Origin of the sequence: Kitasatospora sp. NPDC097643 (assembly GCF_040302625.1) — a bacterium.
GTDB lineage: Bacteria > Actinomycetota > Actinomycetes > Streptomycetales > Streptomycetaceae > Kitasatospora.
Genome location: NZ_JBEOSA010000005.1, coordinates 1 through 56,302, shown reverse-complemented (window position 1 = coordinate 56,302; position 56,302 = coordinate 1). Strand labels below are relative to the sequence as shown.

The 56,302-nt window shown below is 75.1% G+C and carries 49 protein-coding genes, 1 tRNA gene, 1 pseudogene and 1 riboswitch (1 of these 52 cut by a window edge); of the genes and pseudogenes, 24 read left to right on the top strand and 27 right to left on the bottom strand.

Features of this window, described 5'->3' with window-relative positions:
- The 11 genes from ABTY15_RS05285 to ABTY15_RS05235 all read left to right on the top strand — a co-directional run.
- A protein-coding gene (locus ABTY15_RS05285; RefSeq protein WP_350576329.1) for a beta-ketoacyl synthase N-terminal-like domain-containing protein crosses the window boundary here: on the top strand, positions 1-545 show its 3' end. Its footprint begins 586 nt before the window's first position; the window shows 545 of its 1,131 coding nt (coding positions 587-1,131); its start codon lies beyond the left edge, outside the window; the stop codon is at positions 543-545.
- Positions 535-1,383, top strand: coding sequence for an alpha/beta fold hydrolase (locus ABTY15_RS05280; protein WP_350576327.1), 849 nt, complete (start codon positions 535-537; stop codon positions 1,381-1,383). Before ABTY15_RS05285 ends, ABTY15_RS05280 begins: the two co-directional genes overlap by 11 nt.
- Positions 1,370-2,092 (top strand): DsbA family protein, encoded by a 723-nt coding sequence (locus tag ABTY15_RS05275; RefSeq protein ID WP_350576324.1) that lies wholly within the window; start codon positions 1,370-1,372, stop codon positions 2,090-2,092. Before ABTY15_RS05280 ends, ABTY15_RS05275 begins: the two co-directional genes overlap by 14 nt.
- Before the next feature lie 307 nt (positions 2,093-2,399).
- On the top strand, positions 2,400-4,178 hold the full coding sequence (locus ABTY15_RS05270) for an LCP family protein (RefSeq protein WP_350576317.1): 1,779 nt from the start codon (positions 2,400-2,402) through the stop codon (positions 4,176-4,178).
- A 151-nt stretch (positions 4,179-4,329) separates the two neighbouring features.
- The gene (locus ABTY15_RS05265) at positions 4,330-4,779 is read left to right on the top strand and encodes an SRPBCC family protein (RefSeq protein WP_350576314.1); all 450 of its coding nucleotides are present in this window, start codon (positions 4,330-4,332) and stop codon (positions 4,777-4,779) included.
- Positions 4,780-4,990: 211 nt separating this feature from the next.
- The gene (locus tag ABTY15_RS05260; protein WP_350576312.1) at positions 4,991-5,791 is read left to right on the top strand and encodes a VOC family protein; all 801 of its coding nucleotides are present in this window, start codon (positions 4,991-4,993) and stop codon (positions 5,789-5,791) included.
- 88 nt (positions 5,792-5,879) lie between these two features.
- A complete protein-coding gene (locus ABTY15_RS05255) occupies positions 5,880-6,629 on the top strand; it encodes an HAD family hydrolase (protein ID WP_350576309.1) in 750 nt (249 codons plus the stop codon).
- On the top strand, positions 6,626-9,034 hold the full coding sequence (locus ABTY15_RS05250) for a glycoside hydrolase family 65 protein (protein WP_350576306.1): 2,409 nt from the start codon (positions 6,626-6,628) through the stop codon (positions 9,032-9,034). The genes ABTY15_RS05255 and ABTY15_RS05250 overlap by 4 nt, the downstream gene beginning before the upstream one ends.
- Positions 9,035-9,053: 19 nt before the next feature.
- The gene (locus tag ABTY15_RS05245) at positions 9,054-10,787 is read left to right on the top strand and encodes a pyruvate dehydrogenase (protein WP_350576303.1); all 1,734 of its coding nucleotides are present in this window, start codon (positions 9,054-9,056) and stop codon (positions 10,785-10,787) included.
- A gap of 69 nt (positions 10,788-10,856) precedes the next feature.
- The gene (locus ABTY15_RS05240; RefSeq protein WP_350576300.1) at positions 10,857-11,492 is read left to right on the top strand and encodes a helix-turn-helix domain-containing protein; all 636 of its coding nucleotides are present in this window, start codon (positions 10,857-10,859) and stop codon (positions 11,490-11,492) included.
- A gap of 32 nt (positions 11,493-11,524) precedes the next feature.
- A complete protein-coding gene (locus ABTY15_RS05235) occupies positions 11,525-11,671 on the top strand; it encodes a DUF6126 family protein (RefSeq protein ID WP_350576297.1) in 147 nt (48 codons plus the stop codon).
- Positions 11,672-11,698: 27 nt separating this feature from the next.
- Here ABTY15_RS05235 and pdxR read toward each other — a convergent pair whose 3' ends face one another.
- Both pdxR and ABTY15_RS05225 read right to left on the bottom strand, forming a co-directional pair.
- The gene (gene pdxR / locus ABTY15_RS05230; RefSeq protein ID WP_350576294.1) at positions 11,699-13,126 is read right to left on the bottom strand and encodes a MocR-like pyridoxine biosynthesis transcription factor PdxR; all 1,428 of its coding nucleotides are present in this window, start codon (positions 13,124-13,126) and stop codon (positions 11,699-11,701) included.
- 190 nt (positions 13,127-13,316) lie between these two features.
- Positions 13,317-13,814, bottom strand: coding sequence for a carboxymuconolactone decarboxylase family protein (locus tag ABTY15_RS05225; RefSeq protein WP_350576291.1), 498 nt, complete (start codon positions 13,812-13,814; stop codon positions 13,317-13,319).
- 74 nt (positions 13,815-13,888) lie between these two features.
- Between ABTY15_RS05225 and ABTY15_RS05220 the strand changes: the two genes are divergently transcribed.
- The 3 genes from ABTY15_RS05220 (at position 13,889) to ABTY15_RS05210 (ending at position 16,509) form a co-directional block, all read left to right on the top strand.
- The gene (locus ABTY15_RS05220) at positions 13,889-14,776 is read left to right on the top strand and encodes a sigma-70 family RNA polymerase sigma factor (protein ID WP_350576288.1); all 888 of its coding nucleotides are present in this window, start codon (positions 13,889-13,891) and stop codon (positions 14,774-14,776) included.
- A 196-nt stretch (positions 14,777-14,972) separates the two neighbouring features.
- Positions 14,973-15,761: an alpha/beta fold hydrolase gene (locus tag ABTY15_RS05215; RefSeq protein WP_350576284.1), complete on the top strand. Its 789-nt coding sequence runs from the start codon at positions 14,973-14,975 to the stop codon at positions 15,759-15,761.
- A 55-nt stretch (positions 15,762-15,816) separates the two neighbouring features.
- The gene (locus ABTY15_RS05210; RefSeq protein ID WP_350576280.1) at positions 15,817-16,509 is read left to right on the top strand and encodes an alpha/beta fold hydrolase; all 693 of its coding nucleotides are present in this window, start codon (positions 15,817-15,819) and stop codon (positions 16,507-16,509) included.
- A gap of 7 nt (positions 16,510-16,516) precedes the next feature.
- Here ABTY15_RS05210 and ABTY15_RS05205 read toward each other — a convergent pair whose 3' ends face one another.
- The 3 genes from ABTY15_RS05205 to ABTY15_RS05195 all read right to left on the bottom strand — a co-directional run bounded on the left by ABTY15_RS05205 (position 16,517) and on the right by ABTY15_RS05195 (position 18,673).
- A complete protein-coding gene (locus tag ABTY15_RS05205; protein ID WP_350576277.1) occupies positions 16,517-17,437 on the bottom strand; it encodes an undecaprenyl-diphosphate phosphatase in 921 nt (306 codons plus the stop codon).
- A 158-nt stretch (positions 17,438-17,595) separates the two neighbouring features.
- Positions 17,596-17,784 carry a hypothetical protein gene (locus tag ABTY15_RS05200; protein WP_350576274.1) on the bottom strand — a complete coding sequence of 63 codons (189 nt, stop codon included), beginning with the start codon at positions 17,782-17,784 and terminating at the stop codon, positions 17,596-17,598.
- 106 nt (positions 17,785-17,890) lie between these two features.
- A complete protein-coding gene (locus ABTY15_RS05195; protein WP_350576272.1) occupies positions 17,891-18,673 on the bottom strand; it encodes an NRDE family protein in 783 nt (260 codons plus the stop codon).
- 239 nt (positions 18,674-18,912) lie between these two features.
- Between ABTY15_RS05195 and ABTY15_RS05190 the strand changes: the two genes are divergently transcribed.
- Both ABTY15_RS05190 and ABTY15_RS05185 read left to right on the top strand, forming a co-directional pair.
- Positions 18,913-19,398, top strand: a complete 486-nt coding sequence (locus ABTY15_RS05190) for a carboxymuconolactone decarboxylase family protein (protein ID WP_350576269.1) — start codon at positions 18,913-18,915, stop codon at positions 19,396-19,398.
- Positions 19,399-19,409: 11 nt separating this feature from the next.
- A complete protein-coding gene (locus ABTY15_RS05185) occupies positions 19,410-20,219 on the top strand; it encodes an isocitrate lyase/PEP mutase family protein (RefSeq protein WP_350576266.1) in 810 nt (269 codons plus the stop codon).
- Between the two features lie 48 nt (positions 20,220-20,267).
- Here the strand turns inward: ABTY15_RS05185 and ABTY15_RS05180 are convergent, their stop codons facing one another.
- The 11 genes from ABTY15_RS05180 to ABTY15_RS05130 all read right to left on the bottom strand — a co-directional run bounded on the left by ABTY15_RS05180 (position 20,268) and on the right by ABTY15_RS05130 (position 30,258).
- Positions 20,268-20,525, bottom strand: coding sequence for a hypothetical protein (locus ABTY15_RS05180; protein ID WP_350576263.1), 258 nt, complete (start codon positions 20,523-20,525; stop codon positions 20,268-20,270).
- Positions 20,526-20,582: 57 nt separating this feature from the next.
- Positions 20,583-21,689 (bottom strand): cytochrome P450 family protein, encoded by a 1,107-nt coding sequence (locus tag ABTY15_RS05175; RefSeq protein ID WP_350576260.1) that lies wholly within the window; start codon positions 21,687-21,689, stop codon positions 20,583-20,585.
- Complete coding sequence (locus tag ABTY15_RS05170; RefSeq protein ID WP_350576257.1) at positions 21,653-23,149, bottom strand: cytochrome P450; 1,497 nt, start codon at positions 23,147-23,149, stop codon at positions 21,653-21,655. Before ABTY15_RS05170 ends, ABTY15_RS05175 begins: the two co-directional genes overlap by 37 nt.
- Positions 23,146-23,775 (bottom strand): GTP-binding protein, encoded by a 630-nt coding sequence (locus tag ABTY15_RS05165; protein WP_350576254.1) that lies wholly within the window; start codon positions 23,773-23,775, stop codon positions 23,146-23,148. The genes ABTY15_RS05170 and ABTY15_RS05165 overlap by 4 nt, the downstream gene beginning before the upstream one ends.
- On the bottom strand, positions 23,753-24,100 hold the full coding sequence (locus ABTY15_RS05160; protein WP_350576251.1) for a DUF742 domain-containing protein: 348 nt from the start codon (positions 24,098-24,100) through the stop codon (positions 23,753-23,755). Before ABTY15_RS05160 ends, ABTY15_RS05165 begins: the two co-directional genes overlap by 23 nt.
- The gene (locus ABTY15_RS05155; RefSeq protein ID WP_350576248.1) at positions 24,097-24,510 is read right to left on the bottom strand and encodes a roadblock/LC7 domain-containing protein; all 414 of its coding nucleotides are present in this window, start codon (positions 24,508-24,510) and stop codon (positions 24,097-24,099) included. Before ABTY15_RS05155 ends, ABTY15_RS05160 begins: the two co-directional genes overlap by 4 nt.
- Complete coding sequence (locus ABTY15_RS05150; RefSeq protein WP_350576735.1) at positions 24,494-25,828, bottom strand: ATP-binding protein; 1,335 nt, start codon at positions 25,826-25,828, stop codon at positions 24,494-24,496. The genes ABTY15_RS05155 and ABTY15_RS05150 overlap by 17 nt, the downstream gene beginning before the upstream one ends.
- Before the next feature lie 160 nt (positions 25,829-25,988).
- Positions 25,989-28,214 (bottom strand): SpoIIE family protein phosphatase, encoded by a 2,226-nt coding sequence (locus ABTY15_RS05145; protein WP_350576245.1) that lies wholly within the window; start codon positions 28,212-28,214, stop codon positions 25,989-25,991.
- A 138-nt stretch (positions 28,215-28,352) separates the two neighbouring features.
- The gene (locus ABTY15_RS05140; RefSeq protein WP_350576242.1) at positions 28,353-28,922 is read right to left on the bottom strand and encodes a TetR/AcrR family transcriptional regulator; all 570 of its coding nucleotides are present in this window, start codon (positions 28,920-28,922) and stop codon (positions 28,353-28,355) included.
- Between the two features lie 55 nt (positions 28,923-28,977).
- On the bottom strand, positions 28,978-29,805 hold the full coding sequence (locus ABTY15_RS05135) for an alpha/beta fold hydrolase (RefSeq protein WP_350576240.1): 828 nt from the start codon (positions 29,803-29,805) through the stop codon (positions 28,978-28,980).
- Positions 29,806-29,967: 162 nt separating this feature from the next.
- Complete coding sequence (locus ABTY15_RS05130; RefSeq protein ID WP_350576237.1) at positions 29,968-30,258, bottom strand: YiaA/YiaB family inner membrane protein; 291 nt, start codon at positions 30,256-30,258, stop codon at positions 29,968-29,970.
- A gap of 218 nt (positions 30,259-30,476) precedes the next feature.
- Positions 30,477-30,635: riboswitch (cyclic di-AMP (ydaO/yuaA leader) on the top strand.
- A 12-nt stretch (positions 30,636-30,647) separates the two neighbouring features.
- Between ABTY15_RS05130 and ABTY15_RS05125 the strand changes: the two genes are divergently transcribed.
- Positions 30,648-31,487, top strand: a complete 840-nt coding sequence (locus tag ABTY15_RS05125) for a M23 family metallopeptidase (RefSeq protein ID WP_350576234.1) — start codon at positions 30,648-30,650, stop codon at positions 31,485-31,487.
- Between the two features lie 122 nt (positions 31,488-31,609).
- Here the strand turns inward: ABTY15_RS05125 and ABTY15_RS05120 are convergent, their stop codons facing one another.
- The gene (locus tag ABTY15_RS05120) at positions 31,610-32,494 is read right to left on the bottom strand and encodes a hypothetical protein (RefSeq protein WP_350576232.1); all 885 of its coding nucleotides are present in this window, start codon (positions 32,492-32,494) and stop codon (positions 31,610-31,612) included.
- A gap of 244 nt (positions 32,495-32,738) precedes the next feature.
- Here ABTY15_RS05120 and ABTY15_RS05115 point away from each other — a divergent pair, with 244 nt between their 5' ends.
- Both ABTY15_RS05115 and ABTY15_RS05110 read left to right on the top strand, forming a co-directional pair.
- Positions 32,739-33,482, top strand: coding sequence for a sensor domain-containing protein (locus ABTY15_RS05115; RefSeq protein ID WP_350576229.1), 744 nt, complete (start codon positions 32,739-32,741; stop codon positions 33,480-33,482).
- Between the two features lie 116 nt (positions 33,483-33,598).
- A complete protein-coding gene (locus ABTY15_RS05110; RefSeq protein WP_350576226.1) occupies positions 33,599-34,351 on the top strand; it encodes a hypothetical protein in 753 nt (250 codons plus the stop codon).
- Here the strand turns inward: ABTY15_RS05110 and ABTY15_RS05105 are convergent.
- The 8 genes from ABTY15_RS05105 to ABTY15_RS05070 form a co-directional block, all read right to left on the bottom strand.
- Positions 34,348-35,460, bottom strand: a complete 1,113-nt coding sequence (locus ABTY15_RS05105) for a hypothetical protein (protein WP_350576223.1) — start codon at positions 35,458-35,460, stop codon at positions 34,348-34,350. The two genes, ABTY15_RS05110 and ABTY15_RS05105, sit on opposite strands and share 4 nt — an antisense overlap.
- 424 nt (positions 35,461-35,884) lie before the next feature.
- On the bottom strand, positions 35,885-36,721 hold the full coding sequence (locus ABTY15_RS05100) for a hypothetical protein (protein WP_350576220.1): 837 nt from the start codon (positions 36,719-36,721) through the stop codon (positions 35,885-35,887).
- 201 nt (positions 36,722-36,922) lie between these two features.
- A tRNA-Met gene (locus ABTY15_RS05095) sits at positions 36,923-36,996 on the bottom strand.
- Positions 36,997-37,068: 72 nt separating this feature from the next.
- The gene (locus ABTY15_RS05090; protein ID WP_350576217.1) at positions 37,069-38,349 is read right to left on the bottom strand and encodes a PrsW family intramembrane metalloprotease; all 1,281 of its coding nucleotides are present in this window, start codon (positions 38,347-38,349) and stop codon (positions 37,069-37,071) included.
- A gap of 115 nt (positions 38,350-38,464) precedes the next feature.
- Positions 38,465-39,295: a tRNA (guanosine(46)-N7)-methyltransferase TrmB gene (gene trmB / locus ABTY15_RS05085; protein ID WP_350576211.1), complete on the bottom strand. Its 831-nt coding sequence runs from the start codon at positions 39,293-39,295 to the stop codon at positions 38,465-38,467.
- 136 nt (positions 39,296-39,431) lie between these two features.
- The gene (lhgD, locus tag ABTY15_RS05080; protein ID WP_350576206.1) at positions 39,432-40,667 is read right to left on the bottom strand and encodes an L-2-hydroxyglutarate dehydrogenase; all 1,236 of its coding nucleotides are present in this window, start codon (positions 40,665-40,667) and stop codon (positions 39,432-39,434) included.
- Between the two features lie 141 nt (positions 40,668-40,808).
- A complete protein-coding gene (locus tag ABTY15_RS05075; protein WP_350576204.1) occupies positions 40,809-42,386 on the bottom strand; it encodes a TROVE domain-containing protein in 1,578 nt (525 codons plus the stop codon).
- A 565-nt stretch (positions 42,387-42,951) separates the two neighbouring features.
- Positions 42,952-44,379 (bottom strand): NsdA family TPR-like regulatory protein, encoded by a 1,428-nt coding sequence (locus tag ABTY15_RS05070; protein ID WP_350576201.1) that lies wholly within the window; start codon positions 44,377-44,379, stop codon positions 42,952-42,954.
- A gap of 695 nt (positions 44,380-45,074) precedes the next feature.
- Between ABTY15_RS05070 and ABTY15_RS05065 the strand changes: the two genes are divergently transcribed.
- The 3 genes from ABTY15_RS05065 to ABTY15_RS05055 all read left to right on the top strand — a co-directional run bounded on the left by ABTY15_RS05065 (position 45,075) and on the right by ABTY15_RS05055 (position 48,881).
- Positions 45,075-47,228: an asparagine synthase-related protein gene (locus ABTY15_RS05065; protein WP_350576199.1), complete on the top strand. Its 2,154-nt coding sequence runs from the start codon at positions 45,075-45,077 to the stop codon at positions 47,226-47,228.
- Between the two features lie 324 nt (positions 47,229-47,552).
- Complete coding sequence (locus ABTY15_RS05060) at positions 47,553-48,074, top strand: universal stress protein (protein WP_350576196.1); 522 nt, start codon at positions 47,553-47,555, stop codon at positions 48,072-48,074.
- Between the two features lie 102 nt (positions 48,075-48,176).
- Complete coding sequence (locus ABTY15_RS05055; RefSeq protein WP_350576193.1) at positions 48,177-48,881, top strand: DsbA family oxidoreductase; 705 nt, start codon at positions 48,177-48,179, stop codon at positions 48,879-48,881.
- 93 nt (positions 48,882-48,974) lie between these two features.
- Here the strand turns inward: ABTY15_RS05055 and ABTY15_RS05050 are convergent, their stop codons facing one another.
- Positions 48,975-51,302: a sigma-70 family RNA polymerase sigma factor gene (locus tag ABTY15_RS05050; RefSeq protein ID WP_350576190.1), complete on the bottom strand. Its 2,328-nt coding sequence runs from the start codon at positions 51,300-51,302 to the stop codon at positions 48,975-48,977.
- A gap of 388 nt (positions 51,303-51,690) precedes the next feature.
- Complete coding sequence (locus ABTY15_RS05045; protein ID WP_502893425.1) at positions 51,691-52,569, bottom strand: TetR/AcrR family transcriptional regulator; 879 nt, start codon at positions 52,567-52,569, stop codon at positions 51,691-51,693.
- A gap of 518 nt (positions 52,570-53,087) precedes the next feature.
- Between ABTY15_RS05045 and ABTY15_RS05040 the strand changes: the two genes are divergently transcribed.
- Positions 53,088-54,479, top strand: coding sequence for an NAD(P)/FAD-dependent oxidoreductase (locus tag ABTY15_RS05040; protein ID WP_350576732.1), 1,392 nt, complete (start codon positions 53,088-53,090; stop codon positions 54,477-54,479).
- Between the two features lie 169 nt (positions 54,480-54,648).
- Positions 54,649-55,932, top strand: a pseudogene (locus tag ABTY15_RS05035) (SpoIIE family protein phosphatase); the annotation flags it as partial.
- Positions 55,933-56,302: the final 370 nt, after the last annotated feature.

Here is a 56,302-nt window from a genome sequence, read left to right as displayed (position 1 = left end):
CCCACCGGGCCTGGATCGAGCAGCACCGGTACGGCGGCGAGCCGTCCCGGCTGCCGCTCGGCGAGGCCGCGGTCGTCCTGGTCGCCGAGGACGCGGCGAGGGTCCGGGCCGAGGGCCGCCCGATGGACGCCGAGATCCTGGCGGCCGAGTTCGGCCAGTACGCGGCGCCGGGCCAGTCCCCGGACCCGGCGGAGGGCCTGGCCGGCCGGCTCCGCGACGCCCTGCGGGCGGCCGGCGTCACCCCGGCGGAGGTGACCTCGGTGGTCACCGGCGAGCGGGGCATCCCGCACCTGGACGAGGTGGAGCGGAGCGCGGTGGAGGCCGTGTTCGGCCGGCACGGCGAGCGGCTGCGGGTCAAGGAGCTGACCGGGGAGTGCGACGGCGCCGCCGGGATGGTGCAGATCGCCGCCGTGCTGGCCCGGCACCGCGAGGACCCGGCCCGGGACGGGCAGGTGTCCGTGGTGACGTCCTGCTCGGAGGACGGCGCGGTCGGTGCCGTGGTGTTCCGCGGCTGGAGCCGGAACGGGGCGGGCCGTGACGACTGAGCCGACCGGGACCGCGTTCGAGGTCGACGGCCAGACGATCGGCGTCCGCCCGCTCGGCGGGCAGGGGCCGCTGGTCGTCGCGGTGCACGGCGCCGAGGGCGGCTGGCGTGAGTGGGAGCCGCTCGCCGGGCGGCTGGCGGACCGGTTCCGGCTGGTCGCGCTGGACCTGCCCTGGCGGGCCGGCAACGACTACGCCTGGGGCCGTACGGCGGGCGCGGGGGAGTGGCTGGGCCGGGCGATGGCCCTGCTCGGCGAACCGGCGGCCGGGATGATCGGGCACTCGCTCGGCGCCAACGCGCTGCTGGAGTACCTGTGCGCCCCCGGCCGGCCGGCCCTGGGCGGGGCGATGGTGTTCGCCCCCTTCTACCGCCCGGCCGCGGACCCGGTGGACGAGGCGCTGGAGCGCGAGTTCGCCGGCTCCTTCCGCTTCGCGGTGGCGGACGGGATCCGGATCGCCCTGGGCGCCCGCTACGAGGCCCTCGGCGAGTCGCTGTTCGAGTCGATCGTCGACACGGCGCTCGACCGGATCGGTGAGTTCGGCATCGGCACGCTGTTCCGCCAGTTCGCCAACACCGGCACGCTGGACCTGTCGCGGGTGGACGTCCCGACCAGGGTGCTGGTCGGCGACACCGACCCGGCCCTGATCCGGCGGCGCAGCGACGCGCTGGGCCGGGCGATGCCGGCCGCGACGGTGTCCCGCCGGCCGGCGTACGGGCACTGCTTCCACGTCAGCCACGCGGACGAACTGGCCGCCGAGGTCGGCGGGTTCCTCGCCGGGGCGATCCACGGCACCGGCGACCCGACCCGAGGAAGGAGCGTCGAGCATGCGCATGCGTAGGCGTCCCCGTGTGTACTTCAGCTTCCGCAGCCCGTACAGCTGGATGGCCCTGGACCAGTTGGAGCGCCGCTTCCCGCAGGCGCCCGAGCTGATCGACTACTACCCGTTCTGGGAGCCCGACGAGGGCATCCTGAAGGCGCTGCACGGGCGCGACGCCGAGGTGCTGTACACGCCGATGAGCAAGGCGAAGCACCTGTACCTGCTCTCCGACGTCAAGCGCTCCGCCCAGCGGTTCGGCTACCCGCTGGCCTGGCCGATCGACCACGACCAGGCCTGGGAGCTGCCGCACCTGGCCTGGCTGAAGGCGCGCCGGCTGGGCCGGGAGCGGGAGCTGTACCGGGCGCTGGTCGAGGCCCGCTGGCACCGCGGGGAGCCGATCTGCGACCCGGAGGTGCTGGCCCGGGCGGCCGACGCGGCCGGGCTGGACGGCGCCGAGCTGGTCGCCGCCGAGCACGACCCGGAGATCCGGGCCGAGGCGGTGGACGCGCTGGCCGCGGCCTACGACGACGACGTGTTCGGGATCCCGTACTTCCGGATCGGCCGCGAGCGGCTCTGGGGGCTGGACCGGATCGAGGACGTCCTCGCCACGCTGCGGACGGCCTTCGACGAGCCGGCGGACGGTGCCGGGGAGCCGGCCGAGGGCATCCCGGCCGCACTGCTCGACCGGGTCGGCGCCTACGATCGGGACACCGCGGGCGGCTGCGGCTGACCCGTCGGGACCGGGGCCGGGCCGGACGCCGTCCGGCCCGGCTCCGTCGTCGGTGCGCGAGGGTGGCGTGGGTCACTTCGGATTGCGGCGTTTTCTGCTGTTCTGTCCTGGGCTCGCGCGCTGGTTGCCGGGGCTGGTGGTGGACCGGAGGTCGGTGACCGCGCCACGCCTAAATATGATCGGAAGCCACGCTCGTCGGTTTGTATCGACGGTCGTATGTGCAACCCGGGAGCGGTCTCGGCCGTCTCTTTGTGTGCGGTGCGCCAGATCGTCCGGGGCGTCGCTTCCGTCGGTGAAAGGTACGCGCATGTCAGGTCAGTGGGGCGAGGGCCCGGCTCGGGGCGAGGACGTCCCCGGCGCGCTCACGACCGAGGGCGGTGGCACCGTGCCGCCGCCGCGCACCGGCGGGCGCGCGGAGGCCCGGCGGGCGGCCCAGGCCAAGGGCGGCCGGGGCGGCGGCAAGCCGGACCCGGGCAAGGCCGACGGCACCGCGACCGGCGGCCGGGCGGCCGCGCGCAAGGGCGGCAAGCCCAAGAAGAAGAACGTGAAGAAGATCGTCGCCTGGTCGGCGGCCGGCGTGCTGGTGCTGATCGCGGGCACCGGCGGCGCGATCTACTTCAAGCTGAACGCCAACATCAAGTCCTTCGACGCGGACGCGATAGCCACCGACCGTCCGCCGGAGGCGCAGGCCGACGCGGACGGCAACAAGCCGGTCAACGTGCTGCTGATCGGCTCGGACAGCCGCGGCAAGAACAACTCCGACCTCGGCGGCGGCGAGGACGGCGGCGCCCGCTCGGACACCACGATCCTGCTGCACGTCTACGCCGACCACAAGCACGCCGTGGGCATCTCGATCCCGCGCAACGCGAAGGTCCAGATACCGCCCTGCAAGCTGCCCAACGGCAAGTGGACCAAGGGCGGCACCGACCTGTTCAACGCGGCCTTCTCGACCGGCGGGACGGACGACGGCAACCCGGCCTGCACCCAGAACACGGTGGAGAAGCTCACCGGCATCCGGGTCGACCACACCATGGTGGTCGACTTCAACGGCTTCGCCGCGATGACCAAGGCCGTGAACGGCGTCGACGTCTGCCTGCCGAAGCCGATCTACGAGGGGGACATCAACCCCAACCTGAAGAAGAAGGGCGACCTGGTCCTCCCCCAGGGCAAGCAGACCGTCGAGGGCCAGAAGGCGCTCGACTACGTGCGACTGCGCCACGGCATCGGCGACGGCTCCGACATCGGCCGGATGAAGCGCCAGCAGGCGTTCCTCAGCTCGCTCGCCAGCAAGATGAAGAAGGAGGGGCTGAGCCCCACCACCCTGCTGCCGCTCGCCGACGCCGCGACCAAGTCGCTGACCGTCGACCCGGGGCTGTCCTCCGCGGACAAGCTGCTCTCGTTCGGCCTGTCGCTGAAGAACATCGACATGCACGACCTCAAGTTCGTGACCGCGCCCTGGCGTTACCGCACCCAGGACGCCGACATCGACCTGGTCCAGCCGGACGCCAACAAGCTCTGGGACACCCTCAAGGCCGACCAGACCATCGACGGCAAGAACGCCACCGGCCAGCAGCCGGACGCCCCGGCCAGCCCGACCGCGGCCGCCCCGCCGCCGGCCGCCACCACGCCGGCCTCGCACGCCGCGCCGGCCGCCGAGATCTCCAACGAGTCCATCAAGGTGGCCGTCTACAACGGCACCACCGTCCCGGGCATGGCCGGCAAGGCGAGCGACCTGCTGAAGGGCGCCAAGTTCACCGTCACCAAGGCGGGCACCGCGGCGAGCACCAAGTACGCGACCACCATGATCGAGTACGGCTCCGGGCAGAAGGCGGCCGCCGAGAAGGTCGCCGCGATGTTCCCGGGCGCGACCGTCGAGGCCGGCAGCACGCCGGGCGTGACCGTGATCGTCGGCAAGGACTTCGCGGCGGCCAACGGCGGCAGCGCGGCGCCCTCCGCCGGCGGCTCGGGCACCGCCGGGGCCGGCACCCCGACGCCCCCGCCGCCGCTGCCCACCACCGTCACCAACGACGCCCGCTCGGCGGACGACGACATCTGCGCGAACACCACCTACGGCAGCGGCGGCTGACCGTACCGTCCACGACGGCACCGACCCCCGGGCCGGCCGCCCCGCTCCGGGGCGCGCGGGCCCGGGGGTCGTGCCATGGTGGCCGGAGGGGGAGCCGGCGAGGGGGCCGGAGCAGGGAACGGGGGGCGCAGGCTACCGAAAGGCGGACCCCATGCCCGAGATCGCCATGCAGCTCGACATCGCCGCACCCCGGGCCGTCGTCCTCGCCGCGCTCAACACCCACGACGGGCTGACCAGCTGGTGGACGACCGCGGTGGACCGGGACGGCGACACCCTGCTGTTCGACTTCCCCGGCGTCCCGGAGCCGTTCCGGCTGCGCCGGGAGCGGGCCGACCTGGACAAGGTGGTGTGGGCGAACGCGGGTGCCTTCCCGCCGCACTGGGCCGGCACCTGGATCAGCTGGGACCTCGCCGACCAGCCCGACGCGCCCGAGCGCACCCGACTGCTGTTCCGGCACGGCGGCTGGCAGCCGGGCAGCGAGGAGGGCGTCCCGATGGTGGCCGGGACGTGGGCCGAACTGCTCGTCCGGCTGAAGGACTACGCGCAGAGCGGCAAGGTGCAGCCCTACTTCGTCACGGCCACCCGGCACGACGCCGAGTGAGTGCCCCGGCACGCCCGGCCCGGCCCGGCACGCCCGGCGCCCCGGTCGCCCGCCCAGGCGCCGTCCGGTGGCGGGATCGCGGCGGCGGGCCGATGGTGGGCGGTGTACCGCCGTCCGCGCGCACCGGGCGCACGAGCGGCACCGGACGGCCGACCGCCGTCCGCGACGGCGACCCCAGACCCGGCGACCACTGCCTTCGGGAGGCCCAGCAATGCCCGTAGTCTCCGCTCCGTACAAGCCCGGCACGCCGTGCTGGGTGGACCTGATGGCGAGCGACCAGCAGGCCGCGCTCGACTTCTACCGCGACCTGTTCGGCTGGCAGGGCGAGATCGGCCCGGCCGAGTTCGGCGGCTACGCCGTGTGCATGCTCAACGACAAGCCGGTCGCCGGGATCATGGCGCAGTCGGCGCCCGACGGCCAGCCGCTGCCGCCGGTCGGCTGGACCACCTACCTGGCCTCGGACGACGCCGACGCGAGCAGCCGGGCCATCGCCGAGCAGGGCGGCACGATCCTGTACCCGGTGATGGAGGTCGGCACGGTCGGCCGGATGCTGATCGCCGCCGACCCGACCGGCGCGGTCTTCGGCGTCTGGCAGAAGCTGGACTTCATCGGCGCGGGCGTGGTCAACGAGCCCGGCGCACTGGTCTGGAACGAGCTCAACACCGCCGACACCGAGGCCGCCGGGCGGTTCTACCACCCCGCGCTCGGCCTGCGCCCGGCCACCATCCAGGGCATGGAGGGCTACTTCTCGCTCAACGTCGGCGACCGCACGGTCGGCGGCATGCAGGCGATCCCCGGGTACCTGGCGCCCGGCACGCCCTCGCACTGGATGGCGTACTTCTCGGTGGACGACGCCGACTCCACCGTGGACGCCCTGGTGAAGGCGGGCGGCGCGGTCATCCAGCCGCCGTTCGACATGCAGTCCGGCCGGATGGCCGTCGTCGCGGACCCGCAGGGCGCGGTCTTCGCCGTCATCGAGGCGCCCGAGGCGCAGATGCCCGACTCCCCGTAAAGCCGTGGGAGAACCGGAAGCCGCCCTTCCCGCGACGCGCCGCCGGGAAATGGGCGGCTTCCCCGCGTTCCCGGGTAAGACTGCACCCATGCTGGGGCTACCGGACGACATCCGCGCTTTCCTCTTCGACCTCGACGGGGTGCTCACCCAGACCGCCACGGTGCACGCCGCGGCCTGGAAGGACACCTTCGACGCCTTCCTGCGGGCCGAATCCGCCCGCACCGGCGGGCAGTTCGTCCCCTTCGACGCGGTCGCCGACTACGACGCCCACGTGGACGGCCGGCCACGGCTGGACGGCACCCGGGCGTTCCTGGCCAGCCGGGGCATCGAGCTGCCCGAGGGCGGCGACGACGACCCGCCCAACGCCCGTACCGTGCACGGCATCAGCCGGGCCAAGAACGAGACCGTGCTGCGGATGATCCGGGAACAGGGCGTCCAGCCGTACCAGGGCTCGGTGGCCTACGTGCGGCGGCTGCGCGAGCTCGGGCTGCCCAGCGCGGTGGTCTCCTCCAGCGCCAACTGCCGGGACGTCCTGCGGTCGGCCGGGATCGAGGAGCTGTTCGACGTGATCGTGGACGGGATCGTCGCCAAGCGGGAGGGCCTGCCGGGCAAGCCCGCCCCCGACACCTACCTGTACGCCGCCCGCACGCTCGGCGTGGAGCCGGTGCACGCCGCGGTCTTCGAGGACGCGCTGGCCGGGGTCGCCTCCGGCCGGGCCGGCGGCTTCGGCGCGGTGGTCGGGGTGAACCGCACCGGCCAGGCGGCCGAACTGCGCCGGGACGGCGCCTCCGTGGTCGTCGACGACCTCGCCGAGCTGCTGGCCGGGGAGCCGTCATGACCGACCTGGACAACTTCTCGGTCGACCCCTGGCAGATCACCGAACACGGCCTGGACCACACCGCGATGGCCCGCGCCGAGTCGGTGTTCGCGCTCTCCAACGGGCACATCGGCCTGCGCGCCAACCTGGACGAGGGCGAGCCGCACGGCCTGCCCGGCACCTACCTCAACGGCGTCTTCGAGCTCCGCCCGCTGCCGTACGGCGAGGGCGGCTACGGCTACCCGGAGTCCAGCCAGAGCGTCATCAACGTGACCAACGGCAAGATCATCCGACTGCTGGTCGACGACGAGCCCTTCGACCTGCGCTACGGCGAACTCGTCGGCCACAAGCGGTGGTTGGACTTCCGGGAAGGGCTGCTGCGGCGCGAGGCCGAATGGATGTCCCCGGCCGGGCGGACCATCCGGGTGCGCTCCACCCGGCTCGTCTCGCTCACCCAGCGCGCCGTCGCCGCCGTCGAGTACAGCGTCGAGGCGGTGGACGGTCCGGTGCGGATCGTGCTCCAGTCCGAGCTGGTCGCCAACGAGCAGCTGCCCGGCGGCCCCGAGGGCGACCCGCGGGCCGCGGCCGTCCTGGAGGCGCCGCTGCTGGCCGAGGTGCACCACGCGGGCGGCACGAAGGCCGTCCTGGTGCACCGCACCCGCTACAGCGGCATCCGGGTCGCGGCCGGGATGGACCACGTCATCGAGGGCCCGGAGAAGCTGGACACCGTCGCCGAGGCGGAGGCCGACCACTGCCGGATCAGCGTCACCACCGTGCTCCAGCCCGGCCAGCGGCTGCGGCTGGTCAAGTTCATGTCCTACGGCTGGTCGGCGACCCGCTCGCTGCCTGCCGTCCGGGACCAGGTGGAGGCCGCGCTGACCGCCGCCCGGTACACCGGCTGGGACGGCCTGGTCGCCGAACAGGCCGACTACCTGCGGGAGTTCTGGGACACCAACGACATCGAGATCGAGGGCGACGTCGAACTCCAGCAGGCCGTCCGGTTCGCCGTCTTCCACGTCCTCCAGGCCGGCGCCCGCAGCGAGGAACGCGCCATCCCCGCCAAGGGGTTGACCGGCCCCGGCTACGACGGCCACAGCTTCTGGGACACCGAGACCTTCGTCCTGCCGGTGCTCACCTACTGCCTGCCCGGCGCCGTCAACCAGGCCCTGCGCTGGCGGCACACCACGCTGCCGCTGGCCCGCGAGCGGGCGGCCCAACTCGGGCTGTCCGGCGCGGTGTTCCCGTGGCGGACGATCCGCGGCGAGGAGTGCTCCGGCTACTGGCCGGCCGGCACCGCGGCCTTCCACATCGGCGCCGACATCGCCGCCGCCGTCGCCCGCTACGTCCGGGCCACCGGGGACGAGGAGTTCGAGCGCGAGTACGGGCTGGAACTGCTCGTGGAGACCGCCCGGATGTGGCGCTCGCTCGGCCACCACGACGCCGCCGGGAAGTTCCGGATCGAGGGCGTCACCGGCCCCGACGAGTACAGCGCCGTCGCCGACAACAACGTCTTCACCAACCTGATGGCGCAGAGCAACCTGCGCGCCGCCGCCGAGGCCGCCGCCCGCCACTCGCGCGAGGCCGCCGACCTCGGCGTCGACACCGAGGAGACCGCCGCCTGGCGGGACGCCGCCGCCGCGATGTACGTCCCGTACGACGAGGACCTCGGCGTCCACCCGCAGGCCGACGGCTTCACCCACCACCAGGTCTGGGACTTCGAACGCACCCCGCCCGAGAAGTACCCGCTGCTGCTGCACTACCCGTACTTCGACCTGTACCGGAAGCAGGTGGTCAAGCAGGCCGACCTGGTGCTCGCCATGCAGGTCCGCGGCGACGCCTTCACCGACGAGCAGAAGGCCCGCAACTTCGCCTACTACGAGCGGCTCACCGTCCGCGACTCCTCGCTGTCCGCGTGCACCCAGGCGGTGATCGCCGCCGAGGTCGGCCAGCTCGACCTCGCGTACGACTACACCGCCGAGGCCGCCCTGATGGACCTGCACGACCTCGGCGGCAACACCCGCGACGGCCTGCACATGGCCTCCCTGGCCGGGGCCTGCATGGCCCTGGTGGCGGGCTTCGGCGGGCTGCGCGACCACGCCGAGACGCTGTCCTTCCGGCCCAGGCTGCCGGCCGGGTTGATGAAGCTCGGCTTCTCGCTGCTGGTGCGCGGGCACCTGCTCGGCGTGCAGATCACCCACGAGGGGACGACGTACACCCTGCGCCGCGGCGAGGTGCTGCACCTGCGGCACGACGGGGAGCCGGTGCAGGTGAAGGCCGGGGCGCCGGTCACCCTGCCGACGGTCGCGCCGCCCGCGCAGGAGCGCTGCGCCCAGCCGCCCGGCCGCGAACCCGCCCGCCGCCAGCCCCAGGCGGGCCTGGTCAGCGGCAAGGTCGGGCAGTCCCCGGACCACCTCGCGGCCGAGTGACGGACGAGGGAGCGAACCCATGGTGACCGTGGCCGAACAAATGGTGGAGGTGCTCCGGCAGGCCGGGGTGGAACGGGTCTACGGGGTGGTCGGCGACAGCCTCAACCCGGTCGTGGACGCGATCCGGCGCGCCGAGGGCATCGGTTGGGTGCACGTCCGCAACGAGGAGGCCGGGGCCTTCGCGGCCGCTGCCGAGGCCGAGCTGAGCGGCCGGCTGGCGGTCTGCGCGGGCTCCTGCGGGCCCGGCAACACCCACCTGATCCAGGGCCTGTACGACGCCCAGCGCAGCGGCCTGCCGGTGCTCGCGCTCGCCTCGCACATCCCGTCCGGGCAGATCGGCACCGGCTTCTTCCAGGAGACCCACCCCGAGCGGGTGTTCACCGACTGCAGCGGCTGGTGCGAGCTGCTCTCCACCCCCGCCCAGCTGCCCCGGCTGCTGCGGGTGGCCGTGCAGCACGCGCTCGGTGCGCCCGGGGTCTCCGTGCTGGCCTTCCCCGGCGACGTGGCCGCGCTCCCGGCCGCCGGGCCGACCGGCACCAGCCACTTCCTCACCGAGCAGGCCGTCGCCGCGCCGCCGTGGTCCCAGGTCCAGGAGCTGGCCCGGCTGCTCAACGCGGCCCGCAAGGTGGTGCTGTTCTGCGGCGCGGGGGTGCGCGGGGCGCACGCCGAGGTGATGGAGGCCGCCCGGGCCCTGCACGCGCCGGTCGGGCACTCGCTGCGCGGCAAGGAGTGGATCCAGTTCGACAACCCGTACGACGTGGGCATGAGCGGCCTGCTCGGCTACGGCGCCTGCCACGAGGCCCTGCACTCCGCCGACCTGGTGGTGCTGCTCGGCACCGACTTCCCGTACGACTCCTTCCTGCCGCAGGCGCACACCGTGCAGGTCGACCACGACGCCACCCGGCTGGGCCGCCGCACCGCACTGGACCTGGCCGTCCACGGGGACGTCGCGGCCACCCTGCGGGCGGTCCTGCCGCTGCTGACCGGCGCGCGCGACCGCACCTTCCTGGACGAGATGCTCCGCAAGCACTGCCGGGCACTGGAGGACGTGGTCGGCGCCTACACCCGGGACATCGGGAAGCACCTGCCGATCCACCCCGAGTACGTCGCCTCGGTGCTGGACGAGGTGGCCGCCGACGACGCGGTGTTCACCGTGGACACCGGCATGAACAACGTCTGGGCCGCCCGCTACCTCCAGCCGAACGGCCGCCGCCGGGTGATCGGCTCCTTCCTGCACGGCTCGATGGCGAACGCCCTGCCGCACGCGATCGGCGCCCAACTCGCCTGCCCCGGGCGGCAGGTGATCGCGATGGCCGGGGACGGCGGGCTGGCCATGCTGCTCGGTGAGCTGCTCACGGTGGCCAAGCACCGGCTGCCGGTGAAGACCGTGGTGTTCAACAACGGCGCGCTCGGCATGATCAAGCTGGAGATGCTGGTCTCCGGCTACCCGGAGTCCGAGATCGACAACGGGGACGTGGACTTCGCGGGCATCGCCCGGGCGATGGGCATCCCGGCCAAACGGGTGGTCGAACCGGCCCGGGTCCGCGAGGTGCTGGCGGAGGCGCTGGAACGGCCCGGGCCCGCCCTGGTGGACGTGGTGACCGACCCCAACGCGCTGTCCATCCCGCCGCACATCACCGCCGCCCAGCTGAAGGGATTCGCCCTGGCGGCCGGGCGGACGGTGCTCTCGGGCGGGGTCGGGCGCATGATCGACCTGGCCCGCAGCAACCTGCGCAACATCCCGCGGCCGTAGCAGGTTCCGGGCTTTTGCCCCAGAGGCAAAGTTCTTGCCCGGGCGGCACGGCGGGTGTCCACTGGTCACATGACCACCAGCTCCACCGGGGCCCCCGCCCCGGGTGACCAGCTCGACGACCAGGAGGTGGCCGGCCTCGCCGCCCGCCTCCGGGAGCACCGGCTCAGCAGCCGCCTCACCCTCGAAGTGGCCTCGGCCCGGGTCGGTCTCTCCCCAGCCTATCTGTCCCGGCTGGAGACCGGACGTCGCCAGCCGTCCCTGCCCGTGCTGCTCGGCCTCGCCCGCGCCTACGGCACCTCCGTCTCCGGACTGCTCGGCGAGACCATGGCCGAGCCCGACCCGGTGGTCCGCGGCGGCGCCATCGAACCCGGCCGCGCGGGCGGCTGGGGCTACCGGCGGGCCGGCGCCCCCGGCCGGGCCATGCAGGCGCTGCGCGTCCACGTCCCCCCGGGCGTGCAGGACGCCGTGGTCCGGGTCCACCCCGGCGAGGAGTGGCTGTACGTCCTCCAGGGCCGGCTCAAGCTGACCCTCGGCGACCGCGTCCACCACCTCGACGTCGGCGACTCCGCCCACTTCGACTCGCTCACCCCGCACTGCATCGCCGCGGACTCGTCCGACGGCGTCGAACTGCTCTTCGTCCACACCCTGTTGCAGAGCCCCGGCGGCGAGCTCTGCCTCGGCGGCGGCCCGGCCGCCGCTCACTGAGCCGTCGTCAGCGCCCTTAGGAGGAGATCCCCATGGCCGATCCCACCGCACCCAAGACCGTCGACGCCGGCAAGTGGGCCAACCGTCGAGTCGCCGTCCGGCTGGTGATCTACACCGCCGGCATCCACGTCTTCGCCGGCTTCATCATGCTGCTCTTCCAGCTGGGCGGCCGGAAGTAGCCGGCCGGCCGACTACGGCCACCCCGCTCAGGCCGTGCGCAGCAGCTCGCAGAGCGCGGCCAGGGCGGCCGGGAAGTCCCGGTCGGGCGGGGTGGCGTAGCCGATGACCAGGGCGGGCGCGGTGTCCGGCCCGGCCTCGGCGGGGTCGGCCCGGTGCCAGGAGAGGCCGTTGAGGGAGATGCCGGCCGCCCCGGCGCGGGCGAGCAGCTCGGCCTCGGGGGTGGCGCCGGGCGGCAGCTGGACGACCGCGTGCAGGCCGGCCGCGATGCCGGTGATCCGGACGTGCGGGGCGTGTTCGGCGAGCGCCGCGACCAGTTGGTCGCGGCGCCGCCGGTAGTGCAGGCGGCAACGGCGGACGTGCCGGTCGTAGGTGCCGGAGGTGATCAGCTCGGCGAGGGTCAGCTGGTCCAGCACCGGGGACATGCCGTCGGCCAGCGACTTCAGCCGGGCGACCGGCTCGACCAGCGCGTCCGGCAGGGCCAGCCAGGCCAGCCGCAGGCCCGGGGCCAGGCTCTTGGCGGCCGTCCCGGCGTACACCACCCGCTCCGGATCGAGCGCCTGCATCGCGCCGAGCGGCTGCCGGTCGTACCGGAACTCGCCGTCGTAGTCGTCCTCGATGACGTACCCGTTCCGCTCACGGGCCCAGCGCACCGCGGCGGCCCGGCGGTCGGGGGCGAGCGGCGCGCCGGTGGGGAACTGGTGGGCGGGGGTGAGCAGGACGGCGCCGGGGCGGGTGTCGAGCCGGTCGACCCGGGCGCCGGCCTCGTCCAGCGGCAGCGGGAGGATGCCCAGCCCGGCGGCCCGGACGCCGTCGTGCTGCGGCGGCAGCCCGTACGACTCGACGGCGAGGGTGCGGGCGCCGCGCTCGCGCAGCGCGGCGCAGACCAGGCCCAGCCCCTGGGTGACGCCGGTGCAGAGCAGCAGGTGGTCGGGGTCGGTGCGCACCCCGCGGACCCGGGCCAGGTAGTCGGTGAGCGCCTGCCGCAGTTCGATCCGGCCGAGCGGGCTGCCGTAGCCGAAGGCGTCGTGCGGCGCGGTGGCGAGGGCGCGGCGGGCGGCGGCGAGCCAGGCGGTGCGGGGGAAGAGCGAGAGGTCGGGCCGCCCGGACATCAGGTCGTGCCGGACGTCGTGACGCGCCGCCGTGGGCCGGGCCGGGCGCCGGCCGGGGCGGGGCGCGGTGCGCTGGGCGACGGTGGTGCCGGAGCCCTGCCGGGCGGTGAGCCACCCCTCGGCGGTGAGCTGCCCGTACGCCTCGACGACGGTGTTGCGGGCGATCCCGAGGTCCTCGCCGAGGGCACGCGAGGAGGGCAACCGGGTGCCGGGGGCGAGCCGGCCGTCCTGCACGGCCTCGCGCAGGGCGTCCTCCAGGGCCGCTCGCAGCCCGGTTCCGGCGGCGCGGCGCTCGGTGAGGTCCAGGTGCAGGTCGCCACCGAAGGTGGTCCAGGAGCTGCTCATGGGAGGCCGATCTGTCCGGGGCGGGCGCGGTTCCGTCACCGGATTATCCCGCGCGGTCCCATATGGGCGAGAACTCCGCCGCATTCGCTGAGATGAATCCGGCGCACCCGGCGGTGGCGAACAGGGCGCGGCAGTACGGCAGTTCGGCCGCGGTCCTGGGGGACCGCGGCCGACGGCCGACCGATCCGGATCAGCCCCAGGTCTGGCCGGCCGGCTCCTCGATCGTGGCGTTGAGGCGGTTGAAGAGGTTGGTCAGGCCGATCATCATGATGATCGCGGCGAGCTGGCCCTCGGTGAAGTGGTCGGCCGCGGCGTCCCAGACGACGTCCGGGACGGCCTTGCCCGAGCGGTCGGCGATCCGGGTGACGGCCTCGGTCAGTTCGAGGGCGGCGCGCTCCTCGTCGGTGAAGAACGGCGCCTCGCGCCAGGCGACCACCGCGTGCAGCCGCTCGTCGGTCTCGCCGTGCTTCTTCGCGCCCTGGACGCCGGCGAACACGCAGGCGCTGCAGCCGTTGATCTGGCTGGCCCGCAGGTGCACCAGCTCCAGGATCTTCGGGGAGGCGCCGCCCTGGTACATGGCCCGGTAGATCTGCTGGATGCCCTCCGTGGCGCCGGGCAGGACCATCGCCGGGTTCTTCATCCGGGCGGTGCGGGCGGCGGGGGCGGTGGTGGTGGCGGTGTCGGTCATCGGGTGCTCCTGTTCGCGTTCGTCGATTAGCGTCCGTCACTGAACCGACGGATCCCGACGCGAGGATGTGACAGGTGGGCGAGGAAATTTCTCTGGCCGGGCGCTTCGAGGCGGAACGGCCCCAACTCCGGTCGGTGGCCTACCGGATGCTGGGGTCGGTCGCCGAGGCGGAGGACGCCGTCCAGGAGGCCTGGCTGCGGCTGAGCCGCAGTGACGTGAGCGGGGTGAGGAACCTCGGGGCCTGGCTCACCACCGTCGTCGGCAGGATCTGTCTGGACCAGCTGCGCTCGCGCGCCGCCCGCCGGGAGGACCCGCTGCCCGAGCAGGAGGCGGCCCCGGTGCGGCTGCCGGACCCGGTGATCGGCGGCCTGTCCACGCTGGACCCGGTGCACGGGATCCTGGTCGCCGACTCGGTCGGGATCGCGCTGATGGTCGTGCTGGAGACGCTGGCCCCGGCCGAGCGGCTGGCCTTCGTCCTGCACGACCTGTTCGACGTGCCGTTCGAGGAGATCGCGCCGGTCCTCGGCCGGACGTCGGCCGCCACCCGGCAGCTCGCCAGCCGCGCCCGGCGCCGGGTCCAGGGCGCCACCCCGGCCGCCGACCACGACACGGTCCGCAAGCGCGAGGTGGTGGACGCGTTCCTGGCCGCCGCGCGCGGCGGCGACTTCGACGCCCTGCTCGCCGTGCTCGACCCGGACGTGCTGGTCCGCTCGGACGGCGGCGCGCTGCTGCCGAGCAGCATGCGGCGCGGCGCGACCGGGGTGGCGGGCACGGCGATCACCTTCGCCCGGTTCGCCGCCGAGGTCCGCCCGGTGCTGGTCAACGGCTCGCCCGGGGTGGTCTCGTTCGCCGACGGCAAGGCGCTGTCGGTCATGTCGTTCACGATTCTGGACGGCCGGATCACCGGTCTGGACATTCTCACCGACCCGGTCCGACTGGCCGCGCTCGGGCTGACCGCCTGATCGGAGACGGTTTTCGGAGAACAGCCTCTGAGCGCCGGTCGGACCCGTCCTCGGGTGGGGGTCGTTCGCCTCGCCGGCGAGCGGCCCCCGCTCGTTCCCGGGCCCCCGGTGGCCGCGTCCAGGCCCCGTCGGTCGACACGCTTCGATGGGAGCAGCGTCCCGGCCGTGGCCCGGCGGCGGTCCCACACTCGGCCGCATGAGCGAGAACTGGGACGTCCGAGAGGCGGGTCCGGCCGACGCCGGGCACCGGGTGATGCTGATCCCCGGCGGGATGTGCACGACGGTCTGGTACGAGGACGTGATGGCCGAGCCGGCCCTCGTCTCCTCCGGCGTGGGGATGACGGCGGTCACGGTGCCGGGCTTCGGGCGGACGGCCGTGCCCGAGGACGTGACGATCGACAACTACGCCCGGCTGATGGCGGGGTTCGCCACCGAGCGCGGCTGCGACGTGCTGGTGGGGCACAGCCTCGGCGCGAACATCGCCCTGGAGGCCGCCGCCGCGGGCCTGTTCGACGGCCCGCTGGTACTGCTCTCGCCGACCTTCTCCCGGCGGGACGAGGCGACCTTCATGACGGTCATGGACCAGGTGGGCCACGTGCCCGGGCTCGGTGCGCTGGCCTGGGCGGCCCTGGTGAAGACCATGCCGATGGCGATGAAGCGCAGCCTGCCCCCGGCCCGCGCCGAGGCGCTCGCCGCCGACCTCGGCACGACCGACCCGGCCGCCGCCCGCCGGATCGTCCGGGGCTACTACGACTACCTGGAGCGGCACGGGGCCCTGGTCGAGCGGCTCTGCGGCGCCGGCGTGCCGACCTGGGTGGTCCGCGGCGACCACGACGAGATCGGCCTTCAGCCCGCCGAGCGCGCGGCCCTGGAGGCCTGCCCGCAGGTGACCGTGGTGACCGTCCCGGACGCGGGGCACGGCGTCCTGGTCGAACAGCCGGCCGCGGTCGCCGAGGTGATCCTGGCGGCGGTGGCCCGCCGCTGACCGGCCCGGCCGCTGTCGGCCCCGGTTGTCGGACCCCCGCGCTACCGTGCGGCCCATGGCGAACTATGTGCTCGTGGCAGGGGCGTGGCTGGGCTCGTGGGCGTGGGAGGAGGTCGCGGCGGAGCTCCGCTCGGCGGGGCACGGCGTCCACCCGCTGACGCTCTCCGGGCTGGCGGAGCGGCACGGCGAGGGCGCCCCGGCCGGGCAGCAGACGCACGTGGCGGACATCGTGTCCGAGGTGGAACGGCTCGACCTGCGCGAGGTCGTGCTGGTCGGGCACAGCTACTCGGGCATCCCGGTCGGGCAGGCCGCCGAGCGGATCGGTGACCGGCTGGCCCGGGTGGTCTTCGTGGACTCCGACGTGCCGGTGGACGGCCAGGCCTTCGTCAGGGCCGGGGAGTCCGGCCGGGCGGTGCGGGAGTCGATCGCGGCGAACGGTGGGTCCTGGCCGCCGCTGCCCGCCGAGGAGTTCGAGGGGCAGGGGCTCACCGGGGAGCAGATCGCCCGGATCCTGGCCCGCGCGACGCCGCACCCGGGCGCCTCGCTGACCGAACCGGCCGTCCTGGAGCGCCCGTTGGCCGCGCTCCCGGCGACGTACGTCAAGTGCCTGCTGGACTGGCCGGAGCCGCCGTCGACGGTCGTCGACCTGGTCGAGGGCGGGCACTGGCGGCTGGTGGAGCTCACCACCGGGCACTGGCCGATGATCTCGCAGCCGGGCGAACTCGCCCGGCTGCTGTTGGAGTCGTGAGCCGGGCTCAGACCGACAGGTAGACCGCGCTGCCGACGCCGGCGACGAAGCAGTACACCGCGAACGGCGTCAGGCTGCGGGTCTCGAAGTACTTGGTGAGGAAGCGCACCGAGACGTAGCCGGCCACAAAGGCGGCGATGCTGCCCGCGACCACCGGGCCGAGCACGGCGGAGTTCTCCGGCTTGAACAGCTCGGGGACCTTCAACGCGGAGGCGGCCAGGATCACCGGGGTGGCGAGCAGGAAGGAGAAGCGGGCGGCGTCCTCGTGGTGCAGGCCGCGCAGGATGCCGGCGCTCATCGTGACGCCGGAGCGGCTGATGCCGGGGAACAGCGCCAGGATCTGGGCGGCGCCGATCCAGGCACCCTGGCCGAAGGTGAGCCGGGCCAGCCGGTGGTCGGAGGCGATCGCCGGGTCCAGGCCCGGCTCGTCCACCGGCGGGGCGCCGTGCCCGGCCCGGCGGCGGCCGCTGCCGCCGCGCTTGAGCCGCTCGGCGCCGAGCAGCACCAGGCCGTTGAGGGCGAGGAAGACCGCGGCCGGGACGGGCTTGCCGAGCGCGTGCCGCAGCGCCTTCTCCAGCGCGAGGCCGGCCACCCCGACCGGGATGGTGGAGATGATGAGCAGCCAGGCGAGCTTCTCGTCGCGGGTCTGGATCCGGCGGTGCCGGACCGAGGTGAGGACGCCGCTGATGACCCGCACCCAGTCCTTGCGGAAGAACACCACCAGCGCGAGCGCGGTGGCCAGGTGCAGGCCGACCAGCACGGCGAGGTAGGAGGAGCCCTCGGCGGTCATGTCGAGGTCCTGCTGGATCTTCCCGCCGAGGAGGGCCGGGAGCAGGATGCTGTGGCCGAGGCTGGAAACCGGGAAGAGTTCCGTCACACCCTGGAGAAGGCCGACGCCTATCGCTTCCGGGTAGGTCAGGGTGGACATCGCGCACCTTCGCTCGGGGGGTCTGCGTCCGGTGAATCCGGGGGCCCCCGCGAAGCTACTAGCGGCATGTAGACGTACGGCAGCCCCGCCGCCAGAAGTTCACCGAGCGGACGCCCACCGGCCACCCGGGCCGGCGGTCGGCTCCCGGCGCCCACCGCTCACCGGGACGCGGCGAAGAACGTCCGGACCAGGACGGCCACCAGGTGCGCGACGCCCGCCAGCACCGCCGAGGGCGGCACCGCCCACGCCACCGCCCCGGTGAGCAGCGCCACGGCGGTGCCGACCAGCGCGGTGCCGGCCACCGGGAGGGCGGCCGACAGCACGACGGACAGGCGGGAGCGGCGCATCGGGGGCCTCCTTCGTGGTCGACGGGGTCCACCATGAAGCCTCCCGCTGGGGCAGGTTCAAGTCCTTTTCCGCCGGGGCGGCCCGCGCTGGAGCCCGATTCGACCGTCAGTCGACCGCCACCCGCCGCCAGCCGCCGCCGTCGGCGGGCACCGGCGCGGGGGCGAAGTCGTAGCGCAGCCCGTCCGGCCCGAGGGCGAGCAGCGAGATGGACGAGGAGCCCCAGATCCGCCCGTCGCCGAAGTCCCGCCGCTGGATCAGCGCCGCGTCCGCGTCCAGCGCCAGCCCGTCGCCGGTGACGATGGGCAGCCAGTCGCCCCAGGCCCGTTCGGCCGGCCCGTCGCCGGTCGGCGCGGGCCGGGGCGCGGCGGCGAGGCGGGCCCGGAAGTGGACGGCGCGGGCGGCCATCAGGGCGCGGATCCGCTCCGAGGTGGTCCGGGTCGGGGCCAGGCCCTCCAGCCCGTCGTTGAGCACCACGCTGAGTCCGGAGGGCAGTTCGCGCTCGGTCAGCCGGCCGCCGCCCCAGCTGGCCACCCGGGCGCCGTCCGGCCGGACGGTCACCAGGTGGAAGGGGTCGTACGGGGTGAGGTCGAGGTGGCCGATGCCGCCCTCCTGGACGGCGACCAGCGGCAGTTCACCCCGGGAGAGCCGGGCGTGGGCCGGGGCGAGCGGGCCGAAGCCGTTCAACAGGCAGGCGCCGACCCGCCGTTCGGGGTCGACCGCGAGCCAGGTGCCGCCCGCGGCGAGGTCCAGTCCGCCGATCAGCGCGGGGCGGTCCGGCCAGTGGTGGTCCGGCGGCAGCCAGCTCCGGCCGGCGAACTCGTCCCGGACGGAGAGGAGCAGCACCGGTACCGCCGCCCCCGGCTCGATGCTGACGAACGCCGTACACACGATCCTGGCCCCCTGACCTCGCCCGCGCGCGCCCGGCTCGGCCACCCGCACCCTCGATCCTCGCACTCCGGTTCGAGCGCCGGGAGCGCGGGCCCCGGCGCCGGGGGGCACGGGCCCTCCCCTTCCGGGCCCGGCCGTGCCAGACTCGGCGCACCGCCGGTCACCCCGGGAATTGGCCCAAGGTTTTGCGTCCTGAATGCACCAGAGGTGCGGGCCACTGCCGCCCTAGGCTGGCAGCCATGACGACGATCGAGAACGCCACCGACCAGGCCCCGGTGCCCGCCCCCGCCCAGCGGATCTCGCTGCCGGACCTCGCCCCCGAGTACTACCGGGCGATGCGGGCGGTGGACCGCCACTCCCGCACCGGCGTCGACCCGGTGCTCGCCGAGCTGGTCAAGGTGCACGCCTCGATGATCAACGGCTGCGCCTTCTGCATCGACATGCACGCCACCGACGCCGCGAAGCACGGCGAGCAGGACCACCGCCTGCTCTCCCTCCCGGCCTGGCGCGAGACCCCGTGGTTCACCGCCCGCGAGCGGGCCGCGCTGGCGCTCACCGAGTCGATCACCCTGCTGACCCAGGGCCACGTGCCGGACGCCGTGTACCAGGAGGCCGCCGCCCAGTTCGAGGAGGCCGAGCTGGCCCAGTTGATCGCGCTGATCGCCACGATCAACGCCTGGAACCGGATCGGCGTCGCCTCCCGGCTCTCGCCGGCCGCGAAGTGAGGGCGGGGGAGATGACGAACCAGCAGGAGCAGGCCCGGTTGCTGCGCGAGCTGCACCGCCCCGGCGAGCCGCTGGTGCTCGCCAACGCCTGGGACGCGCTGAGCGCCCGGCTGGTCGCCGCCGCGGGGGCCCGGGCGATCGCGACCGCCAGCGCCAGCGTGTCCTGGGTGCTCGGCAGCCCGGACGGCGGCGGCGCCGACCGCGAGCAGGTGCTGGCGCAGACCGCGCTGATCGCCCGCGCGGTGGGGCTGCCGGTCACCGCGGACCTGGAGAGCGGCTTCGCCGACACCGCCGCGGGGGTCGGCGAGACCGTCACCGCACTGGTCGCCACCGGCGCGGTCGGCGTCAACCTGGAGGACGCCGACTACTCCGCCGAGGAGGCGGCCGAGCGGATCGCGGCGGCCCGGGCGGCCGCGGACGCGAGCGGCGTCCCGGTCTTCGTCAACGCGCGCACCGACGTCTTCCTGCACCAGCTGGGCGCGCCCGAGGGCCGGCTGGACGAGGCGGTCCGCCGGCTGCGGGCGTACGTCGAGGCGGGCGCGGACGGCGTGTTCGCCCCCGGCGTCGCCGACCCGGCGACCATCGCCGCCCTGGTCGAGGCGGTCCCCGCCCCGCTGAACGTGCTGGCCGGCCCCGGCTCGCCGTCCGTCCCCGAGCTGGCGAAGCTCGGCGTGGCCCGGATCAGCCTCGGCCCCGGCCCGGCCAAGGTGGCGTACGAGGCGGTGCGCCGCGCCGCCGAGGAGGTGTACGCGACCGGCACGTACACCGCCCTCGACGGCGGGCTGACCTACCCGGAGCTCAACGAGCTGTCCCGGGGCTGACCGTGGCGGCCGGGCGGGCCCGTCCCGCTCGGCCGGCGCCGCCCGCGCTCAGCCGATCTGCCCGCTCAGGCCCGGGTGGGTCATCTGGTTGGTGCCGACGGCCTCCACCTCCTTGGCGGTGTGACCGACCACCGGCAGCTCGCCCGCCGCGTGGATGGCGAGGTCGGCCGGGGAGAGGGTGAGGCCGTCGGTGAGCCCGCCGGTGGCGTCCGGGGAGCTCGCGGTCTGGCTGGTGGCGGACGCCGCCGGGGCGGCGAGCGCGAGGCCCGCCATGGTGAGGGCGGCCACGGTGGCGAGTTTCTTCATACCGGTGTTCTTCATGCCCTGCCGAACGACCGGGCCGCCCTCAGGTAACCGTACGGCTCAGACCGTCACCCGCAGGGTCCGCACGCTGTTGCTGACGAACGACCCGATCGGCTCCGGCGCCTCGCCCTCCGCCAGGGCCAGCCCGGGGAAGCGCGCGAACAGGTGCCGCAGCGCCGTCTCCGCCTCCAGCCGGGCCAGCCCGGAGCCGAGGCAGAAGTGCGGGCCGTGGCCGAGCGACAGGTGCCGGTTGGGCTGCCGGGTGAGGTCGAAGCGGTCGGCGTCCGGGTAGTGCCCGGCGTCGCGCCCGGCCGCCGCGTACGAGGCGATCAGCGCCTCGCCGCGCCGGATCACCACCTCCCCGACCTCGATGTCCTCGACCGCGTAGCGCAGCGGGAACTGGCCGACCGGCGAGTCGTAGCGCAGCGTCTCCTCGATCACCGCCGACCACGGCTGCTCGCCGTCCAGCACCAGCCGCAGCTGCTCGGGGTGGGCGAGCAGGGCCCGGACGGCGTTGGTGATCAGGTTGAGCGTGGTCTCGTGCCCGGCGATCAGCATCAGCAGCAGGGTGCCGACGAGTTCGGCCTCGCTCAGCCGGTCCTCGGACTCGCGGGCGGCGATCAGATCGGTGGTCAGGTCGTCGCCGGGCTCGGCGCGCTTGGCCGCCACCACGCCGGCCAGCAGCGCGAACAGGCCCTGCTGCGCGGCGACGGCGGCCTCGGGCGTGGCGGAGCTGGAGACCAGGGTGTCGGACAGCTCGTGCAGCTCGTCCTGCTGCTTGGGCGGCAGGCCGAGCAGTTCGCCGATCACCTGCATCGGCAGCGGGTAGGCGAAGTGCTCGCGCAGGTCGAACGGGCCGTCCAGCTCGGCGACCCGGTCGAGCAGCGCGACCGCCCGGGCCTCGATCGCGGGCGCCAGGCCGGCGATCCGGCGCGGGGTGAAGGCCTGGCTGACCAGCCCGCGCAGCCGCCGGTGGTCCTCACCGTCGGCGGTGACCATGCCCGGCACGGTGACGAAGTTGAGCAGCGGCCAGCCCTGCGGCAGCCGGCCCTCCCGGAAGGTCGTCCACAGCTGGGGGTTCTTGCCGACGCGCGGGTCGGCGAGCAGCGCCTGGAGGGTGTCGTGGTGGGTTATCGCCCAGACCACCACCCCGCCAGGGAGCTCCACCAGGACCGCGGGGCCGGCCGCCCGGAGTCGGGCGTTCTCTCCGTGCTGGTCGCGTCCGAAGGGGTCGAGCCGGACGGGCTCGGGGCGGGCTCCGTGGGGGGCGACGGCGGTGTCCATGCGGGCCTCTCGGGGGCTGGCGGGCGGGGCGGGGTGAAGGCGCTGTAGAGCACCGGCAGTCCGAGCAGGGCCCGCGACCACGGGGACGGGCGCCAGGCCAGGTCGCCCGGCGGGACGGCCAGTTGGAGGTCCGGCAGGCGGTGCAGCAGGGTCTCGACGGCGGTCTCGACGATGATCCGGGCCGGGTGCTGGGCCGGGCAGACGTGCCGGCCGGCGCCCCAGGCGAGGTGGGCCCGGTTGCCGCCGAGCGAGCCGTGCGCGGCGGCGGCGACGCCCTGGGCGGCCGGGTCGGCGTTGGCCGCGGCCAGGCCGAGGACGAGCATGTCGCCCGCGCTGATGTACTGGCCGCCGAGCACGGTGTCGCCGGTGGCCCAGCGGCCGGGGAAGTTCTGCGTCGGCGGGTCGCGCCAGAGCACCTCCTCCAGCGCGTCGGAGACGGTGAGCCGGCCGCCGGTGAGGGTGGCCCGGAAGCGGCGGTCGGTGAGCAGCAGCCGCAGGGTGTTGCCGGTCCAGTTGATGCTGGTCTCGTTGCCCGCGACCATCATCACCACCAGGTGGTGGACGGCCTCCTCGTCGGTCAGCCCGGCCGGGTGGGCGAGCAGCCAGGAGGTGAGGTCGGCGCTGGGGGCGGTCCGGCGGCGGCGGACCAGGTCGACCAGGATCGCCTGGAACTCGGCGCTGGCCCGCACCGACTCCGGGCCGCTGTCCACGAAGTGGCTGATCAGCTCGACCAGGCGCGGACCGGCCTCCCGGGGCAGGCCGACCAGCTGGGTGAAGACCAGCAGCGGCAGCGGGCGGGCGTACTGGGCGATCAGGTCGGCGGTGCCGTCCGGGCCCCAGCCGTCGATCAGGTCGTTGGCCGCGGCCTCGGTGGTCTCCCGCAGCTGGCGGTGGTCGATCTGGGCGAGCGTGTCGGAGACGGCCGCGCGCAGCCGCTGGTGCTCGGCGCCGTCCAGGTTGAGCAGGGTCGGCCGCCAGGAGGTCATCGGCAGCAGCCGCGAGTCGGGGGCCAGCCGGCCCTCGACGGGCACCCGCCAGCGGCGCGAGTCCTTGGAGAACAGCGCCTCGTTGCGGGTGAGTTCGAGCAGTTCGGCGTAGCCGAGGACGAGCCAGGCCTCGACCCCGGGCTCCAGCTCGATCGGCGCGACCGGTCCGTACCGCTCGCGCAGGTCGGCGTACAGGCCGTGCGGGTCCTCGGCGACGGCCGGCCCGTACAGCGGTGGCAGCGGGACGCCGACCGGCAGCCCGCCGCCGTGCGCGATGCCGGGCCCGACGCCGGGCCCGCCGCCGTGCGCGACCGGGCACCCGGTGGGCGCGGCGGCGCCGGGTTCGGGCGCGGTCATCGCTGGAGCTCCAGGACGGAGGTGCGGTGCAGGTACTCGACGAAGTCGATCAGCAGGTCGTAGGACTGCCGCCGGTCGCGGGCGTCGCAGTACAGGATGGGCACCTCGGGCAGCACGTCCAGCGCCGCGCGCAGCTCCTCCTCCGGGTAACTCGGGGTGTCCGGGAAGGTGTTGACGGCCACCGCGAAGGGGATCCGCTGCTCCTCCAGGCGGCCGAGCACGTCGAAGCTCTCGTCCGGGCGGCGCAGGTCCACCATGGCGATGGCGCCGAGCGCGCCCTGCGACAGGTCGTCCCAGAGCGGCCAGAACCGCTGCTGCCCGGGCGTGCCGAACAGGTACAGCGCCAGCCGCGGGTTGAGCGTGATCCGGCCGAAGTCCAGCGCGACCGTGGTGGTGGTCTTGCCGGGGCGTCCGGTGAGGTCGTCGACGCCGCTGCTGGCGGCCGTCATGGTCTCCTCGGTGCGCAGCGGGGCGATCTCGCTGAGCGAGCCGACCAGGGTGGTCTTGCCCACCCCGAACGGGCCGGTGACCAGGATCTTCACCGCGCCCTGGACGGAGGACGGCAGGTACCGCGGTTCGGCGGTGGCGTCGCCGGCGCGCGGCTCAGCGGAGTTGGCGGAGGCCAACGAGCACCTCTTCCAGGAGGGTTGTGGGCAGGCGTTCGGCCTGCGGGACGGGCGGGAGCACCTGGACGGCGCCGAGGTCCCAGAGGTCGCCGACCAGCACCTTGACGACGCCGAGCGGCAGCCCCAGGTGGGCCGCCACCTCGGCGATGGAGAGCAGGCTGTGGCAGAGCCCGAGGATGCGCCGGTGCTCCCGGTTGAGCAGCACGTGCTCGGGCAGCTCCGGCGGCCCGGGTAACGCGCTGACCAGGCTCTCGATGGCCAGCTCGGCCCGGGTGGACCGGCTGCGCCCGCCGGTGATGACGTACGGCCGGACCGGCCCACTCACCGCAGACCCCCCGCCGCGTGATCGGCGCGCGGCGGGCTGGTGAGGTGGCTGCCGATCCGCTCGACCAGGACCTGCATCTGGTAGGCGACCAGGCCGGCGTCGACCGCCTCGCCGGTCACCACGGCCAGGTGCGCGCCGGCCCCGGCGGCGACGATGAAGAGGTAGCCGCCGCCGTACTCGATGATGATCTGCCGGGTGGCGCTGCCCGGGCCGCCGAAGCCGACCGCGACACCGCGGGCCAGCGACTGGAGCCCGGAGCAGGCGGCGGCGAGCCGTTCGGCGTCCTCGCGCGCGATGTTGGCGCTGCGGCCGATCTCCAGGCCGTCGTTGGAGACCACGACGGCGTGCTGGACCTGGGGGACGGAGACGATGTCGGCGAGCAGCCAGCCGAGATCAGGGGCGGTGGTCATGGAACTCTCCGGAGCGCTGGGGAAGTCGGGGGGAGACGGGGGAAGCATCGGACTGGGCCTGGGCCCGCACGGCCGACCGGCCGCTCGCGGTACCGGCCTGGAACATCGCCATGAACGCCTGCGCGTCCCGGGCCGAGCGGTACGGCGGGGCGGGCGGCGGCGTCGGAGCGGCGGGTGGGGTGGGGCGGTGGGCGCGGTCGCGCCGGTGGCTCCGGCGGGGCAGCGGCGGCGGGGTGGTGCCGGCCGGCGGCCCGAGCGGTTCGCGGGGCGCGAGCGGCTCGTACGGTCCGAGCGGCTCGTACGGTCCGAGCGGCCCGGCGGGGCGGTGGGCCGGCGGGGTGTCCACCAGCGGGTGGCCGGCGGCGGGGGCGGCCGGCAGCGGGCCGAAGCCGAACCCCCGGTCGTCCGGCCCCAGTCCGGGGACGGTCGGCGGCAGCGGCTCGGTGAGCAGCGCGTTCGGCAGCAGCACGACGACGCGCACGCCGCCGTACGGGGAGGGCGCGGAGCTGAGGGTGACCCGGAAGCCGTACTGCTCGGCGAGCCGGCCGACCGCGGCCAGGCCCAACTGCGGTACCTCGCCCAGCCGGGAGACCTCCAGGGTGCTGCCGCCGGCGAGCGCGGCGGCGGCCTTGGCGACGGCCTGTTCCGGCATCCCGACGCCGCCGTCGTCGATCTCGATGACGGCGCCGTTGTGCACCGGCATGAGGGTGACGAAGACCTGGGTGCTGGGCGGGGAGTAGCGGGTGGCGTTGTCCAGCAGTTCGGCGACGGCGTGGATCAGTGCCTCGGCGGCGGCGCCGACCACGGCGGTCTCGATCCGGCTGCGGACCACCACCCGCTGGAACGGCAGGATGCGCGACTGGGCGCCGCGGACGACGTCCTCCAGCGAGACCGGCTCGGGCCAGTGCCGGCCGGCCCGCGCGCCGCAGAGCACGGCCAGGGTCTGGGCCAGCCGGGCCTGTTGGGCGGCGGCGTGGTCGGCCTTGAGCAGGCCCTCCAGCAGCGCCGGGTCGTCGTGGGTGCGTTCCATCTCGTCGAGCAGGGCCTGCTGGTCGTGGGCCATGACGAGGATCCGGCGGGCGACGCTGAGGAAGGCCCGCTGGGTGGAGGCGGTGAGCTCCTGCTCCTGCTGAACGGCGGCCAGGTCGGCGCCGCGGCGGGAGAGTTCGGTGCCGAGCTGCTCCTGGAGGCGCGCGAGGTCGCGCTGCAAGCGGTCGGCGCGGCGGCGTTGGGTGACGGACACGGCGCGGTAGCGCGCGGCGGCCACGAGGGCGAGGGCGGCGAGCACGCCGGTAGCCGTTGCGCACCACTGAGTCATCGTCACGCCGCGAATTCTAGGGTGATGATCCTACGAAGGTGTGAACGGATCCCGCCATGTGACCGGATCTCGTCAAAATCCGGTCAACACGGCGTCAATGAGGCGTGGTTCGTCCGCGATCCGGACACCGGCCCTCCGGGAGCGGTCCGCACCGGAGCGGCTAGGTGCGGTGCAGGAGCAGCAGCGCCACGTCGTCCGGGCGCGAGCGGCGCTCGGTGACGTTCAGGGTGAGCAGATCGGCCAGCCGCTCCAGCGCCGGTGCCGGACCGATCCGCCCCGGCCCGGTCTGCCGGGCCCACAGCTCCAGCCCGCCCAGCATCCGCTGCACCGACTCGTCGTAGTCCTCCTCCCGGTCCTCGACCAGCCCGTCGGTGTACACCAGCAGCGTCTCGCCGACCGCCAGCCGGCCGACCGTCAACTGGTACGGCTGCCCCGGGTCCACCCCGAGCGGCGGGCCGCCCGGCAGGTCCAGCTCGACGGCCTTCGCCCCGGCGACCCGCACCGGCGCCGGGTGCCCGGCCCGGGCGCCGGCCAGCGCGCCGTCGGCCGGGTCCAGGGTCAGGTAGAGGCAGGTCGCGAACAGGTCGGTGTCCAGCTCGGCGAGCAGCCGGCTGGTCCGGGCCAGCGTGGCGGCCGGGTCGTGGCCGTCCGTCGCGTACGCCCGCAGGCCGCTGCGCAGCTGGCCCATCACCGCGGTCGCCTCGGCGTTGTGGCCCTGGACGTCGCCGATCACCACCCCGATCCGGCCGTCCGGCAGCTTCAGCAGGTCGTACCAGTCGCCGCCGATCTGCATGCCCTCGGTGCTCGGCAGGTAGCGGGCGGCGCTGGCGATCCCGGGCAGCCGGGGCAGGGTGCGCGGGAGCATCGCGCGCTGGAGCTCGGTCGCGCGGTGGAGATGGGTGTCGTAGAGCCGGGCCCGCTCCAGGGACTGCGCGAGGATCCCGGCGAACGCCGAGTACAGCGTGCGGTCCTCCCGGCTGAACGACCGCTCGGTGGCGAAGGTGATCAGGCAGGAGCCCACCTGCCGTCCGGAGGCGATCAGCGGCAGCACCGCCCAGGCGGCGGGGGTGAGCGGCCCGCCGTGCCCCGCGGTCCGGCCCGGTTCGCTGAACAGCGGCGCGGAGCGGGTCAGCGCGTGCTGCATCACGCCCTCGGACAGGTCCGCCAGCCGGGTGAGCTCGGTGCGGCGCGGCCCGCCGTACACGGTGTGCGACACCGGCAGCAGCCGGCCCTCGTCCACCAGGTCCAGCACGATGCTGGCGGCGCCGAAGGCCGGGCGGGCGACGTCGGTGACGGCGGTGGTGACGTCCCGGACGGTCACCGCGCGGGACAGCGCCCGGGTGAGGGCCAGCAGCAGCGCCGTCCGCGCCCCGGCCGCGGAGCTCTCCTCGCCCTGCTGCTCCGCTTCCGGCGGCGGCTCCCGGTCCGCGAACAGGCCGGCGATCCGGACCGGGCGGTGGTGGGTGTCCAGCATCACCTCGCCGGTCTCCTCGATCCGGGCCACCCCGCCGCCCCGGCGCAGCACCCGGTACGCGATCCGGTACCGGCCGCCCGTCGCGAGCGCCTCGGCGAGCGCCGCCTGCACGTCGGGCAGGTCCTCGGGGTGGACGATCCGGTCCAGCTCGGGGGCGGAGCCGTCCGGGGTGGCGGCCTGGCCGGTGACCCTGAAGGCCTCGGCGTCCCAGTAGCTCTCCCCGGTGACCAGGTCGCGCTCGAAGGCGCCGTGCCCGGCGGCCCGCACGGCCAGCGACAGCATCGGGTGGGCCAGCCCGGCGGCGCGGGTCTCCGCGCCCTCCCGGGGCGGCGCTGCCGGGCCCGGCGGGGTGCGCGGCTCGGCGTGGCCGAGCAGGTGCGAGATCCGGTGGGCGCAGGCGTCGCCGATGGTCTCCAGGACGTCCAGGTCGCGCCGGGGGACGGTGCCCCGGTGGGCCAGCGCGAGGGCGAGCACGCCGACCGGCCGCTCGTCGACGATCATCGGCAGGGCGATCACGGCGACCATCCCGGTGCCCATGCCGACGTTCCGGTTGGGGTAGTCGACGCTGGTGTGCTCGGGGGAGAGCAGGTACGGGCGGCGCAGCCGCAGGGCCATCGCGGCGGGCAGGTCGCCGGCCGGATCGACGACGCCGTAGCGCTCGTGGACCCAGTCCGGCAGCCCGTGCGAGGCGGTGAGCCGGAGCATTCCGGCGGAATCCAGCAGGTAGAGCGCGGAACCCTCGCCGGTGATCCAACTCGGGCCCTCGGCCAGGACGGTGCCGAGCAGTTCGGCGGCGCTGGTGCAGCCGAGCAGTAACCGCACGCAGCGCATGGCACTGCGGGCCGTGGGACTGCTGCGCGGCGTCCGGCCCTCGTCCTCGGCCGGGGGAAGCCACGGCGAGGTCAGGTCCATCGGATACCCGGCCTTTCCGCTCCGAGGGGGTGGGTGCCCTAGGGGTGCCCCAGCGGGCACTCGGTTCTTAACACCTTATTTCTTATGCGGATCAATGGTGACCCGGCCGTCCCACCGGCACCGGCGTCCGCCCTCCGCTCAGGGGGAGGGCCAGCTGTGGAGGCCGTTGGTGAGGAGCGTGATGAGGCGGGTCTGGGTGGTGGTGAGGTCCTCGGCGAGCTGGAACGCGCCGGTGATGGAGAGGGAGGCGAAGCCGTGGGCGAGGGAGCGGACGGTGCGGGCGGCGTGGATCGCCTCGGGGCCGTCGAGGCCGTACTCCCGCAGGACGGCGATGATCACTCCGACCAGCCGGGTCGCCGCGCGGGTGAGGTCGTCGTCGGGCTGCGGGGCCTGGGGGAGGGCGTTGTAGCGGTGCGGGTGTTCGGTGGCGTACGCGTGGTAGGCGCGCAGCACGGCGGCGACGGCGTCGTCCCCGCTGCGGCCGACGGCGGCCTCGGCGAGCCGGTCGGCGAGCTCCTCGGTGACCCGGACGGCGATCAGCCGGCGCAGTTCGGCGAGTCCGCCGCTGACGTGCTTGTACAGCGAGGGGGTGGCGACGCCGGCCCGGGCGGCGACGGCGGCGAGGGTGAGGGCGTCGGTGCCCTGCTCGTCGATGAGGGCGAGGGCGTGGTCGACGACCTGCTCGGGGGTGAGGCCTACGCGGGGCATGGTGTCGGGTTCTCCGTGGCAGCGGTGGTCGGGCGAGTCGGGCGGGTCCGGCGGGTCAGCCGAGTTCGGCGAGGAAGGGCAGCAGGGCCTCGGCGGTGGCCTGCGGGTTGTCGGCCATCGGGTAGTGCCCGGACCCTTCGATCATCACCTTCCGCGCCTTGAGCGCGGCGGCCTGCCGGTCGGCGACCAGTTCGGGCTTCGGGAAGTCGGGGTCCTTGCTGCCCATCAGGACGAGCGCCGGGCAGTGGACGGCGGCGCTCCAGCCGATCGGTGCCGAGTCGCCGCGCACGTGGCCGCGGATGGCGGTCTTGCGGCCGGGGGTGCGCATGGCGGCGACGAGCCCGTTCACGTACGCGTCGAAGTCCGCGGGCTTGGCACCGGGGTAGGCCATCTTGCGGTGGTAGAAGCCCCAGAAGGCGGGCCAGTGGACGAGCATCGTGCCCATGGCGTGGACGACGCCGCGCATGAGGGCGTTCGGCGGGAGGTTCTCGACGAAGGCGTCGAGGAGGACGATGCCGGCGACCCGCTCGGGGGCGTCCCCGGCGAGCTTGACCACGGTCGCGCCGGTGTAGGAGTTGCCGACCAGGACGGCGCGGTCGATGTCGAGGTGGTCCAGCAGGGCGAGGACGTCGGTGGCGATCGCGGCGGGGGAGTAGTCGTCCCAGACGATCGAGGACTCGCCGAAGCCGCGCAGGTCCATGGTGATCACCCGGCGGCCGGCGGCCGTGAGCAGCGGGTGGAGGTGCCGGTAGGCGGCGCGGGTGTCGAGCATCCCGGGGAGCAGGACGACGGGGGCGCCGTCGCCCTGCCGGGTGTCGTCGTAGGCGATCCGGCCGCCGGGGACGTCGAGGTACTGGGTGGCGGGGGTGCTGGTGCCGTTCATGGTGGGCCTCCTCGGTCCGCCGGGGACTGTCATCGGCGGTGCTGCCGATAGCCATAAAGCTAAGGCTAATAGCCTTAGCCGTCAAGCCATCGACCCGAAGTCGATCCTGCTCGTCGCGACCCGCTCGGGCGCCCGGACCCGCTCAGACGTGCTCAGACCCCCTCAGACCCCCTCGACCTTGAACGGGTCGTGCTCGCTGAGCAGCTTCTCCAGCCGGGCCTGGTCCACCCGGGTGACCATCTCGTTGGTCTCCTGCCGGTCCCGCACCACCTTGGCCAGCGTGAACGAGGAGGTGACGGTGTAGAGCAGGCCGATCCCGAGGAAGGCCCGGGTCCAGCCGCCGACCGGCAGGTAGGCGATGCCGACAGCGAGGGCACTGCCGGACAGGGCGAAGGACAGGACGGCCTGGATGTAGTACGCGGCCGTGGTGCGTGTCTGCATCGGTGCGCTCATGCCGCCAGGATGCGGTCGGCCAGGTCGCCGACACATGAGTACGGGTACTCAGATAAGGGGTCGTTCGTTGACGCCCCATCGTGCGGGGTGGTGCCGGTGAGGGCGGAGGGTGCGGCGAAGGGTGCGGCGAAGGGTGGGCCGATGGCTTGGAATCAGGGCGCCCTAGGATTAACGTTTGATAACGCAGCGCGGTCGTCAACGCCGTACCCAGACGGCACCGTGCGCCGTCGCCTAATCCCGCCGGCCGGCCTCCGGGCAGGTCAGGGAGCCGGGGAACCACGTTCCTTGGGGTGAATCGGCGGGGCTCCGGCCCGGCCGTAGGAGACCTTCCTGCTCCGAACCCGTCAGCTAACCCGGTAGGCGCGAAGGAAGGAAAGGAGCGCGCCTCCGTGGCGTCGACGCACACCCCGGCACACCCCGCCGGCCCCGCAGCCGGTACCCAGCTCCTCGACCACCCCGCGCCGGACGGGCCCGAGGAGGGATTCCCGGGCCCGGAGGCCGAGGCCAACCGCCACCGGATGCCGCGTCAGACCCGCGGGGCCTCCCCGCTGCTCGGCGTCACCGCGGTCGCCGCCACCCTGGGCGCGACCGGCTTCGCCTCCGCCACCCCGGCCGCCGCGCCCGCCGTCGAGGCCCCGGACGAGACCCCGGTCGCCCTCTCCGCCGACCCCGGCCTCGCGCTCGCCGCCCGCATCCAGCTTCAGGCCGACAGCCAGCGCACCGCCGCCGAGGAGAGCGCCCGCGTGCAGGCCGCGCAGGAGGCCGAGGCGAAGGCCGCCGCCAAGGAGGCCGAGGCGAAGAAGGCCGCCGAGGACGCCGAGAAGGCCAAGGCCGCCGCGCTCACCCTGCCGTTGCGCGACTACTACCTCTCCGCCCACTACGGCCAGAGCGCCCGCTACTGGGCGCACCTGCACACCGGCCTGGACTTCGCCGCCGACACCGGCACCCCGGTGTACGCGATCGGCCAGGGCACCATCACCTCGGCCGGCTGGGCCGGCGCGTACGGCTACCGGATCATCGAGACCCTGCCCGACGGCACCGAGATCTGGTACAACCACCTCTCCGCGATCAACAAGGCCTCCGGCAAGGTCGCCTCCGGCCAGCAGATCGGCAAGGTCGGCGCGACCGGCAACGTCACCGGCCCGCACCTGCACCTGGAGGTCCGCCCCGGTGGCGGCGCCCCGGTCGACCCGGAGACCTGGCTCCAGCAGCACGGCCTCAACCCCTGACGCGACACCCCCGCACGACGAGGACCCGCACGACGAGGACCCGCACGACGAGGACCCCGAACGGCGACACCCCCGAACGACGAGGGCCCCGGCCCGCCCCACGGCGGCCGGGGCCCTCGCGCTCACTCCTCCGGCGGCAGCTGCGCCAGGTACGCGTCGATCTCCTCCTGCCCGGGCTCCGGCGCGAGCTCCGGGAACTCCTCGATCAGCAGCCGCGGCAGCCCCGGTACCGTCCACTCCCCGCACAGCACGAGCGCCGCCTCCGCCGCCGCGTCCTCGAACTGCCCGAAGTCCCCGGCCAGTTCGTCCGGCATCGGCCGCCCGAGGGCGGTCAGCTCGGCCAGGTTGCGGTAGCTGCGCCGCATCAGGCCCTGCTCCAGCAGTCGGCGCGCGCCGTCGGTGGCCATGCCGACCGAGAGCACCCGGGCCGGCCCCCACCCCTGCTCGTCGATCTCGTCCAGCCAGCCGGTCGGCACCAGTGCGGCGAACGCGGCCAGCCGCTCCTCCTCCGCGAGTGCGCGGAAGCCGGTCAGCCAGTCCCGTACCGCCGCGCCGTCCGCCCCGTCTGTGAGGTCCACGTCGTGCGCGTGCAGCAGCAGGGCGTACAGCCGGGGCCAGGTGACCAGGTCGGCGCGGCGCAGCAGCCCGGCGGCGACCTCGCCCTGCCACTCGGCCTCGGCGTGCAGCCGCTCCTGGCGCTTGGCGTTCAGCCGCCGGGCCGCCCGCTGGTGGTCGATCAGCAGTCGGACCGCCTCGCCGTACGCCAACGGGTCCTCCTCCGGCGCGGGTTGGACGTACAGGTGGAGTCGTTCGTACAGCAGGTGCTCCACCGCGTTCGAGGTCAGCTCGGGCCAGCCGTCGTGCATCCTGCCCCCGCCCAGCTCCAGCAGCGCCAGCACCGTGCGCAGCGGCGCCTCGGCCACCGGGGTGCGGCCCTGCTCCGCCGCCCAGGCGAGCAGGTCGGCGGCCCTGGTGCGCGGGGCGAGCCGCAGGTCTTCGTCGTTCATAGCCCGAACGGTAACCGCTGGTCGCGGGTGGGGTCGGCAGCCTGGTCCCGGTCCGCGTCACCGGCCCGCGCCCGGCCGTCCGCGAGCACCACCGAACCCCGGGCGCCGTCGACCGACCGGGGGGTTAACCCCACCCCCGGTCCGGCAGCGCACCGGATGCCCTCCGGCCCGCGGTTCCAGAAGACTTGAGGACGTCAGCAGGCGAGGACAGCAGCAGCCGAGAACGAGGGGCCGAGGCCGGAACATGAGCAGCATCCAGCACGCGCAGGACCGCGACCGGGACGCCTTCGGCGGGTACGGCCGTGACGGGTACCCGGGCGCCCGGGTGCGCCGGACGGAGCAGCCGCCGGCGTTCTGGCGGGCGCCGTTCTCCGCGCACCACTACCGCGAGCTCGGCTTCCTGCTGACCGGCCTGCCGGTGGCGGTCGCCGGCTTCAGCGTCGCGATCACCCTGTTCGCGCTGGGCGTCGGCACCTTCGTCACCGTCCTCGGCCTGCCGATGCTGGCCGGGCTGACCGCCGCCGGCCGCGGCTTCGGCCGGCTGGAGCGGGCCCGGGCGCGCGGCATGCTGGCCCTGGACGTGCCCGGTCCGGCACCGGTGCGTCAGGTCCGGCCGGGCGGCTGGGGGGCGATCACCGCGCGGCTGGCGGACGCGGCGGGCTGGAAGGGCGCGCTGTACCAGGTGCTGATGTTCCCGTGGGCGGTGTTCGCCTTCTCGGTGTCGCTGGTGTTCCTGGTGCTCGGCTGGGCGATGGCGCTCTACCCGGTCTACCACTGGGTCTTCCCGACCTACACCTCCTGGCACGGGTACCGGGTCTTCGACTTCCGCGACAGCGACAACGTCCGGCACGTGTACGACGTCCAGGGGGTCTGGCAGATCGCCGGGGTCTCGCTGGCCGGGCTGCTGATCGTCCTGCTCACCGCGCAGCTGGTCCGCGGCCTGACCAAGGTGCACCGGGTCGCCGTCCGGGGCCTGCTCGCCGGCTGACCCGCGCCCGCCGCTCAGCCCGCCCGAACCGGCCCCACCCGGCCCCACCCGGCCCCGTCCGCACTCCGGATCCGCTCCCGAGTGCGGACGGGGCCGGGCCGTGTTCGGATGGCCGGGTGTCCGCCGAAACCCCGGCCGTGACCCCGGGCGTCCTGGTCACCTCCCGCCCGCTGGACGAGTACTGCGGGCTCTTCGGCCTCACCCGGGCCCGGCTCGCCGCCCTGCCCGGACCGCTGCTGGACTGCCCGGGCGGCGCCGCCGGACTGGCCGCCGAGGCGCGCGGGCTCGGCTGCCGGGTCATCGCCGTCGACCCCGCGTACGCCCTGCCCCGGGCCGAGGTCGCCGCCCACGCGCTGGCCGGCCGGGCGTCGATGGCGGCCGCGATGGCGGCCCGCCCGGCCCGGTACCCGCCGCCGCACCCCCACCGCGCGGACCGCTACCTGCGCAGCTGGGACCGCGCCCGCCGGCTGTTCACCGCCGACGCGGCCGCCCACCCACAGTGGTACCTGGCCGCCGCGCTGCCCCGGCTGCCGTTCGCGGACGGCGTCTTCGCCCTCACCCTGAGCGGCCACCTGCTCTTCGCCTACCCCGAAGTCTTCGGCCCGGAGCGGCAGTTGGCGGCACTGGCGGAACTGGTCCGGGTCACCTCCCCGGCCGGCGAGGTCCGCGTCCAGCCGCTGTGCGACGGCCGCGGCCGCCGCTGCGGCCACCTCGACGGGCTGCGGTACGCGCTCGGCGAGCGCCGGATCGCCAGCGAGGTCCACCGCCTCCCGGGCGCCGGGGACGGGCGCACCCGGCGCGTCCTGGTGCTGCGGGCCGCCGACCACCGCCGCCGGGCCGCCACGCCCGGAGCCGGGGTTGCGCCTTAGGGGTTCTCCACCGGGGGCGCCTCCACCGGGGCGGGGGCCGGTGCGGCCGACTGCTGAGGCAGGAACGCCGCGACCTGAAGCCGGGACAGTATCTTCTCCGCCAGCCAGCTGCGGTCCGAGCCGTACGGGATGCCGTCCGGCAGCACCAGCTGACCGGCCACCGCGTCGCGCAGCCGCTGCGCCTCGCCGGCGGGCAGCCGGGAGAGCAGGCCCCGGGCGGCCAGCAGCGCGTGGTACTGCTCGAAGCCCGAGCGGGGCCGCTCGATCGCCTCCAGCACGCTCGGCAGGTCGGCTAGCGCGGGGTCGCCCTGCATCAGCGCGAGCGCCTGGATCCGGCGGCCCTCCGAACCGTCCGCGAACAGGTCCCGCACCTGGTCGGCGGTGAGCGCCGAGCGGCGCGCGGTCGACCGGACCTCCGCCACCACGCCCTCCGGCCCGGCCGAGGCCGAGGAGGAGGGCGGCAGCTGAGCCGCCAGCGCGGCGGGCTGCTCCGCGCTGCCGCCCAGCAGCCCGAGGTGCTGCATCGCGCGCACCCGCAGGTCGTCGGCGCCCACCTTGTCGCCCCGCCGGTCGCGGTCCTGCCCGGCGAGGAAGAGCTCCAGCGCCTGGTCGTCGGCGTTGGTCAGCACCTGCGGCAGGGTCAGGCGGGTCACCAGCCAGCCGGCCAGGAACCCGAAGACCAGGAAGTACAGCACCAGCGCGGCCGCGAACGGCGCGGCGCCGTCCTCCCCGCCGAGCGCGGGCGCCAGCGCCGCCCCGAGCTGGTGCAGCCGCTCGCCGAGCGAGCCGAGCTGGGTCAGCCCGACGCCGAGCAGCACCTTGGTCAGCCAGTCCGACACCTGCTCCAGGTTGGTGTTCGGCGCGTACGTGCCCTGCGGCTCGCCGGCGCCGCCGCGCACCCGGGGCACCCCGAACAGGAAGCCGAGCGCGCCGCCGAGCACCGCCGAGGCCCCGGCCACCACCAGTCCGCCGCCGAGCGCCTGCCAGACGTGCTCCCGGCCGAACGAGAACAGCAGCAGCCCGACCAGCCCGGTCCCGGCCAGCGCGCCGGCCGCCGTCCGCTGCACGGTCCGCAGGGCCGTCGTGGTGCCCTGCCGCGCCTTCACCATCCGCCTACCCCCTGTGCCCGCGCCGCTGCGTTGCGGAACCCCGCGCAGACTGTAGCGCTGCGGCCCCACCTCGGGAACGACCCGGGACGGCCGTGGGTACGACACACTCACCGGACGGCCCCGGAAAACGCAGACGACCCGCGGGCTGCTCCTCCGCGCCGGCCCGTGCACTGGCCAAGGCGCCGAGGCACCGGGGATGTACCGGTGAGCCCGCGGGCCGGGTGACTGCTGTGGATTTCGCCTGCCGGAGGCCAGGGGCCTCACCCTGCGCAGGCAGGGGCGGCTCTAGCGAGCAGCCACCTCACGCATCCTGATGGAACTCAACTCAGGATCACCTCCTTTCAGTGTGCCGCCACCATAGGCAGCCCACCGGGCGGAGGGCAACGGATTATTTCCCGGCCGCCGCCCGGGCGGTCCAGGGTGCTCAGGCGCTCTTGAGCTGGGTCTGGAACTTCGAGTAGTCGACGATGTTGTCGGGCGACGGCAGCTGGAGGGTGAGCGGCTTGTCGAAGTCGGTGAAGTCGACCTGGCCGGTCTCCTTGCCGGTGGTCTTCTCCATCCGCACCGGGTAGAACTTGCCCTCGGTGGCGATGTGGAGCAGCGACTCCTCGCCGTTCTCGTCCTTCTCCTTGAGGCTGAAGGTCTTCACGCCGTTGACGGTGCCGGCGGTGCCCTTGCTGGCGGTGCTCGGCGTGTCGTCCGCCATCATCTCCTTGCTCATGTCGGCGAGGTTGCAGCTGGAGGTCAGGCCCTTCATCTTGGCGTCGTCCTGGAAGCCGGTCAGCCAGCGGCCCTTGAACAGCTCGGCGATCGCGTCGCCCTTCGGGCCGCCGAAGGTCTTCCAGACCTGGGCGTCCGGCTTGATGTAGGCCTGCTTGCCGTCGCTGATGATGTCGAAGGAGCCCATGCCGGGCATGGCCATGGTGCCCTGGCACTGGCCCTTGCGGTCGAGGGCCAGGTTGAAGCTCAGCTTGCCCTCCTCCGTCTTCATGTCGGCGACGATCTTGACGGCGGTGGCCGCGGCCAGGGCGTCCTTGGCCTGCTTCTCGATCTCCTGCGCGGTCAGCTTGTCGGTGTCCAGCTTCGCGACCGTCGGGGTCGGGGTCGGCGTGGCGGTCGGGGTCGACGCCGCGCTGGTGGCGGCGGTGGTCGGCGCCGGGGCGGCGGCCGTCTCCTTGTCCTTGTTGTCACCGCAGGCGGCGGTGCCGGCCGCCAGGAGCAGACAGATGGTGGCAGTGCTGACCAGGCGCTTCGACAGCATGTGGGGGTGTCCTATCTCGGGCACGGCGGATGCGCGCGCGCCCCATGGGGGCAAAATTGCCCCTCAGTATCGATCAGCCCACGGACAGCACATCCTGGAAAGGGCCCCCGTTACAGCTTCGTGCTGCGACCGTGCCCTCACCGTGCCGGGAAACGGCGAAGGGCCCGGAGGACGAATCCTCCGGGCCCTTCGGCTACTGAGTAGCGGGGACAGGATTTGAACCTGCGACCTCTGGGTTATGAGCCCAGCGAGCTACCGAGCTGCTCCACCCCGCGTCGGTGAACACAACAATACGTGGAAGTCGCCAGGATGGGAAATCCGTTCCCCGGACCCCCTGCCACCAGGCGCTACGCCGCCTCGGCGGCCCGCCGTCCGCGCCGGGCGGTGTGCCGTGCCGTACGGGACCGCGCCCAGGCGGCGAAGCAGACCAGCGCGCCGAAGCAGGGCACCATCAGCACCCCGTACACCACCAGGAAGCCGTCCGTGCCGAGGTCGGCGGCGGCGTTCCAGGTGCCGTGCAGGGCGATTGCCGCCAGCAGTCCGGTCGGGCCGGCCAGCCGGGCCAGCCAGCGGCGGCCGGTGGTGAGGGCGACGGCCAGGCCGATCCCGGTGAGCGCGGTGAAGAGCGGGTGGGCGAACGGGGAGAGCAGGCCGCGCAGCACGAAGGTCTGCACGGTGCTGTCGAAGTCGCGCAGGCTGGGCGGGTCGCCGAGGCCGATGCTGTCCAGCCGCTGCCGCTGGTCGCTGGTGAAGGCCCGGCCCAGGTAGAGGGCGTTCTCGATGAACGCGAAGCCGCAGGCGGCCATCCCGCCGAGGACCACCCCCGCCGCCAGGGTGCGCGGCCGGGAGCGCCGGTGCGGCCCGCCGGGCGGCGCGGGGCGCAGGTACGGCAGCGGGCGCAGGTAGGGGCGCAGCCGCAGCCGGCCCCGGGCGTGCGGTCCGGCCGGGCGGCGCGCGTACGGGCGGGGGTGCCCCGGGGCGGGCGGGCGGTGCAGCAGCGGCGCGCAGGGGCGGCCGGTCCGGCGGCCGTGGCAGCGCAGCCGCTGGCCGAGCGGGAGGAGCAGGACGAGCAGGGCGGTGGCCTTGGCGGTCTCCTCGATCACCGGGGTGGCGATGCCGGCGCCCAGGAACTCGCCGAGCGCGCCCTGGTGGGAGGTCAGGTAGCCGGCCGCCCAGTTGTTGGCGAGGATCGCGACGGTGGTGGCCGCGCAGGCGCCCCAGCCGAGGCAGAACACGGTGTGCCGCAGCGGTACCCGGGCGGTCAGGTTGAGCCAGGCGAGGCCGCCGAGCACGAACGGCAGCGGCACCATGGCCAGGCCGAGGCCGACCAGCAGCCCGACGGTGCCGGTCTGCCGGTGGACCAGGTGCAGGATCAGCGCCCCGCAGCCGAGCAGGGTGAGCACGGCGGTGGCGGTGACCGAGGAGAGCGCGACCGAGCGGGACCGCCGGGGGAGCGGCGCGGCGGGGGAGGGCGGTGCCGACCCGCGCGGCCAGGGCACGAGCTGGTGGACCCGGCGCCTCCGGGGCCCCGGGATGGTCCGGGTGTCACCGGTGCGCGGGACCGTCTCCGGTGCCTCGGCGGTGGCCCGGGCGGTGGCCCGGAACCCGCCGCCGGACGGGCTGCCCACCCGGCACAGGGTAGGCCACCGCGCCCGTCCGCCGGGAGGACTCAGGACGAATCGTCCGTCCGGGGCATGACGGGTCGTTCACCGTGCGGCGGTCCGTTCGAACCGCCGCCGGGGCTCAGCGGCGGCGGAACAGCAGGTCGTGCACCACGTGGCCCTTGGCCAGGCCGGCCCGCTCGAACTTGGTCAGCGGGCGCCAGTCGGGCCGCGGCGCGTAGCCGGGGACGCTGCCGTCCGGGTGGTCCGCCGGCTCCAGCCAGCCGCTGCCGTCACCCTCGGGGTGCAGGTTCTCCAGCTCCGGCGAGGCGGACAGCACGGCCAGCATCTGCTCGGCGTAGTGCTCCCAGTCCGTCGCGCAGTGCACCAGGGCGCCGGGGGCGAGCCGGGGCAGCACGAGGTCGAGGAAGGACGGCTGGACCAGCCGCCGCTTGTGGTGCTTGGGCTTGGGCCACGGGTCGGCGAAGTAGACCCGCAGACCGGCCAGCGAGGCGTCCGGCAGCATGTCGCGGAGCAGGATCACGGCGTCGCCGGCGGCCAGCCGCACGTTCTGCGAGCCGTCGCGCTCCAGCAGACCGAGCAGGTTGCCGTGGCCGGGGGTGTGGACGTCGGCGGCCAGGATGGCCGTCGTCGGGTCGGCGGCGGCCATCGCGGCGGTGGTCTCGCCCATGCCGAAGCCGATCTCCAAGGTGACCGGCAGCTCGCCGAACAGCTCCCGCAGGTCGAGCGGGCTGCCGTCGATCGGTATGCCGTAGGTCTCCCAGCCCCGGTCCAGGGCGCCCGCCTGGGCGTTGGTCATCCGGCCCCGGCGCGGCTGGAAGCTGCGGATGCGGCGTTCGCGGTGCTGTTCCTCCGTCGCCTTGTGCGGGTACATCGGCGCGGGATAGCCGGCCGGCGCGGCGGACAGGCGGGCGGACGGCGATTGCTGGGGGATCGGGGCGGTGGCAGTCACAATCCCCCGAGTCTACGGGGCCGCCGGGCGCGGTCCGCAGGGCGTGTGACGGGGCTCATCCGATGACGGCGGCATCGGCCGGCTCGGGGCCGTTGCCGCCGGCCCGGCCGTCCGGTGGGGCCCGGCCCCGAGGGGCTCAGCCGTCGGCCTCCAGCGCGGCCAGCGCCCGGCGGGCCACCTCGCGGCCGATCGGCAGCGAGGCCGTCGCGGCGGGGGAGGGGGCGTTCAGCACGTGCACCACGCGGCGCGGGGAGCGCCGGTCGGCCGGGTCGAAGCCGGCGAAGGCGAAGTCGTCCAGCAGCGAGCCGTCCCGGGCCACCGCTTGGGCCCGGACCCCGGCCCCGGCCGGCACCAGGTCGTCCGCGGTGACGGCGGGCAGCAGCCGGCGGACGGCCGCGGTGAACGCCCGCTTGGACAGCGAGCGGTGCAACTCGCCCACCTCGTACCGCCAGTGCCGCCGGACGATCCGCCAGGTGCCGGGGAAGGCCAGCGTCCCGGCCAGGTCGCGCGGGTGGACGGTCCGCCAGTCGTACCCCTCGCGGGCCAGCGCCGGCACCGCGTTCGGGCCGACGTGCACGTCGCCGTGGACTCCCCGGGTGAGGTGTACGCCGAGGAAGGGGAAGGCCGGGTCGGGCACCGGGTAGACCAGGCCGCGCACCAGGTCCCGGCGCTCCTCGGCGAGTTCGTAGTACTCGCCGCGGAACGGCACGATCCGCACCCCCGGGTCGTCCCCGGCCAGCCGGGCGATCCGGTCGCTGTGCAGCCCGGCGCAGTTCACCAGCACCCGGCAGCGCAGCTCCCCGGTCGAGGTCTGCACCGTCACCCCGTCCGCCCGCCGGGCCACCGCCCGCAGCTCGCAGCCGGGCCGCAGCACCGCGCCCGCCTCCCGGGCCAGCCGGGCGTAGGTGGTGGCGACGGCCGGGAAGTCGCAGATGCCGGTGGTGCCGACGTGCAGCCCGGCCAGACCGGCCACCTGCGGCTCGTACCGGGCGATCCCGGCCCGGTCCAGTCCGGTGACCGGGATGCCGTTGGCCCGGCCGCGCTCGGCCAGCGCCGCCAGCCGGGGCAGCTCCGCCTCCTCGGTGGCCACGATCAGCTTGCCGGTCACCTCGTACGGGACGCCGTGCTCGCGGCAGAACGCCACCAGCTCGGCGGCGCCCTCGACGGCGAACCGGGCCTTGTACGAGCCCGGGCGGTAGTAGACGCCGCTGTGGATCACCCCGCTGTTGCGGCCCGTCTGGTGGGTGGCGAAGCCGGGCTCCTTCTCCAGCACCGCGAGCCGCAGGCCCGGCCGGGCCCGGGTCAGCGCGTACGCGGTGGCGAGGCCCACGATCCCGCCGCCCACCACCAGTACGTCGACGTCGTACGCCACCGTCCGCTCCTCGCCGTCCGACCGGCCCCCCGCCGTGGCCGATGCTGCCACGGCGGGGGGACCGGGTCGAGGGTGCCTCGGCTCGGGCTGCGGCTGCGGCTCGGGACGCGGGCTCCGGATCCGCTCGTCGCCCCCGGGCCGCTACGACTCCCAGGGGAAGCCGGTGTCCGTCCCGGCCTCCAGCAGCGGGATGAGCCGGAACGCGGCGTCGCTCAGGCCACCGAAGGTGTGCCGGTGGGCGCCGCCGCTCGGGCCGTGGCCGGCCGCGTACCCGGCCAGGTTCCAGGTGTAGACGGGCACGTGCGCCGGGACGGCGGCCAGCGTGTCGCCGTCCCGGGAGCCGGGGCCGGTCTGCTCGTCGGTGACGATGACCACCCGGTCGTGGCCGCGGTAGTGGCTGCGGAGGGCGGCGGCGGTGGCGGTGCCGCCGAGGCTGCCGAAACGCTCCAGCACCCGCAGCACCGCCTCGGCGCCGCCGAGCTCGATCACCCGGCTGCTGGTGCCGAACTCGACCAGGTCCGCGTCGGCGGCCCGCAACTTCAGCGCGGTGCCGAAGATCGCGGCCGAGTCGGCCCGGTTGAGCTCGGTCGGGCCGCCGGAGCGGTCGAACATCGAGCCGGAGCGGTCCACCAGGATGAGCGTCCGGCCGGGCAGCTCGGGCACGTTGGCGAGCGAGTGGCCGAGCGCCGTCTCCAGTGCGTGCGCCCACCGCAGCGAGGGCGCGTGCCGGTACGCGGCCAGGTAGCGGAACGGGAACTGGCGCGAGCGCCGCACCTCGTCCGGGTCGGAGATCCGCCGGGCCACCTCGGCCGCGACGGCGTCCGACACCCGGGCCCGGTCGAAGTTGCGCAGGTTGCGCACCAACGCCATCGGGCCCATCGAGGGGATGACCGCCTCCCAGACCGCGGCGTCCAGCGGCCCCTGGAGCCAGCCGGCCAGCGCCTCCCAGGTCAGCCCGGCCGCGGCCAACCGCTCCGCGCCGCCCTCGGCGGTCACGGCCGCCCGGCGCTGCTCGACCGGCAGCGCGAGCAGCTCGCGGTTGGCGGTCAGCACCCGGTCGGCGGCCGGCGGGACGGCCTCCTCCGGGCGGTGCCGGCGGTCCAGCGCGTACTCGAACAGCGCACCCTGCCACGGCTTCTCCGGGTCCGGCGAGGGGTGCGTCAACTCCAGGACGTCGCCGAAGCGGTAGCCCTTGCCGGCGGTGTCGTACTTGAGCAGCGAGCGGGCGTGGTAGAGCCGGCGGACGGCGTCGGCGATGCCGCGCTTGAGCGGCTTGGGCAGCGCCCGGCCGTAGCGGGAGGTCCAGTAGGCGAGCAGTTCGCCGGGCTCGTCGGCGCGCCGCAGCACCGCGTCGACGGCCTGCCGGGAGTAACCGTGGGCACCGGCGTCCAGCCGGGCGCGGGTGAACTCGGCGGCGCCGACCAGGGCCGCGGTGCGCAGCTGCCCGTCGGAGCGCAGCCAGCGCAGCAGGCCGAGGGTCCACTCCGGGTCGGCGACGGCGAGTTCGCGCACCAGCGCGGTGTAGCGGTCGTCGCGGTCGCCGGCGTTCTCGTAGAAGGTGTCCTGGCCGACCATGTTGGCCACCGAGAGCAGGAACAGCTCGGACTTGGCGTCCCGGACGAAGCCGGGGCCCCCGTTGTGGTTGACGGTGCGCCGGCCGGTGGTGGTCACCGCCGAGCGCGGACTCGCCTGGGCGGTGCGGACGTTGAATCGGGACATGGTGCGGCCCCCCTCGGCCTGCTGGTGGAACACGGGAGGGAGGCATGGCGGAGAAGGGGTGCCCGAGATCGTGTCGGCCCGGCGGCCGACGTCGACGGAGGTGAATGCCTTGCGCGCTACCTGATTGCGCCAACGGCCGCGCTCGCGCACGGCACGCCCGGGATTCGAACCCGGAACCCCAAGATCCGAAGTAACCCCCGCCTGCGCACCGGGCACCCCGGCGCACTGCCTCCCGAGATCAAAGGCGGCTGCGGTGTTTCGCGGGTTCGAACCGCAGCGCCCTGAGGGCGCCTTGCCAAGAAGTAACCGCTGCCGACGCACCGGGAGGTGCGGAAAAACTATTCACATGTAGGTGTCCAGAGATCGAAGGCGGCTGAGGTCATAGCTGCTCTACCGACTGAGCTACACCGGCCCGAAGCCGATGACGGGACTCGAACCCGCGACACGCTCCGTTTCAAGGAAGTAACCCCGGCCTGCGCACCTGGACGGGAGAAACCGTAGCGAGGCCGCTCCCGTCGGCGCATCCGAATTACCCGTCGCCCTTCCCCTTCGGTCCCAGGGGAGTTCAGGCCGGCGCGACGATCACCGTGCGGGCCCGCTCGGTCAACTCCCGCACCCTGCGCTCGCCCTGGAACGGCTCCAGGCGGCGCAGCATCTCCACCACGTACTCGCGGCTGCGCTGCGAGGAGATCCGGCCGGCCACCTCGACGGCGCGTTCGCCCGCGGCGACCGCGGCGTCCAGGTTGCCCGCCTCGGCCTCGGCCATCGCCGAGACCACCAGCCGCAGGCCGTGCGAGCGGACGAAGCCCTCGGTGGGCGTGGCCAGCGCCTCGCGGGTGAACTGCCGGACCTTGGAGGGCACTCCGAGGTCCCGGAAGCACTCGGCGGCGTCGGCGGCGAGCCGGTCGTAGGCGTAGAAGTCGATCCACGCCGGATCGGGATCCCCGGCGCGTGCCCGTTCGAGTGCGCTCTCCGCCGCGCCGAGCGCCGTCGCACACGCCGCGGCATTGCGGGCCTTGGCCTGGGCACGTGCTTCCACCAGGTGGAAGAAGCTCATGGTGCGGGCGGTGGCGAGGCCCCGGTTTCGCTCCAGTGCGGCCTGGGCGAGGTCCACCGCCTCCTCGGCGAAGCCCCGGTACCCGGCCTGCAAGCTCATCGAGGCGAGCACGTAGCCGCCGAGCGGCACGTCGGCGGCGGCGCGGGCCAGCCGCAGGGCCTGGATGTAGTACCGCTGGGCGGCCTCGTGCTGCCCGGTGTCGAAGGCCATCCACCCGGCCAGCCTGGTCAGTTCGGCGGTCGCGCCGAACAGCGCCCGGCCCACCGCGTCGCTGTACGAGGCGAGCAGCAGCGGCGCCGCCTCCACCCGCAGGCACTCCGGCACCATCGACGAACGCCAGTCCCCGCCACCGTACTTGGAGTCCCAGCGGCGGGCCTCCTGGGCGGCCTCGCGGAGCTTGGCGGCGTCCGAGTGGCCGACCCGGTAGGAGGAGACCTCGCTGGGGGCACGCGGCGCCTCGCGGGCCACCGAGCCGTCCGCCGGGGTGATCAGCCAGCGGGAGACGGGCGTCGCGTAGGCGGCGACCGAGAAGGTGCCGGCCAGGCTGTCGCTCCACCGGCCGCCGCCGGGGCCCCGGCGCAGGTCGAGGTCGACCCGCCACAGGTCGGTGGCGGAGCGGACCGCCTCGGCGACGTCGCGCGGGAAGGCCAGGCCGAGTTCGGGCGCCGGGTCGGTGTCGCCCAGGCCGATCTCCTCCAGCGGGACGGGCCGGCCGAGCTTGCCGCCGATCGCGGTGGCGATCAGGTGCGGGACGGGCCCCTGCGGGACCATGCCCTTGCTGACCCAGCGGGCCACCGAGGTCTTGTCGTACCGCAACGTCAACCCGCGTTGGGCGCCGAGGTCGTTGACCCGGCGGGCCAGCCCGGCGTTGCTGATCTGGGCGAGGGTCAGGAGCGTGCCGAGCCGTTCGTTCGGTCCTCGTGGGCTGACGGTCATGGTGGCGGCGGCACCTCCTGCGGCCTCGTGCGCGGGGCCCGGGCGGCACCGGGCCGTAGCTGCTGTACCTAGAGTAGTCGGACGCGTTCCGACGGTTAAGAGGCCGCATTCCGGATGGCGGGATCGCGCACCCGGGGGCGCAGCGCCGGGCCGTCGCCGCGAGTGGTCCGGACCATCCGGAGCGGGCCGGGTGCGCCGCGCGCCGGAGCGTCGTGCTCCGGTCCCGTGTTCACGTGCGCCCGGCCGTGCCCCCTGGCTCGACCGGCTGGTCGGCGATTCGCTGGTGGTCGTGGGTCGGCCCGCCGTCGAGGACCCGGCGGGCCGGGGGAAACCGCCGCCTCAATCCCCGCGGGCGGCGGCCGGGTCCGGGAGGGCGTGCGGATGCCCTCCCGGACCGGGCGACGCCTTTCGGCCATCTCGCGATGCCCATGCCAAAGGCGTTTCCGCGAGCGGTCCGGGCCGGGGAGGGGGAGGCCCGGCCCGTCGCGTGTACGGGGTCGCACCCCGTCAACACCCGTCGGTGGAACCGGAACCGACAACACCGGCCACCGGAGCGCCAACCGGTGGCACGATGTCTCCTGACGGCGCACCGGCAGACGAGGAGCGGTCGCCCCGGCACGTCGCGGGTCGGCGCGGGGCCGCCCGCGGCGGCGGACGCGCCGCGCGGGTGCAGGTCCTCGTCCGGTGGAGGCGCGATGCGGTGGCTGACGGGCTGGAGCACGGGCACGCCCCGGGCGGGCGCACCGGCGCCCGACGCACCCGGCACGGTCGCGCCGATCGCCGCGCGCCCCCTGTGGAGCGGACCCAACCCGCTCTGGGCCGTCGGCGACTGGCGGCCCGAGGAGATCCGCCTGGTCACCCTCCGCCCCGGCGCCCCCGCCGCCGTCAGCACCGGCCCCGTCGCCCCCGACCCGGTCGAGGACACCCCCGCCACCACCCGCCTCGCCGTGCTCGGGCACTGCGGCGCCACCGACGCCGAACTCGCCGCCGGCCTCGCCGCCGCCCGCGGCGGCGCCGTCCGCCACCTCACCGCCTGGCCCGGCAGCTACACCGTCGTCCTGCGCACCGGCACCCGCTCCACCCTGCTGCTCACCGACCTGGCCGGTGCCCAGCCCGTCTTCCACACCCCCTGGGGCGGCGGCACCGCGTACGCGACCGCCGCGCTGCCGCTCGCCGACCTGGTCGGCGCCCCGCTCGACACCGGCCACCTCGCCGCCCGGCTCGCCTGCCCCGAATCCCCCGAGGCGCTCGGCACCGGCACCCCGTACCTCGGCGTCCAGCGGGTGCCGCCCGGCCACGTGCTCGCCATCCGCGGCGGCCGCCCGTACCTCTCCGGCTACGACGAGCCCGGCGCGGTCGGCGAGCAGCCACGCGGCGAGGCCCCGGCGGTGCGCGAACTCACCCGCGCGCTGCTGGAGTCCGTCCGCTCCCGGGTCCGCACCACCGCGCCCGCGCTCTCCGGCGGACGCGCCAGGCTCGGCGTCGACCTCTCGTACGGCACCGCCTCCGCCACCGTCGCGCTGCTCGCCGCCGCCGTACCGCTCCCGCCGGTGCCGGTGACCGCCGCCGCGGAGCCCGGACCGGCCGTCGGCGCCGGGGCCAGGAGCGGCGCCGTCAAGGGCTCCTGGGCCCGGGCCGCCGCCCAGGAGACGTCCGCGCCCGAGCAGTTGGCCGCCGTCACGCTCGGCGAGACCGACCCCCCGGCCACCCTCGTGCTCGCCCCCGACACCCCCCGGCTGCGGCACACCGTCCTCGACCCCGGCCCCGACACCCTGCCGTACGCGGGCCTGCGTGCCGACCCGCAGGCCGGGCGGCTCACCGACGAACCCGGCCCCGAACTCGTCGCCGCCGCCCGGGCCGAGGCCCGCTTCGACGTCGGCGGCGCCGACCACCTCACCGGCTACGGCGCCCGGCAGGTCCTCGACGGCCACCCGGCCCGGCTCGCCGACCTGCTCCGGGCCGGTCGCTCGCGCGAACTGCTGCCCCCGGTCGCCGCGCTGGCCGGCGCCGACCGCGCCGCCGTGGGCGTCCTGGCCGGCGCGCTGCGCACCCCGCTCACCGTGGTCCGGGCCGCCCACCGGCTCTCCCGGGGCCGGTACGCCGAGGCGCTGGACGACGCGGCCGCCAAACTGACCGCCCGCCACGTCCCGGACGGGAGCGGCACGGCCGGCGACCGCTCGGCCGGCGACCTGCTCTGGTGCGTCCCCGGCCCGGCCGCCCGCTGGCTCTCCGACGACGCGCTCTCCTCGGTCGCCCTCCGGCTGCGGCTGGCGGCGCGCAACCCGGCGCCCGAGGAACACCCGGGCGCGCGCCGGGCCCGGCACGCCCTCCACCGGCACGCACGCTCCTTCCGCACCCTGGTCCACGCCGCCGAACAGCCCGGCCAGCGGCTGCACGCGCCCTTCCTCGACAACCAGGTGGTCCGCGCAGCCCGGCTGCTCCCCGACGACATCCGGCTCCAACCCGGCGCCCGGCACGCCCTCCTGCACGCCGTCCTCACCGGCGCCGGCCGCACCGACCTGCCCCCCGACTGGGGCCGCGGCCCCCGCCCCGACCGCACCGCCCCCGTCCGGGCCGGCCTGCGGCTCGCTGCCGACGGCCTCGCCGAACTCTTCGACGCCCCCCTCCTCGCCGAAGCCGGCCTGATCGACCTCCCCGCCGTCCGCGCCGGCCTCGCCCACTCCACCGACCCCGCCACCCCGCTCTCCCCGGCCGCCCTCGCCGGGCTCGCCGAACTGGTCTCCACCGAACTCTGGCTCCGCCGCGTCCGCGCCCGCCGCCACGGCGCCTGCTGGACCGGCCTCCCCCTCACCCGCCCCCCAGCCCTCCCCCCGGTCCACCTCCCCTGACCCACCACCCTGCGGCGTCCGCCCCGGGGTCGGGCCCGGCGCCCCTTCGCCCGGGACTGTCCGCTGCCCCGGCCCGGCCGCGCCGTCCGCGCTGCGTGCGTCACCCCGGTCTGCGCACCCGCCCGGCGGCGTGCGCCCGGGCGGGTCTCGACGGCGTCCCGCTCCCGGGTCGGCCCCCGTCACCCAGGGCCGCCCGTCGTCCGGCGTGCCGTGCACCCCGGCTGCCCCTCCCCTCCCGGCGCGGCTCGGGGGGCGGGCCGTGGCTGCGGGGCGATCATGGCGGGGCGATTCCTCGAAGTCCGGTCGCTCAGGAGGAGGTCCGTGGTGGCGAGTGGGAGCCCGGAGCAGTCCGTCCCCGTGGTGCTGTCGGTGCTGGGCCGCCCGCCGTCCGGGCGGCCGCCGGGGGTGCTGGCGGCGTGCGACGGGTCGGACGGGGCGCTGTGGGCGCTGGACCGGGCGATGACCGAGGCGGAGCTCTTCGGGCTCCCGCTGTACGTGCTGGCCGTGGTGAACCCGGCACCGGCCGGCTACCCGCCGGGGATGGCGGAGCTGGTGCAGGAGAGCGTGGAGACGCTGGTCGAGAGCATGGCGGACGGGCTGCGCCGGTCGGTCGCCGCCGTGCGGGGGCAGCGCCCGCACCCGTTCGCCGGGGAGATGTCGCTGCACGTGGTGCTGGGCAACGTGGTCGAGGTGCTGCTGGAGGCCTCGACCCGGCAGCACACCCTGGTGGTGGGGACCAGGGGCAACGGCGGCTTCACCCGCCTGCTGCTGGGTTCGGTGAGTTCGGCGGTGGTGCACCACGCGTCCTGCCCGGTGCTGGTGGTCCCGGCTCCCGTGGACGCCTGAGCGGCGCCCCCGCCGGTGGTGCCGGGAATGTACCCAGATGGTTCACCGTTCACCTATCTCGACATCCCGTCCACCCCTCCCCACCCCCTGGAGCCCCGCGTCATGAAGGTCGAAATCTGGTCGGACATCGCCTGCCCCTGGTGCTACATCGGCAAGCGTCGTTTCGAACAGGCGCTGGAGGGCTTCGCGGGCAAGGACGACGTCGAGGTGGTCTACCGGCCGTACCAGCTGGTCCCGGACGCGCCCGCGACGGCGAGCCCGCACCGGGCGTGGCTGGCCGAGCGGTACGGCCCGCAGTCGGTCGCGATGGACGCGCGGGTGGCCGAGCTGGGTCGCGCCGAGGGCATCGCGTACGACTTCGACGCCGCGCTGCACGCCAACACCTTCCTCGGCCACCGCCTGCTGCACCTCGCCGAGACCGAGTACGGCCCGGCGGTGCAGGGGCGGCTGAAGGAGGCGCTGCTCAAGGCGCACTTCAGCGACGGCGTGGACGTCGGCGACCGCACCGCGCTGACCGACGTGGCCGTGGCCGCCGGCCTGGACCGCGAGCGGGTGGCCGCCTACCTGGCGGGCGACGAGGGCGCCGCCGAGGTCCGCGCGCAGCTGGCCGAGGCCCGGGAGCTGGGCATCACCGCGGTGCCGACCTTCGTGTTCGAGGGCAAGTGGGCGGTCCAGGGCGGCCAGGAGGCCGAGACCTTCCGCAAGGTGCTGGAGCAGGTCGCCGCCGAGATCGGCGAGCGCCGGCCGGCCCCGGTCCCGGTCGCCCCGGCCGGCGAGGCCTGCGCCGACGGCTCCTGCGCGATCTGACCCCGGAGCCCGTCCGACCCCGGTGCCGGTCTGATCCCAGAGCCCCGCTGACCCCGGAGCCCGCCCCCGGGCGTCAGCCCCCCGAGGCCCGTTTCAGGAACACCTGAAGCGGGCCTCGGCCCAGTCCGCCGCGCTGAGCGCCGACCAGATCCCGTCCACCGGAGTGACCACCAGCCGGATCGACTGCTGCCCGGCCAGCGGCACGTGCACCGGCACCGCGTCGTCCCCGACGGCCAGCGCGGGGGAGCGCCACAGGGTGGCGCCGTCGCCGCTCTGGACGGAGAAGACGACGCCGCCGGGCAGCGGCGTGCCGTCGTCGACCCCGGCCACCGCGTCGAAGGACGTGCAGCTGCGGTTGAGGTCGATCACGGTGGTCGCCGGGGCGTGCACGGTGATGGCGTGCGGGTGGTAGTCGCCGCCGATCCAGGCGCCGCCGCGCTGCCAGAACCAGTCGCTGCCCTTCTGCCGGATGCTCGGCCCGGGCTGCGGCGCCCGGTGGTTGCCGGGCTTGACCACGGGCAGCGAGTCGGCCCAGAAGTCGGTGGGTGCGGGCGGGGTGACGGTCGGGGTGGGCACCGGCGGCGGGGTGGGCGTCGGCACGACCGGCACCTCGGGCGTGGGCACCGGCGGCGGAGTCGGCGTCGGTACGACCGGCGGGGCCGGGGCCGGGGCCGGGGGCGGCGGCGCGGGGGTGGCGACGACCGGCTGCGGGGCCGGCGGGCTGCTCGGCGCGGGCGGCGGTGTGGTCCTCGCCGCCGGGGTCGGTGCCGCGGTCGGCCTGGGCGCGGGCACCGGTGTGGGGCTGGCGCTCGGGCTGGGCGCGGGCGGCTCGGGGGCCGGTTCGGCGCTGCTGGGCTCCGGGGCGGGCGCGGGTGGCGCGGGCGGCACGGGCGCCGGGGCCTCGGGGGTGGGGTCGGCCGGGGCGGTGGTGGCCGGGGGCGCGGCCACCGGGGGCTTGGCCTCGGGCGAGCCGGTCAGCGCGTACGCGGCGACGGCGGCCGCGGCCACCGCGACGGCGGCGGCGATCCCGGCCTTGGCGGCGGTGCCCAGCCCTTCGCCGGCGAGGGCCGCGGCGCTGCTCCCCCCGGAGGCCCCGGCCCCGCCCGCACCTCCCGCCGCACCGGCCGCACCCGCGCTCGCTCCCGCACCGCCCCCGGAGGCCGCGGCCGCCGTGCCCGCCACCGCACCGCCGACCGCCGCCGCACCGCCCACGGCGGCCGCGGCGGCACTGAACCCGCCGACGCCGACCCAGACGAGCACGCCGCCGGGCAGCAGCGCACGCAGGCCGGTGTTGATCTCGGACAGTTCCAGGCAGGCGGCCGTGCAGCGGTCGCACTCCTTGAGGTGGCGCCCGACCTCCGCCGAGGCCCGCTTGCGCAGCGAGCCGCGCGCGTACGCGCCGAGCCGGTTGGCGTACGCCTCGCAGGAGCTGGCCTGGCTGCCGGAGACGTGCGCCTGGAGGAACGCGGCGGCCAGCCGGTCGCGCGCGCGGTGGGCCTGGACGGCGGTGGCGTTGGCGGTCTTGCCGAGCATCACCGCGACGGTCTTGGGGGACTCCCGTTCGACCTCGGTGTGCCAGAGCACCACCCGGTCGTCCTCGGGGAGTTCGGCGTAGGCCTGCATGACCATGCGCTGGTCGGCCATGGCCATGGCCCAGGCGTCGGCGCCCGGGTCGGCCAGGTCGAGGTCGACGACGGCGGCCGAGGTCTGGGCGAACACGCTGAAGTCGTCCACGAGTTGCTCGCGCCGCTCGCTGCGGGTCCAGGCGGCGGCGACGTTGCGGACGGCGGTCAGCAGGTACGCGCGGACGGCGAACTCCGGCCCCTTGCCCGCCCGCAGCGCCTGAAGGGTGCGGGCGAACACCTCGCCGGCCAGGTCCTCGGCGGTGAAGCTGTCCCGGCAGCAGGTCCGCGCGTAGCGGCGCACCGAGTCGGCGTGCCGGCGGTAGATCTCCTCGTACGCGGTGTCGTCGCCGGCCCGTACGCGGGCGGTCAACTCGGCGTCGGAGGGCGGGCGCTCGCCGTCCACGGGGTCGGCGGGGGCGGGGACGGTCGGCCGGACGGCGCGGCCGTCGCCGACGAACGCCTCGGGGCCGACGAACGCCTCCGGGGCGACGCCGCCCTGCCCGGCCGGGGCCTGGCCGGGCACGCGACCGGGCGGGAGCGCGGCGGAGGAGGCGGAGAGGGATTCGCGACTGGGCATGCCGGCCTGGTCGGGGACGTGGCCGGCGGTCGGGCCGGTGCCCGACCCCGGTGCGGTGCCGGGCACTTGGGCGGGCCCGCCGGCGGACGCGGCGGAACCCCCGCTCAGGCCGCCCGACATGCCGCCTGACCGGCCGCTGCCCGACCTGCCGCCCGACAGCCCTCCGGACGGGCCGAAGTCGAGGCCGAAGCCGTAGTCGTTCTGTTCCTCGGCGCTCACAACGGACCCCAGATTCCACGACAGCCCCCGCAGTGTGGCAGGGCGCGCGGGAGTGCGTGGGCGCACGGTCTCCCGGGGTGCGGCGCCGACGGCGCGCGAAGGGCGCGCATCGGGACATTGGCTCCAACCACGGGCAAAGGATGGCATAGCGCAGAGATGGGCGGTAGCCGGACCGGCCGTCACCCACTCTTCCGAGGGGCCGTCGCGGATGTGTTCGGCCAGCGTGCGGCGGCAGGTTGTGCGCCGCCCGTGCCCGGCGCGCGGAGTGTGTTCGCGCGCCGGTGTCCTCGCCAACTCCCCTGCCGGTCAAGCCCCGGCAGGCCTGGTCAAGCCCCGGTCAAGCCCCGGCAGGCCCGCCGAACCCGACGGCCGAACCGGCGGAAGGGCGTCAGCGTGCCCGCAGGCCGTCCAGCAGGATCTGCAACAACCGGTCCGAGGGACCGGGCACCGCCTGACCGTCCGTCTGCGGGGCGACGGCCGCGAAGCCGCCCGTGGTCGGGGCCGTCCGCGCCGCGTGCACCGGCACCGAGGCGGTCAGCACCAGCACCACGTCCGCGACGGTGACGCCCGGCCGCAGTTCCCCGGCCGCACCCGCGCGGGCCACCAGGGCGGCCAGCAGTTGCAGCAGCAGCCGCGGATCGGCGTCGGTCGCCGACGGCTCGCCGCCGCCCGGGATCCCGTCCGCCGAGGCCCGGAGCTCCTCGCCGAGCAGCTCGAACCGGCCGAGCGCGGACGCCTCCGACCCGCGCTGCTCGGGCACCCGGCCCAGTTCCTCCGCGTACCGGAACGCCTCCGGCGGCAGTAACCGCCCGGCGCCGGTGCTCACCGCCCGCGCCAGGTACCCGGCCAGCGCCTCCCAGGCCCCGCCGCCGCCGTACAGCGACTCGCGCGCCTGCGCGGTCAGCCAGGCCACCTCCTCGGCGGCGATCCGCTGGACCAGCACCTCCTTGCTCGGGAACCGCCGGTACACCGTGCCGACCCCGACCCCGGCCCGGCGCGCGACCTCCTCCATCGGCGCGCCGTACCCGAACTCGCCGAACACCTCGCGGGCGGCCCGCAGCACGCTCTCCAGGTTCCGTCGGGCGTCGACCCGCAACCGGGCGCCGGGTACGGGCGCGGCGGCCTGCGCCGGCTCGGCCCGGTACGGGACGCCGGCGTACGCCGTGCCGTGCGACGACAGGTCGACCGGCCCGCGCTGCTCCGGCACCATGCCCTGGCCGGTGTGCGGCGCACTCGCCCGGCCCAACACCTGCTCCTGTTCCATCATCCCAACTCTCCCCCGCAGGCGCCCGAACCCGGACCCTGTCGTCGCCCGCCCCTGCACCCCCCGGTGCAGCTCAGCCCGTCAGAAATGACCCGATGACCCATCGCTCGTGCCGCCCGTCGCGTTCCGGTGACCACGGTTCGTGCCGCCGGGCCGGTGCAGTCGTCCGGCCCGGCGCGTCGGCACCGTCCGGGGCCTCATCCGGGAACTACCCTTCCCCGGATGACCGCCCCGCAGTCGGGTTCTCGCGCCAACGCTGGAACTGGCCGTAATGGCCGCTCCACGGTGCGTCGCCGTCGATTGTCATGACGGTGGCCGCCCCGGCACACAATCCGACCATAGTTCACGGCACTTCGCGGCCGAAAGTGCGTCAGAAAGTCGCCCAGTAGGCACAACTGGCCTCACCCGCCGCTCCCGCCCCACCCGACCCGGTACGGACTGTGGACAAGACGGCCTCCGGCGGTCCTTCATAGGGGGCGGATGAGGGGAGACCCCCGGCGACGGCCGGGGCGAAACGTCACATCGGCAGGAGGTGCACCATCAGGATCCTGATCGCCGGCGGCGGCTGCGCCGGGATGGCCACCGCGCTGCACCTCCAGCGCGGCCTGCGGGAACGGCTCCGGCGCGGCGAGGTGGAGATCACCGTCGTCGAGCCCCAGGCATACCTCACGTACCAGCCGCTGCTGGCCGAGGTCGCGGCCGGCTCGATCGACCCCCGGCACGTCGTCGTCCCGCTCCGCCGGGCCCTGCCGCACTGCCGGGTGCTGACCGCCCGGATCACCCGGATCGAACACGCCGCCCGGCGCGCGTTCGCCGACACCGCCGGGCCCGGCGAGACCCCCGCCCCGGTCGAACTCCCCTACGACCTCCTGGTGGTGGCGCCCGGCTCGGTGTCCCGGACGGCGCCGGTCCCCGGCCTGGCCGAGCACGGTCTCGGCTTCTCCACCGTCGGCGACGCCGTCCACCTGCGCAACCACGTCCTCGAACAGCTCGACCTGGCCTCCGCCACCCGGGACCCGGCCCTGCGCCAGGCCGCGCTCACCTTCGTCTTCGTCGGCGCCGGCTACGCGGGCGTCGGCGCGCTCGCCGAACTGGAGGACATGGCCCGGTACGCGGTGCGCGGCTACCACAACGTCGGCGTGCAGGACCTGCGCTGGATCCTGGTCGAGGCCGCCGACCGGATCCTCGCCGGCGAGTCGCCCGAGCTCGCCGAGCACACCCTCGGCCAGCTGCGCGAACGCGGCGTCGACATCCGGCTGCGCACCACCCTGGAGTCCGCCGTCGGCCAGGTCGCCGCGCTCTCCGACGGCAGCCGCTTCGGCGCCCGCACCCTGGTCTGGACGGCCGGGGTGCGCCCGTCCCCGCTGCTGCGCGACACCGACCTGCCGTTGGACACCCTCGGCCGGGTCCGCTGCCTGGCCACTTTGCAGGTCGTCGGCCCGGACGGCCGCGCGCTGCCCGGCGCCTGGGCGGCCGGCGACTGCGCCGCGGTGCCGGACCCCGGCGCGGACGGGGCGCCCTGCGCACCCAACGCCCTGCATGCGCTGGCCCAGGCCGAACTGCTCGCCCGGAACATCGCGGTCGCCCTCGACAGCGGCCCGCACGCGCCGGGCCTGGTCCCGTACCGGCCGGACGGCGCGGCCTGTTCCACCTCCCTGGGCCTGCACCGGGCGGTCGCGCACACCCGGCGGGGTGCCCGGCTCACCGGTCGGCGGGCCTGGTGGCTGCACCGGGCCCGGCACCTGCGGCGCCTGCCGAGCACGGAGCGCCGGGTGCGGGTGCTGATGGACTGGGTGCTGGGCGGCGTCTTCTCCCGCGAGGTGGTCTCGCTGGGGGCGGCGGAGCACCCGCGTTCGGAGTTCGAGGCGGGGTTCGGGCGAGGGCCCGAGGGTGGTCCGGACGCGCCCCGGTGAGCGCCCCCGGCGCCCGCGGCGGGCGGCGATCGGACGGCCACGCCGGGCGCGCGACTTCCGGAATCGGCCCTCCGCCTGACAGGATCAGCCCAACCTAGTCATTACCCGGTGTGTCAGAGTGCACACAAAAAGTGATGATATGCCTGGAAAACGAGGAAGCGGCCGTCGTTTGAACCTCATGCGCTGGAGCGCCCGGCTCACCGGAGTCCCTTGGCGTGCCGCCCCGCCGACCACGGTCGGCACCGACGACGGCGCGCCCTGCGCCGACGGCGTCGTGGTGCCCGGCCCGCGCGACCCCACCAGCCCGGCCACCGCCGCCGAACTCCTCGACCTCCACAGACCCCAGAACCTACGGGAGGTGCTCAACCGCATCCCCGCGCCCGTTGCCGTCACCTACGGCCCGCTGCACCAGCTCGGCTACGCCAACCGCGCCTACCGCGAACTCTTCGGTGACCGCTCCACCGGCCTACCCGCCTCCGAGGCCCTCCCCGAACTCGGCACCATGGGCGTGCTGCCCCTGATGGACCAGGTCATCCGGGGCGGCCGCCCGCGCAGCGTCAAGGCCCGCTGCATCCTCGGCCTCACCGGCAACCGCTACTACAACGTCTCCTGCGTCCCGCTCGGCCACGGCGACACCGGCGACACCCCCGCCGAGGGGCCGCCCGCCGGCGTCCTCATCTTCGCCGCCGAGGTCACCGACCAGGTCCTCGCCGCCGCCCGCCTGCGCGAAGCCGAACGCCGTCAGCGCGAGGCCGCCGTGACCCTCCAGCGCAGCCTGCTCCCGCAGAAGCTCGACCAGCCGGCCGACCTGCGGGTCGCCGCCACCTACCAGCCGGGCGGCGCCGAGGCGGCCGTCGGCGGCGACTGGTACGACGTGATCGCCATCGACGGCGGCCGAACCGCCCTGGTGATCGGCGACGTGATGGGCCGCGGCCTGCGCGCCGCCGCCGTGATGGGCCAGCTGCGCACCGCCGTCCGCGCCTACGCCCGCCTCGATCTGCCCCCGCACGAGGTGATGCGGCTGCTCGACGGCCTCGCCATGGAGATCGACGCCAACCAGATCGCCACCTGCACCTACGCCGTCTGGGACCCGCAGCGCCGCACCCTCTCCTACGCCTCCGCCGGCCACCTCCCGATGCTGCTGCGCTGCCCCGACGGCACCGTCCTGCGCAGCGAGGAGCAGAACGGTCCCCCGCTCGGCACCGGCGGCGGCCTGCACGTCTCCCACACCCTGCGCCTGCTTCCCGGGACGACCGGCGTCCTCTACACGGACGGCCTGGTCGAGCGCCGGGACGAGGACATCGACCAGGGCCTCGACCTCCTCGCCCACACCCTGACCGGCGCCGTCGGAGCCCCCGAGGTGATCTGCGCCCGGCTGCTCCGGGCGATGGGCGTGACCTCCGACCACGACGACGACGTCGCCGTGCTGGCCTTCCACCTGCCCGCGGACGAGACCGCCGGCGACCCGGAACCGGGGGCTTGACTCGGCCACCCGAGAGGTCTAGTGTTCTTCGAGCTGCCTGGCAGGGAGCACCGGACACGCATCGGCGCGGACGGTCCCGGGGCAGCCAATCCCTAGAAACACCACTTCCCAGTTCGGGCTGGGTCGCGTCGTGCCTTTTCGGTTTCGCGGCCTGGGTCTGTTTTGGCGTGTCTGTTTATATGGATTGCGGCTGGATTCGCTTTTCGGAGCGGGGATCGGCTAGAGTTTGAAACGTCGGACGGGGGGTCAAACCCCGAAAGACACCGGCAAGTTGGATGAACGAAGCCCCGGAAACGGAGCGGAAAACATCTGATAAGCTGGAAACACGAAAGAACGAAGC

Coding starts and splice junctions, on each gene's coding strand:
- ABTY15_RS05155 (WP_350576248.1), bottom strand. CDS start 24,510: ATGACCACCGCCCCTGATCTCGGCTGGCTGCTCGCCGACATCGTCTCC.
- ABTY15_RS05205 (WP_350576277.1), bottom strand. CDS start 17,437: ATGTCCACCCTGACCTACCCGGAAGCGATAGGCGTCGGCCTTCTCCAG.
- ABTY15_RS05190 (WP_350576269.1), top strand. CDS start 18,913: ATGACGACGATCGAGAACGCCACCGACCAGGCCCCGGTGCCCGCCCCC.
- ABTY15_RS05135 (WP_350576240.1), bottom strand. CDS start 29,805: ATGAACGGCACCAGCACCCCCGCCACCCAGTACCTCGACGTCCCCGGC.
- ABTY15_RS05185 (WP_350576266.1), top strand. CDS start 19,410: ATGACGAACCAGCAGGAGCAGGCCCGGTTGCTGCGCGAGCTGCACCGC.
- ABTY15_RS05075 (WP_350576204.1), bottom strand. CDS start 42,386: ATGTCCCGATTCAACGTCCGCACCGCCCAGGCGAGTCCGCGCTCGGCG.
- ABTY15_RS05250 (WP_350576306.1), top strand. CDS start 6,626: ATGACCGACCTGGACAACTTCTCGGTCGACCCCTGGCAGATCACCGAA.
- ABTY15_RS05105 (WP_350576223.1), bottom strand. CDS start 35,460: ATGGTGAAGGCGCGGCAGGGCACCACGACGGCCCTGCGGACCGTGCAG.
- ABTY15_RS05070 (WP_350576201.1), bottom strand. CDS start 44,379: ATGACCGTCAGCCCACGAGGACCGAACGAACGGCTCGGCACGCTCCTG.
- ABTY15_RS05240 (WP_350576300.1), top strand. CDS start 10,857: ATGACCACCAGCTCCACCGGGGCCCCCGCCCCGGGTGACCAGCTCGAC.
- ABTY15_RS05115 (WP_350576229.1), top strand. CDS start 32,739: ATGAGCAGCATCCAGCACGCGCAGGACCGCGACCGGGACGCCTTCGGC.
- ABTY15_RS05180 (WP_350576263.1), bottom strand. CDS start 20,525: ATGAAGAAACTCGCCACCGTGGCCGCCCTCACCATGGCGGGCCTCGCG.
- ABTY15_RS05130 (WP_350576237.1), bottom strand. CDS start 30,258: ATGAGCGCACCGATGCAGACACGCACCACGGCCGCGTACTACATCCAG.
- ABTY15_RS05275 (WP_350576324.1), top strand. CDS start 1,370: ATGCGCATGCGTAGGCGTCCCCGTGTGTACTTCAGCTTCCGCAGCCCG.
- ABTY15_RS05100 (WP_350576220.1), bottom strand. CDS start 36,721: ATGCTGTCGAAGCGCCTGGTCAGCACTGCCACCATCTGTCTGCTCCTG.
- ABTY15_RS05065 (WP_350576199.1), top strand. CDS start 45,075: ATGCGGTGGCTGACGGGCTGGAGCACGGGCACGCCCCGGGCGGGCGCA.
- ABTY15_RS05140 (WP_350576242.1), bottom strand. CDS start 28,922: ATGCCCCGCGTAGGCCTCACCCCCGAGCAGGTCGTCGACCACGCCCTC.
- ABTY15_RS05170 (WP_350576257.1), bottom strand. CDS start 23,149: ATGACCGCGCCCGAACCCGGCGCCGCCGCGCCCACCGGGTGCCCGGTC.
- ABTY15_RS05225 (WP_350576291.1), bottom strand. CDS start 13,814: ATGACCGACACCGCCACCACCACCGCCCCCGCCGCCCGCACCGCCCGG.
- ABTY15_RS05210 (WP_350576280.1), top strand. CDS start 15,817: ATGGCGAACTATGTGCTCGTGGCAGGGGCGTGGCTGGGCTCGTGGGCG.
- ABTY15_RS05145 (WP_350576245.1), bottom strand. CDS start 28,214: ATGGACCTGACCTCGCCGTGGCTTCCCCCGGCCGAGGACGAGGGCCGG.
- ABTY15_RS05270 (WP_350576317.1), top strand. CDS start 2,400: ATGTCAGGTCAGTGGGGCGAGGGCCCGGCTCGGGGCGAGGACGTCCCC.
- ABTY15_RS05245 (WP_350576303.1), top strand. CDS start 9,054: ATGGTGACCGTGGCCGAACAAATGGTGGAGGTGCTCCGGCAGGCCGGG.
- pdxR (WP_350576294.1), bottom strand. CDS start 13,126: ATGAGCAGCTCCTGGACCACCTTCGGTGGCGACCTGCACCTGGACCTC.
- ABTY15_RS05235 (WP_350576297.1), top strand. CDS start 11,525: ATGGCCGATCCCACCGCACCCAAGACCGTCGACGCCGGCAAGTGGGCC.
- ABTY15_RS05045 (WP_502893425.1), bottom strand. CDS start 52,569: ATGATGGAACAGGAGCAGGTGTTGGGCCGGGCGAGTGCGCCGCACACC.
- ABTY15_RS05150 (WP_350576735.1), bottom strand. CDS start 25,828: ATGACTCAGTGGTGCGCAACGGCTACCGGCGTGCTCGCCGCCCTCGCC.
- ABTY15_RS05260 (WP_350576312.1), top strand. CDS start 4,991: ATGCCCGTAGTCTCCGCTCCGTACAAGCCCGGCACGCCGTGCTGGGTG.
- ABTY15_RS05255 (WP_350576309.1), top strand. CDS start 5,880: ATGCTGGGGCTACCGGACGACATCCGCGCTTTCCTCTTCGACCTCGAC.
- ABTY15_RS05265 (WP_350576314.1), top strand. CDS start 4,330: ATGCCCGAGATCGCCATGCAGCTCGACATCGCCGCACCCCGGGCCGTC.
- ABTY15_RS05120 (WP_350576232.1), bottom strand. CDS start 32,494: ATGAACGACGAAGACCTGCGGCTCGCCCCGCGCACCAGGGCCGCCGAC.
- ABTY15_RS05055 (WP_350576193.1), top strand. CDS start 48,177: ATGAAGGTCGAAATCTGGTCGGACATCGCCTGCCCCTGGTGCTACATC.
- ABTY15_RS05200 (WP_350576274.1), bottom strand. CDS start 17,784: ATGCGCCGCTCCCGCCTGTCCGTCGTGCTGTCGGCCGCCCTCCCGGTG.
- ABTY15_RS05215 (WP_350576284.1), top strand. CDS start 14,973: ATGAGCGAGAACTGGGACGTCCGAGAGGCGGGTCCGGCCGACGCCGGG.